This window comes from Kitasatospora sp. NPDC094028, from assembly GCF_049543595.1.
Lineage (GTDB): Bacteria > Actinomycetota > Actinomycetes > Streptomycetales > Streptomycetaceae > Kitasatospora.
In genome coordinates, this window is sequence record NZ_JBMVFA010000035.1 from 6,017 (window position 1) to 61,497 (window position 55,481).

The following is a 55,481-nucleotide window of genomic DNA, read 5'->3' on the forward strand; positions in this document are numbered from 1 at the left end:
TGGCGCCGGGCTCCTCGTTTTTTTCCTCCTTTTTCCAAACCTACGGGGCCCCCCCCCCCCCCCCCCCCCCCCCGCCCCCCCCCGGGGGGGGGCCCCCCCCGCGGGGCCCCCCCCCACGGCCCTGTCTGCGGTCCCGACCGTCGAAGTCGGGGATCACCCGATCCGTTCGGGCGCCAGTTCTGGGCACTCTCCTAGTCGCCCCGGCCGCACAGTTGGCGGCATCGTGCGGCCGCGGGCGCCGTACCACGGGCCGGGAGGCGACGGATGGGAACGATGGTGCTCGGGGACCTGCTCGACGAGGCGGTGCTGACACTCCAGGGCGCGGTCCAGGCGGATGCGCGCCAGGAGGCGGAGCAACTGGCGGCGCGGGTGCTCGGAGCGGAGCCGGCCGGGCTGGACCCGCAGAGGGAAGTCGACGGCAGGTCGGTACGGCGGCTGCGAGAGCTGGTGGGCAGGAGAGCAGACGGTGTGCCGCTCGGGCACCTCACCGGGCGGGCCGTGTTCGCCGGTCTCGAACTCCTCGTCGGGCCCGGCGTGTTCGTGCCGCGGGTGCACAGTGAGCTCGTGCTGGCAGCCGGCCTGGCGGCCGTCGCGGAGACGGAGGCGCCCACAGTCGTCGACCTGTGCGCCGGCTCCGGCGCGATCGGCCTCGCCCTCGCCCACGCACGGCCGGACGCCCGGGTGCACGCGGTCGAGTTCGACCCCGTCGCCGCGGACTTCGCCCGCCGCAACGCGGCCCTCCGCGCCGCGCTCGGGGATGCCGGGGTGACCGTCCACGAGGGCGAGGCGGCCCGGGCGGACGAACTGACCGGGCTGGCGGCCGAGGCGGACCTGGTCCTCGCGAACCCGCCCTTCATGCCGGACGCGGCCGACGTGCCGGACGAGTTCGGCCGCTACCAGCCCCGCCAGGCCGTGTTCGGCGGCGCCGACGGCCTGCGGGTCGTCCGCCAGGTGGTGGAGGCGGCGGCGGGGCTGCTACGGCCGGGCGGCACGCTGGTGGTCGAGCACGGCCACCTGCACGGCGCGACGGTGCCGGCGCTCCTGCGCGAGTCGGGTCGCTTCGCCGAGGTGTCCTGCCGCCCGGACCACGACGGCTGGCCCCTCTGCTCGGTGGCGGTCCGGACGGCCGCCTCGGGCACCAGGCGGCTTCCAGGGGCCGCTGTCCCCGACACCGACCGAGGCTGAGGCCCGCAGGCACGCCCGGGGCCGGTTCTCCTCCCGAGAACCGGCCCCGGGCGATCCCGAGAGCGACGAAGCGGCCCTGCCCTCGGGTGCGAGGGCGGGGCCGCGAAGCAGGGGCTGAGGCCAGAGGCCGGACCGCGTGGTGCACGGGAAGTCGGATCGGCCGACTTCCTGCGCACAGTCAGGACGGGCGGCGAGGCTCAGCGCGGCGTCAGCGGCCGCCGGAAGCCGACCACCGCCAGCCATGCGCCGACCCCCGCCACCGCCGCGCCGAGCAGCAGCGCCCACACGGCGGTGCCCGTTCCCGGCAGGCCGAGGGCGAGGGCTCGCGTGGAGTCGATGGCGTACGTGAGCGGGTTGACGTGGGCGACGGCGGCCAGCCAGCCCGGGAGGTCGGCGGTCGGGACGTAGGCGCTGGAGGCGAACATCAGCGGGAGCACCGCGATGATCGCGAGGTTCTGGATCGGCTCGGCCCGCCGCAGCCAGGCCGCCGCCGCGATGAACAGCCAGCCGAGGGCCCAGCTCATGAACAGCGTCAGCCCGATGGAGGCCACGACCGCGCCGGCCCCGCCCCTGGGGTTGTAACCGAGTACGAGGATGCCGAGCAGCAGGATGATCACGGCCTGGACGGCGGCGCGCACCAGCGTGGTGAGGCTGCGGGCGACCAGCAGCGAACTCGGCGCGACGGGCAGGCAGCGCAGCCGCGCGACGATGCCGTTCTGCAGGTCCTCGACGAGGCCGACCCCGGACTGGACGGCGGACTGCACGGCGTTGTCGACGAGGACGGCGGGCAGGACGAAGTCCAGGTACGTGACGTCCGGCGGGAAGTGCGGCGGGAGCCCCATCCGGCTGAACACCTGGGAGAGCACCACGAGCGTGATGACGGGCTGGAGCAGGCCGAAGAGCAGCACCGCAGGGTCGGTCACGAGCGCGCGCAGCGACCGGCCGGTGAGGATGCGGACCTGGGTGAGCCGCGAACTGCCGTGCCAGGCGGGCGCGGTGGGCATCGACGTGCGGGGCGGTCGGCCGGTGTCGAGCGTGGTGGTCACCGAGCGGGTCCTTCCGGGCTGACGAGGCGGGCGGGGTGGCCGGGGCGGTCGGCGCGATGTGCGAGGGCGAGGTAGACGTCGTCCAGGCCGGGCTCGCCGAAGGTGAGCTCCGCGGCCTCGATCCCGACCCCGTCGAGCGCCCGGACGACGGCGGCGATGTCGCGGGTGGCCTCGATCGGGACGACGAGGGCGGCGCCCTCGCGGCCGGTGACGGGGGCGAGCCCGGCTCGGCGCAGTGCCTCGGCGGCGCGCTCGCAGTCGCTCCCGGCAGGCCCGTCGAGGACGACGGTGACGGTGCGCCGGCCGACCCGGGCCTTGAGCTCGGCCGGGGTGCCGTGGGCGACGACGCCACCGCCGGAGAGCACGGTGATGGCGTCGGCGAGCCGATCGGCCTCGTCGAGGTACTGGGTGGTGAGCAGGACGGTGGTGCCCTCGGCGACGAGGCCCTCGACGATCTCCCAGAGGCCGAGCCGGCTGACCGGGTCGAGGCCGGTGGTGGGCTCGTCCAGGAACACCACCTCGGGTCGGCCGACCAGGCTCGCGGCGAGGTCGAGGCGGCGGCGCAGGCCGCCGGAGTAGGTCTTGGCGGGCCGGTCGGCGACCTGCCCGAGGTCGAACAGGTCCAGGAGCTCGTCGGCGCGGGTCCGCGCGGCGCGGCGGCCTGCGCCGAGCAGCCCGGCGAGCAGGAGGAGGTTGTCGCGCCCGCTGAGCCGCCCGTCGACCGTGGCGTACTGGCCGGTGAGGCCGATCCTGCGGCGGACCTCGGCGGGACGGCGCCGGACGTCGAACCCGGCGACGCTGGCCCGGCCGGTGGTGGGCGCGAGGGCGGTGGTGAGGACGCCGACGAGGGTGGTCTTGCCGGCGCCGTTGTGGCCGAGCAGGGCGAGCACGCTGCCCCGGGGGACGGCGAGGCTGACCGAGTCGAGGGCGCGGACGGTGCCGAAGGTCATGCCGACGTCGACCGCCTCGATCACGAGGTCGTCGTCGGCCGCGGCGGGCGGGGGCGGGGCGGTACGGGCGGGCATGGTCGGGTCTCCGTACGGGGGATCGGCAGGGGGCTCGCAGGGTTGTCGGCCGAGGGGGTCAGTCGACGGCGTCCATCAGGCGGAAGAGCTCTTCGTCGGTGGCCGTGTCGAGGTCGGGTCCTGGGCCTGGGCGGGCCGGGCCGGCGGGTGCGGCGCAGCGCCGGGCGAGGTCGCGCAGCCGGGTGGCGGTGGCCGGGTCGAGGGCGGTGCCGGCGGCGAGCAGCGCGGCGAGCCGGTCGACCAGGCCGGCGGCGGTGGGCTCCGGTGCGGCTCCCCGGTCGAGCCGGGCGCCGAGGGCGCGGACGACGGCGGCCGGGGAAGGGTGGTCGAAGACGAGGGTCGCGGGGAGGGCGGTGCCGGTGGCGGCGGCGATGCGTTCGCGCAGCTCGACCGCGTTGACGGAGTTGACGCCGAGGTCGGCGAACGCGTCGGCGGCATCGAGGTCTTCGGCGCCGCGCCCGACCACGGCGGCGGTCTCGGTGAGGACGATTTCGAGGAGGAGGGCGTCGTGCTCCTCGGGGCTCGCTGTTGCGAGTCGGTCGTCGAAGAGCGGCACCTCGGCAACGGCTACGGCCGGCGGCGTCGGGGCGGCGGCCGCGAGCCAGTACGTCTGCCGCTGGAACGGGTACGTCGGCAGCGGCACGGGCCGGGCGCCGGGCAGGACGGCGCCCCAGTCCACCGGCACACCGTGCAGGTGGAGGCGACCGGCGGCGGCGAGCAGGGCACGCGTCTCGTGCGCCTGGTCCGCCGAGCCGCTCGCGATGACGGCGGCCGACGGTCCGGCGTCCCCGGCGGCCAGGCACTCACCGAGCATGGGTGCGAGCGCGGCGGAGGGCCCGAGTTCGAGGTAGGCGTCGACGCGCTCCGCCTCCAGCCGCGAGACGGCGTCCCGGAATCGGACCGGCTCCCGGGCCTGCCGCACCCAGTGGCCGGGGTCGCCGGCCTCGACGGCGGTCAGCGGGCGCCCCGTCACGCCGGAGACCAGCGGCACGGCGGGCGCGGCGAACGACAACCCCTCCAGCACGCCGCGGAATTCCGCCAGCATCGGCTCCAGCAGCGGCGAGTGGAAGGCGTGCGACACGCGCAGCCGCGCCGTCCGCCGGCCGGCGAAGTGGGCCTCGATCCCCGCGACGGCGCCCTCAGCGCCCGAGACGACGACGGACGACGGCCCGTTGACGGCCGCGAGCGAGACGAACTCGCCCAGCAGCGGCAGGACTTCGTCCTCCGTCGCCCGGACGGCGAGCATCGCGCCACCGGCCGGGAGGGCCTGCATGAGCCGTCCCCGGGCGGCGACCAGCGTGCACGCGTCCACCAGAGACAGCACCCCGGCCACGTGCGCGGCGGCGATTTCGCCGACCGAGTGCCCGGCCAGCAGGTCGGGGCGCACGCCCCAGGACTCCAACAGCCGGTGGAGCGCGACCTCGTGGGCGAACAGCGCGGGCTGCGCGAACTCCGTCCGGTCGAGCAGCGGTTCGAGATCGTCGTCCCACAGGGCGGAGCGCAGCGGCCGCTTCAGCAGCGGATCCAGGACGCCGCACACCTCGTCCAGGGCGGTCGCGAACTCCGGGAAGGCGGCGGCGAGTTCGCGCCCCATCCCGGGCCGCTGGCAGCCCTGCCCGGCGAAGACGAAGGCGAGCCGCCCGCCGCCGTCGCGCCGACCGGTCGCCGGGGCGACCGGCGAGGGCTCCCCGGTGGCGAACCGCCGCAGCGCATCCGCGAGTTCGGCGCGGCCGGCGCCGACCAGCAGCGCCCGGTGGCCGTGGACGGCCCGGGTGGTGGCCAGCGCGTGCGCGAGGTCCGGCAGGGCGTACGAGGGCTCGGCGGTGAGGTGCTCGGCCAGCCGCCCGGCCTGGGCCCGCAGGGCCGGCTCGCTGCGGGCGGAGAGCACCAGCGGCACCGGACGATCCTCGGAGCCTTCAGGATCCGCGGGTTCCGCGGGAGCCTCCTCCAGCACCACGTGCGCGTTGGTCCCGCTGATCCCGAACGACGACACGCCCGCGCGCCGCGCCCGACCGGCCTCCCGGGGCCACGGCTGCGCCTGCGTCAGCAGTCGGACGGCGCCGGAGGACCAGTCCACCCGGGTGGTCGGCTCGGTGACGTGCAGGGTCCGCGGCAGCAGGCCGTGCCGCAGCGCCTGCACCGTCTTGATCACGCCGGCCACTCCGGCCGCCGCCTGGGCGTGCCCGATGTTCGACTTGACGGACCCGAGCCACAGCGGGCGGTCCGCCGGGCGTGCGGCGCCGTGGACGGCGATCAGCGCCTGCGCCTCGATCGGGTCGCCGAGCGAGGTCCCGGTGCCGTGGGCCTCGACGGCGTCGACGTCGCCGGGGGTGAGCCCCGCGTCGGCCAGTGCGCGGCGGATCACGCGCTGCTGCGCAGGGCCGTTGGGCGCGGTGATGCCGTTCGAGGCGCCGTCCTGGTTGACGGCCGAGCCGCGGACGACGGCGAGCACCGGGTGCCCGTCGCGCCGCGCGTCGCTCAGCCGCTCCAGGACGAGCAGGCCCGCGCCCTCGGACCACGCGGCGCCGTCGGCGTCGTCCGAGAAGGACTTGCAACGGCCGTCGGGGGCCAGGCCGCGCAGCCGGGAGAACTCGACGAACGACCTCGGCGTGGCCATCACCGCGACGCCGCCGGCCAGGGCGAGCGAGGACTCGCCCGAGCGCAACGAGCGGCAGGCGAGGTGGAGGGCGACGAGCGAGGAGGAGCACGCGGAGTCGACGGTGAGCGCCGGGCCCTCCAGGCCGAAGCAGTACGAGATCCGCCCGGCGAGCGCGCTGCCGGCGGTGCCGATCCCGAGGAGTCCCTCCAACTCCGCAGGGGCGCCGGCACCGTAGTCGTGGTACATCGCGCCGGTGAAGACGCCGGTGCGGCTTCCGCGCAGCCCGGTCGGGTCGATGCCGGCGTGCTCCAGCGCCTCCCAGGCGGTCTCCAGGAGCAGCCGCTGCTGCGGGTCGGCGGCCAGGGCCTCGCGCGGGGAGAAGCCGAAGAAGGCGGCGTCGAACCGCCCTGCGCCGTCCAGGAATCCGCCCCGGCGGACGTAGGACGTCCCGGCGTGCTCGGGGTCGTCGTGGAAGAGGCCGTCGAGGTCCCACCCGCGGTCGGCGGGGAAGGCGGAGTCGGTGTGGGTGCCATCGGCGACGAGCGTCCACAGCTCGTCGGGGGAGGAGACCCCACCCGGCAGGCGGCAGGCCATGCCGACGATCGCGACCGGCTCGTCGGAGGCGTCGTACGGGCCCTCGTCCGGTCGGTCCGGCACTGCGCCCGACAGCAGGGACGCGACGGCGGCCGGGGTGGGGTGGTCGAAGCCGAGGCTCACCGGCAGCGGACGGCCGGTCTCCTCCGCCAGCAGGTTGCGCAGCCGGATGGTGCGCACCGAGTCCAGCCCGTACGCGCGGAACGCCGTGTCGGCGCCGATCGCCTCGTCGTCCGGGCCCCGCCCCATCACCTCCGCCGCGCACGAGCGCACGAGGTCCAGCGCGTCGTGGTAGTCGAGCACGGACGGACCGCGGACGGACGCCTCCCGGGCCACGAGTTCCTCCAGCGACCGTCGGTGCAGCTTCCCGGCCGGGGTGCGCGGGAGGTCGTCGACGGTCACCAGTTCCAGCGGCATCTTGTACTCGGCGACCTCCCGCTGACGGAGAAAACCGGTCACGGCCCGCAGCCCGATCGCCGGATCCGCCGCACGGGTGAGCACCAGGCACGGGATCTCGCCGAGCCGCGCGTCCGCCCGCCCGACGACGGCGAGCGGGCCGATGCCCGGCATCGCCGCCAGGAGCTCCTGGACCTCGGTCGCGTCGAACTTCCGCCCGCCCACGTTGATCAGCTCCGCCGCGCGCCCGTGGAAGCGCAACTGCCCGTCCTCCCCGAGGCTCGCCCGGTCGCCCGTGCGCAGCCAGCCGTCCGGCGTGATCGCCGCGCGGGTCAGCTCGGGATCCCGGTAGTAGCCGCGGAACATGCTCGGGCTCCGGTACTGGAGGTCGCCCGCCTCGCCGGGCGGCAGCTCCCGTCCGTCCTCGCCGACGATCCGCACGCGCGCTCCGACCGTGGGCCGGCCCACGCTGCGCACGGCGGTGCCGGCCGGGTCGGCAGCCGAGGTCCGGGTGCCGGTGCCGAGCTCGGACATGCCCCAGACGACCACGAGCTCGCCGCCGAGCGCCGCCCGCACGTCGGCGGCCAGCGCGGCGGGGATCGCCGCCCCGGCGGTGCGCACCTGGTGCGGCCGGAATCCGGCGGGCTTTCCGGTGCGGGCCAGCGCACCGACGATGTCGTGCAGCTGCGCCGGGACGGCGAAGACCGCGCTGGGGGCGGTGCGCCGGGCCAGCGCGAGGAATCGCTCGGGGTCCCAGCCGCGCAGCAGCACCTGCCGGCAAGCCCGGAACAGCGCGGTGTGCAGGGACTGCAGCCCGAAGAGGTGGGTCAGTGGGCAGGCCGTCAGGATCGCGTCGGCGAAGGCCGCGCCGCCTTCCTGGGCGACGGACGCGGTGTTGGACAGCAGCCCGTCGTGGCTGTGCAGGCAGATCTTCGGCCGGGCCGAGGTGGTGCCGGAGGACGGGATGAGGACCAGTGGGTCCTCGGGCCGCACCTCGACGGGGAGCGGTGCGTGGCCCGCCCAGTCGGCCGTCAGCCGGTCCAGCGCGTGGACGTGCGGCGCCCGTGGCAGCTCGTCCGGGTGACCGGCCACCAGCGCCGCCCTCAGGGACGCCACGTGGGCCAGCAGTTCCGGCGCGGTGTCCGCCGCCTCCGGGGGGAGGATGACGGCCACCGGCTCCGACCGGGCCAGCAGCGCGCGCACGTCGGCGGCGCCGTGCCCGGCGTGGACCGGAAGCAGCACCGCACCCACGGTCGCGACGGCGACGTGCGCGGTGTGGTACTCCGGGCAGTTGGGCAGCTGGACGGCGACCACGTCGCCCGGCACGACGCCCAGCTCCTGGAGCGCTCGGGCCAGTGCGGCGACGTCGTCCGCCCACTGGCGCCAGGTCAGCTCCCGATCGCCGTCGACCAGGGCGACGGCCTCCGGCGCGCGGGCCACCGCCGCCGCGAACACCCCCGGCAGGGTGTGGCCGCCCAGCGCGCGGGGGGAACCGGCGACCGGATCGATCGCGTAGTCATCGCTGTGGATGGGCACGTTCACTCCCGAGGACGTTGCTGGGCGGCTGCGGAGGCCGTCCTCAGCCGGAGACGGCGGGGAAAGCCCTGGACGTACGGCGCCGACGCGGGGCGGGCTGCTCCTCCTGCGGGAGCGAGGCGTCGAGCAGGGCGAGCAGCGGGCGGGCCTTGACCACCGTCTCGTCGAACTCGGCCTCGGCGTCCGACAGCGCGATGATCGCGCCGCCGACGCCGTAGCGCAGCCGGCCTCCGCTCAGCACGGCGGTGCGGATCACGATGCTCAGATCGGCGGCGCCGGTGAGCGAGAGGTAGCCGATCGCGCCGGAGTAGACGCCACGCGGTCCGTTCTCCAGCCGGTCGATGATCTGCATGGTGCGCAGCTTGGGTGTGCCCGTCATCGAGCCGCCGGGGAACGCCGACCGGACGCCGTCGACCGCGCTGCACTCGGGGCGCAGCAGGGCCCGTACGGTGCTGACGAGCTGGTGGGCGGTCGCGTAGGTCTCGACGTCGAAGAGCGGGTCGGCGACGACGGAGCCGGTCACGGCGCACCGCCCGAGGTCGTGCCGGACGAGGTCGACGACCATGAGGTTCTCGGCCCGGTCCTTCTCGCTGGTGGCCAGGTCGGCGACCAGCAGGTCGTCCTCCTGCGGGGTGGCGCCGCGCGGCCGGGTGCCCTTGATGGGCTTGGACTCCATCAGGCCGTCCGGGCCGATCCGCAGGAAGCGCTCGGGGGAGGAGCTGAGCACGGCGAGGTCGCCGAAGCCGAGGAAGGCGGCGAACGGGGCCGGACTGATCCGCCGCAGGGCGCGGTAGGCCTGCCAGGGGTCGAGATCGGTGGGGGCGTCGATCATATTGGTGAGGCAGACCTCGTAGGTCTCGCCGGCCGCGATCTCGTCCTGGCACGCGTCGATGAGCTTGAGGTAGGACTCGCGCGGGTGGCGCAGCCGCAGGCCGGTCCGCCCTGCGGGCGAGGAGGGGCCGGGCCGGGTGTGCGAGGGCGGGCCGGTGTGAGGGGCGGGCCCGGTGAGCAGGGCGGCGGTGTCGTCCAGCCAGGCACGGGCGGAGGCCTCCCGGCCGTCCTCGGTGAGGGCGAGCAGGTGCGTGGTGCCGGTGCGGTGGTCGACGACGAGCGCGCGGTCGGCGAACACCATGACGGCGTCCGGGTCGGGTGAGCTGTGGGCGCGTTCGCCGCCGCACTCGGCCTTGAGCTCGTAGCCGAGGTAGCCGACCCAGCCGAGCCCGAAGTCGAACGGCAGCTCGGGCACGTCGACGTCCAACGACTTCAGGTCCTCGTCGAGCCAGCGCAGGAACTCCTCCTCCAGCACCTGTGTGTTGCCGCCGGCCGTCACCGTGACGGTGCCGCTCCGCACGTCGGCGGTGGCGACGCGGGCGAGCGGCCCGCAGGCGTTGCCCATCGCGGAGATCTGCCCGAGCCGGCCGCCCGGGCGGCTGCTGTCGAGCCAGAAGGGGTGGCTGCCGGCGCGGAACACGCGGTCGAAGATGGTCTCGGCGTCCCACTCGGTGTCGAGCCGCCGGGTCCGGACGGCCAGGTGGCGGGTGTCCGGCCGCGGTGCGGCGTCGGCTTCGGGAGAGGTACGGGGGTGCGGTGGGGCGGCGCGGCGCGGGCGGCCGTGCTGTTCGGTGAGGTCGCGGAAGTTCGCGAGCAGCTGTCTGCCCGCCTCGGTGCCGATCGACTCGGGGTGGAACTGCACGCCCCACAGGGGGAGTTCGTGGTGGCGCAGCGCCATCACCACCCCGTCGTCGGTGGCCCAGGCGATCGGTTCGAGGGCAGAGGAGAGGGAGGTGACCGCGAGCGAGTGGTAGCGGACCACCTCCAGCGGGTTGGGCAGGTGGTGGAAGAGCCCGGTGCCGGTGTGCCGAACGTCCGAGGTGCGCCCGTGCCGGGGCTCGGGCGCCCGGCCGACGGTGGCGCCGTGGGCGAGGGCGAGGCCCTGGTGGCCGAGGCAGACGCCGAGGACGGGCAGCCGGCCCTCGCGGGCGATCCCGGCGCAGTGGCCGAAGTCGGCGGGGTTGTGCGGGGTGCCGGGGCCGGGGGAGAGCACGACGTTGTCGAACGCGTCGAGCAGCTCGGGCCGGAAGGACGGGTCGTCGTTGCGGACGACCTCCGGCTCCCGCCCGTTGACCTCGGCGAGGTAGTGGAACAGGTTGTAGGTGAACGAGTCGTAGTTGTCGACCAGGAGAGTGCGCATCAGGGGTCCTTGTCCTGCCGGTGCCACCGGGCGGGGCCGGCGGTTGGTCAGCGGAGCGCGGCGAGTTCGGAGGCGATCTCCCGCAGGACCGCCGTCTGCTGCTCGGCCAGGAAGAAGTGGCCCCCGGGGAGGACCTGGATCCGGAAGGCGCCGGTGGTGTGGTGTTGCCAAGCCCGGGCCTCGGCGAGGGTGGTCCGTGGGTCGGCATCCCCGGTGAGCGCGGTGATCGGGCAGCCGAGGACGCGCTCCGGCCCGCAGGTGTAGCGCTCGATGGCGCGGTAGTCGGCGCGGATCGCGGGCATCGCCATGCGCAGGATCTCATCGTCACCGAGCAGTTGGGTACTGGTGCCGTTGAGCAGCTTGAGCTCGGCGATGACGCCCTCGTCGTCCTGCTGGTGCACGGTCTCGGTCCGGGTGGTGGCCGGCGCCCGGCGGCCGGAGGCGATGACGGCCCGGGGCGCGTGGGTGCCCTTCCGTTCGAGCCGCCACGCGGTCTCGAAGGCGAGGGCGGCGCCCATGCTGTGGCCGAAGAGGACGGTGGGGAGGTCGTCCAGGGTGAGTAGCTCGTCGGTGATCCGGTCGGCGAGAGTGTCGATGTCCTCGACGCAGGGCTCCAGACGGCGGTCCTGCCGCCCCGGGTACTGCAGGGCGATCACCTGGGTGTCGGCGGCGAGGGCCGCGGAGACGGGGTGGTAGAAGCTGGCGGAGCCACCGGCGTGCGGGAAGCACACCAGGCGCACGGGGTGCCCGGCTCCCGGGTGGAAGCGGCGTAGCCAGAGCGTACTCGGCGTGTCGGGACTGGTCACGGGGTCGATCCTCTTTCGGTGCGGGATTCAGTCCCGGTGGACGGTGATGGCGGCGGACGGACAGAGCGTGGCTGCCAACTCGACCGCGTTCGGGTGTGTGGCGGCCGCGTCGGGGTCGATCAGTTCGACCACGCCGTCGTGGTCCTGGTCGAAGACGGCGCCGGCGTTGAGCACGCACTGGCCCGCGCCGACGCAGCGCGCGGTGTCGACGGTGACACGCATGGACATCTCTCCTGGGGCGGTGTCGTGGACAGGGGCTACCAGCGGACCGGCAGCGCGTGCAGGCCGCACAGCACGCCGTCGTACTTGAACGGCAGTTCCTCGGTCGGCGCCGCCAGGTGCAGGCCCGGGATGCGCTCGAAGAGCCTTCGGTAGGCGATCTCCATCTCGATCCGGACCAGGTTCTGTCCCAGGCACTGGTGGACGCCGTAGCCGAAGGCGACGTGGTGGCGCTCGGTCCGGGCCGGGTCGAAGGCGTACGGGCAGGCGAAGGCCTGCTCGTCATGGTTGGCCGCGGCCACCAGCGGCACGATGCCCTCGCCGGCCCGGATCAGCTGGCCGGCGATCTCGATGTCCTCGGTCGCGACCCGCAGGGAGACCAGGTCGGCCACCGAGTGGAAGCGCAGGGTCTCCTCGACGACGCGGTCGTCCCCGATCCACCGGGGGTTGTTCAGCAGGGTCAGCACGCCGAGCGCGATGTTGTTGGCGGTGGTCTCGTGCCCGGCGATCAGCAGCAGCATGAGCACCCCGGACATCTCCCGGGGCTCGATCGCGCCGGTCGCCAGCAGCCGGCTGATCAGGTCGTCACCGGGCCACTTCTGCTTGATGGCGACCAACCGGTTGATGTAGCGGAGCAGTTCGCGCGAGGCGGTGTCGCGCTGCCCGTCGGTGGAGGAGCGGATCGCCACCAGGGTGCGGGTGCGGGACTCGAAGAAGTCCCGGTCGACCGGCGGTACACCGAGCAGGGCCGAGATGACCAGCGAGGGGACGGGCAGGGCGAAGTCGGCGACCAGGTCGCCCTCGTTGCCGCCGGCCAGCATGGCGTCGATGCACCGGTCCACGGTCTGCTCGACCGCGGGCCGCAGCTCCCGGACGCGGCGGACGCTGAACTCGGGGATGAGCGCCTTGCGGAAACGGTCGTGCTCGGGCGAGTCCAGGCCGACGAACCATCCGGGGATCTGCTCCTGGCGGGGCACGCCCATGGTCTGGCTGACGTTGGGGAACCCCGGGTGGTCGGGGTTGGAGCTGATCCTGCGGTCGGTCAGGACGGCCCGGACGTCCTCGTGCCGGGTGACCAGCCACACCCGGTTCCCGTTGGGCAGGTGGCACACCACCAGGCCGCTTTGCTCGCGGTAGTCCTGGTAGCGGGGCGGTGGAAAGGCCTCGCCGGGCCTGCGCAGCGGGAAGTCGACCACCCGCGGTTCGGCGTTCGTCATGTCGTCGGGTCTCCCTCGGGCGTGGTGCGCGGCGTCAGGACGCGCCGTAGAACGCGCGGACCCGCTCGATCACGCGGTCCTGGTCGGCGACGGTCAGAGCGGTGTAGGTGGGCAGGTAGAGGCCGTCGGCGGCGAAGCGGGTCGCGTTGAGGTCGGTCCAGGCCGGGTCGAGGTAGCCGGGCTGGCGGCTCATCGGCTGGAAGAACAGCCGGGTCTCGATGCCTTCCGCGGTCAGGAACTCCCGGAGTTCGCCGCGGCGTTCGGCGCGTAGGTCGTACATCCACAGCACGTCCCGGGGCGGCATCAGGGTGATCCCGGGGACGTCCCTGAGACCCTGGTCGTAGCGTCGCTCGATCTCCTTGCGGGCCGCGAGGAACTCGTCCAGCCGCTCGGTCTGGGCGACGGCGACGGCGGCCTGCATGGCCGTCATGCGGAAGTTGTAGGCGAGCTTCTTGTGCAGGAAGCTGTGGTCGGCGGTGAAGGCCATGGCCCGCAGGTGGGCCAGCTGGCCGGCCAGGCGGGGGTCGTCGGTGAGACAGATGCCGCCTTCGCCGGCTGTGATGATCTTGTTGGCGAACAGCGAGAAACACGCGATGTCGCCGACCGGGCGGATGCCGTGGGCCTCGGAGGAATCCTCCACGACCCGGAGGTTGTACTGATGGGCGATCTCCATGACCGCCGCCATGTCACACCGGCGGCCGTAGACATGCACCGGCATGATCGCCTTGGTGCGCGGGGTGATCCGCTCCTCGATCCGGGTCACGTCGATGTTCAGGTCGTCCGCGCAGTCGACGAAGACCGGGGTGGCGCCGGTGTAGGTCACCGCCCAGGCGCAGGCGATCATGGTGAACTCCGGCACGATGACCTCGTCGCCCGGGCCCACCCCGAGTGCGCGCAGCGCCAGGGTGAGGGCCGCGGTGCCCGAGGAGCAGGCGACACCGTGGGCCGAGCCGTTGTACGCGGCGAAGGCCTCCTCGAAGCGCCGGACGTACGGCCCCTGGGACGAGATCCAGCCGTCGCCGATCGTTCCGGTGACGTATTCCAGCTCCCGCCCGTCGAGGCTCGGCCGGGACACGGGGATGGTGAAGGGCATGGGGTCCTCACTCTGTGACGGGGCGCCACGCGACGGGTTCGCCGCCTCGCGGGTCGGCCCGGGGACGGTGCGGCGGGTGGTCAGGCCAGGGCCGGCAGGCCGAGCAGGAGGTCGGCCGCGGCGCTCCGGCCGCCCGCCGCGCGCTGTGCGGTGCCGATGCGTTCGGCACGCTCGCGGAAGGATCGGTCCCCGAGGACGCGGGTGAGCTTGTCCACGACGTCGTCCGGGTCGAGCTCCTGCGGTCGGTCCAGGGTCAGGCTGATCCCGAAGTCCCGTCCGCGCACGGCCTGGTCGTAGCAGTCCACCCACAGCGGCCGGACCACCAGCGGCTTCCCGAAGTACACACCCTCGTGGAAGCCGTTGCCGCCGCCGTGGGTGAAGAAGACCCCGACCTTGGGGTGGGCCAGCACGTCCAGCTGGGACGGCAGCCAGCTCTCGATCCGCAGGTTGCCCGGCAACTCGTCGCGCGGCGGCAGGAGGTGCTGCTGCTCGGCCGGCAGCCGCCACAGCACCTGGTGCCGGCCGTCCAGCCGCCGCGCGACCTCCACCAGGTCGCCCACCTGCGGCCGGGTGAGCCGGGTGATCGTACCGAAGCCCATGTAGACCACGGAGGACTGGGCGTCCAGCCAGTCCATGACACCGGTCGCGTCCGCGGCCCGCGAAGCCTCCGGCAGCGGCGGCACCATCGCCCCGACGAGCTCCACCTTCCCGGGAATTTCGAACGAATAGTCCAGTTCCCGCACAGAATTGCAAAGAACCATTTCCGCGCGGTCGATCCTGGTCATCGCGCTGGGTTTGGGAAGGCCGAGCTCCTTGCGCAGCCTGGCGTCCTCGGAGAGGACCTTGCCCATTGCGGGGTGGAGGAAGAGGGCGAGCGTGCGGAGCTTGAAGAGCCGGTTGCGCAGACGTTGGCCGAAATTCATCGGGTAGGGCAGACCGGAATGCGGGACGGGGAAATCGTTCGGCGTGTAGGAGGGCCCGAAGGGGCTGTGCGAGGTGAGTACGTTGCTCGGCAGGAACGGCACGCTCAGGACGAACGGAATGCCCCGGGTCAGGGCCAGGTCGACGGCGAAGGCGCTGACGCAGTCGATGACCATCAGGGCCGGCTCGCACTTGTCCACCACCCGGGCGAGCCGGCGGTACTTCTCCGCCTGCAGGTCGGGCCGGTAGGACTGGCGGATCACCGCGCGGTGCGCCTTGAACCGGGACGGCTGGGTGACCTGGCGGTACACCTCGTCGCTCCAGCTGACCGCGGACAGCTCGGAGAAGACCTCGCCGAGCGAGGCGAACTCCACCGCCGATCGGTCCGCGAGGCGCAGGACGTCCGCCCGCCGGGGCTCGTCGGTGGCGAACCAGAGGTCGGGCACGCCCCGGCGGGCCAGCTCGCCGGCCAGCACCAGCAGGGGGTTGAGCAGCCCGCTCTCCGGAAGGCTGACGAACAGGATCGGCCGTTGCGCGGTGCTCATCGGACTCCCTCGGGGTGGACGGTCGGGGCTGCACCCCACCTTGGTCTCACGCCCGGAACCGGGAATTCCTTAGTCCTCGGCCCGGCCGCCCCGGGATTCGGTCCGATCGTCCTCTTCTGTCCCGTTTCGGACCGGAGGCCGGCCGACAATGGGGAACTCATGGTTCCTCCATGTGTTTCCCGACGGCACACCCGGGGAATCGGTCGGCCGTCCACCAGGTTCGGAGTTCGACGCAGGCCGGGCGAGGATTGTTCGAATACCTGCGGTCTTCTTGACGGGCTCCATATACTCAGGGTCGGGGGACGTGAGTACGATGACTCCCTGTCAGCCGTTACTCAGTTCGTTCCGGGCAGGCCTCGGAATATCGGAAATCCCATCGGACCTCTCCCCCGTAGTCCCGATGGAATGGACCGGAATCCGAGTGCCGGCCGTAGTCGACCGATTTTGCCGACGGCGCCCGGGAATCCGCGCAGAGTTCGCTGCGGTTCCCGCCGGAGGAGAACGGGACGGGGGGTGTTCCGAGGAGTTTGAACCGCACTCGTGCCTTGAAGGGATCCGACTTTCGTGGCGATTTCTTATGCAACCCAGGCCGGTGCCGCAGGGACCATCGGGCCCGACCGCGCCCAGGACGGCGGCGCGGGATCGCAGCACCAACCGCAGGCCGGGCAGCCCGGCCTGACCATGGCCCAGCTCGACCGGGCCCTGACCATCCGGCAGGCCAACGAGGCCTTCTTCTGGCAGTTCGGGCGGTCCTCGACCGACCTGTGCGGCCGGACCTTCAGCGACCTCGTGCACCCGAGCGTCCAGCAGCCGCTCCTGCGGCAGTTCTCCGGCCTGATCGAGGGGCGGCGCGACCGCTTCGCCACCGATGTCATCGCCGTCGGTCCGGACGACGAGACGTTCACCGTTCCGCTCACCGCCGTCATGGTGCGCGGTGGGCTCCCCGACGAGTCGTCGATCCTCGTGATGATGCCCGACGGGCGTCCGGAGGCGGGCGGGTCCGAGGTCGTGGGCGGCCAGAGGAAGCTCCTGAGCGAGATCGACGCGAAGATCCTCGAAGGCATCGCGGCCGGCGTCTCGACCGTGCCGCTCGCCGCCCGGCTGTACCTCAGCCGCCAGGGCGTCGAGTACCACGTGACGTGCCTGCTGCGGAAGCTGCGGGTCCCCAACCGTGCGGCCCTGGTCTCCCGGGCCTACTCCATGGGGGCTCTCAAGGTCGGGGTCTGGCCGCCCAAGGTCGTCGAGAGCTTCGTCAAGTAGCCCCACCTGAGCCCGCCGGGGAGGTCCGGCGGGCCGAGGTCCGCCGCCGTTTTCCCGCCCGAACCGGCCACGGCGACACGACGGTTGCGCGACCATCTCGCCGGGCGGGCCGATGCGACGGGTGCTCTCAGCGAGCGGTGCCACAGCCGGGTCCTGGAGTCGTCGGCCCGAGGGCCGGCTCACGGCCTGCCCCTGGTGTCGTTCGGTGCGAGCCGCGTCCTAGGGTTGACGGTCATGGAGCTCACCCCTCGCCTGCTGGAACAGTTCGTGGTCCTCGCCGAGGAGCAGCATTTCGGGCATGCCGCCCGGCGTCTGTCGATGAGTCAGCCGCCGCTCAGTCAGGCGATCCAGCGTCTGGAGCGCGGCCTCGGAGTGCTGCTGTTCGAGCGCACCAGCAGGGGAGTGCGACTGACGGTGGCCGGGGCGGCCTTCGCGGCCGACGCCAAGCGGATGCTGGAGGCGCAGGAGGCGGCCGTGGCCCGGGTCCGACGGATATCCAAGGGCGTCGAGGGCACGGTCCAGCTCGGGTACGTGAGCAGCCTGGGCTACTGGCACCTGCCCCGGCTGCTCGCGATGGCCGCCCGGGAGTTGCCGGGCGTGCGGTTGAACGTCCGTCAGCGGAGTTCCGTCGAACTGTCCGAGCAGGTCCGGCAAGGGGCGGTGGACCTGGCGCTGGTCCGGTTGCCGGTTTCCGACCTCGCGGGGCTGGAGGTACGAGAGGCTGCCGAGGAGGGCACCGTGCTGGCCGTCCCGTGCGGCCATCCGCTTGCCGGGGCCGGGCCGGTGCCGCTCGCCCGGCTACGGGGCGAGGAGTTCGTGACCGCCGCGCAGCCGGCCATGCCCCGGATCCGCGCGCTGATCGAGGACGCCTGCCGCGAGGCCGGTTTCGAGTTGCGCACCCGCGCCCAGGCCGAGGACCTGACCAGCATGCTCGGCTGCACCGCGGCCGGGCTGTGCGTCTGCTTCGTCCCGGAGCGGGTCGCGGCGCTCGGTCACCCGATGATCCGCTTCGTCGCGATCGAGGGCGGCGACCGGTTGGTGACCACGGTCGCGGCGCTCAGCCGCCCGGACGCCGACCCGGCCGTCGCCACCCTGCTGGAGCTGATGGAGCGCCACCGCCCCGAGATCGAGGGCCCCGGGGCGGTGTACCCGCAGCAGGCGGCCGACGCGCGGGACGGTGGTCACCAGGCGAGCTCCGACGCGCCCAGCGGTTCCGCGGTGCGGGACAGGCACGGCACCAGCGAGGAGTAGCGCACCTGGGTCGGCAGGTAGCACACCTCTCCGAACGGCCCCCGCACGGTGACCAGTTCGGCCTCGTCCTGCGCGGGGTCGGGGGCGGGCAGCTCGACCACGTCCGCGCGCTGGAGCAGGCCCAGCCCCTGCACCCACATACAGACCTTCGCCAGGTCGACGTGCACCCGGTAGCTGCCGCCCTCCCGGGCCCGGCGGCGCAGCGCCTCCAGGGCACCCGCGGCGCCGATCACCGCGGCGAGGTAGTCGTTCAGCAGGTAGGTCGGGGGCAGCCGGGGCGCGTCGAACGAGCCCTCCTCGGCGGCGAGTCCCGTCGCGGCGCAGGCCAGTTGGTCGAAGCCGCCGCGCGCCGCCCACGGCCCCTCGGCCCCCCAGCCCAGGAAGTCCAGCACGACCAGTCCAGGCCGCTGCTCGGCCAGTGCCGCCGGGCCGTAGCCCTTGGCGTCCAGGCCCAGATAGTTGCAGACGTAGAGGTCGGTGCCGGCCAGCACGGACCGGAAGGCGGCGGCCTGGGCCGGGTCGAGCAGGTCGCAGAAGGCGGCCCGCTTGCCGATGCCGGTCTCGACGATCATCCCGACCGGGTCCGGGTGGTCGGGCGAGGACATGTGCAGCACGTCGGCTCCCAGTTCGGCGGCGATCCGGGCGGCGATCGGGCCGGCGATCACATGGGTGTTGTCCAGCACCCGCACCCCGGCCAGCGGCAGGCCCCGGTCCGTCGCGCCGGACAGCCCGGTCGGGAACGGCTCCGGCGCGCTCTCTCCGATCTTCTCGACCCGGATCAGCGGCCCGTCCCGCAGCAGCCGCCCCTGCGGATGCCGCTGCCACTCCTCCCGGGTGCGCACCGCGATCGCGGTGCCGCCCCGGGCGCAGACCGCCTCCTCCAGCTCCAGCGCGTCCCACTGGGCGACGGCGGCGGCGATCCGCTCCCGGCCCGGCGGGCAGTCCAGTACCTGGCAGGCGATGTCCCGCAGGTGCGGGTAGGAGAGCAGCACGTAGACGAACCGGTCGTCGGCCGCCCGGTAGAAGTCACTGCAGCCGAGCAGCTTGGGATCCTCCTGCAAGCGCGTGACCGGCACGCCCCGCATCCGGGTGTGGAACACCGCCATCAGCTGGCGCACCGCCGCCGTCACCGAGACCGTGACGTCCTGCGCCGCGCCGCCGCGCTCCCGGTGGAACGCGGCGGCCTCGGTGCCCAGGGCGGCCAGGGCGGCCGCCGCGGCGTCGCCGATCCGGTGCACCGAAGGCGTCACCGGGTCGGCCCCCTCGATCACCACGCTGCCGCCCGCCTCCGCCGCCGTGATCCCCAACTCGCGGTACAGGCCCGCCAGGGCCCCGTACGCCGCACTGGTCCGCTGAGCCTGATCGATTGCCATGTCCGGCTCTCCTCCCGGAGACGACGAGCCGCGTCCGCCGCGGCAGCCGACCCGGTCGGGCGGCCTCCACCAGAACAGCCGGTCCGGCGCGACACCGTCCAATACGGATTCCCCGAATCACCGATATCCGGGCCCATATGACCCGAGGCGGCGGCGCGTGAATATCCTCCGCCCTATCGATCGGGAGCCCAACTCGTATTGGACGGTGCCGATTTCCCGGGGCTTTCCTGGATTGCGGAACGAGACGACGCGGCGCGCCGCCCGCCTCCCACCCGACACCTCAGGAGGTACCGGCAGATGACCCAGCAGCCCAGCGGTCCGTCCGGGCGAGGACTCCTCGCCGGAGTCCGCGTCATCGAACTGGCCAGCGTGATCATGGTCCCGTACGCCGCCCAGCAACTCGGCGACCTGGGCGCGGACGTGATCAAGGTCGAGCCGCCGTCCGGTGACATGACGCGCCACTACCCGCCGCTGCGCCACCCCGGCATGGGCGGCGCCGCACTCAACCTGAACCGGAACAAGCGCAGCGTCGCCATCGACCTCAAGGCCCCGCACGGCCGCGACGCCCTGCTCGCCCTGCTGCACGCCGCCGACATCTTCATCACCAACCTGCGCCCGCAGGCGCTGACCCGGCTCCGCCTGGACTACGCCGAGGTCGCGGCCGTCAACCCCGGCCTGATCTACGCCAACGCGCAGGGCTTCCGCGCCGACAGCAGCCACGGCACCCACGCCGCCTACGACGACATCGTCCAGGCCGCCAGCGGCCTGGTCTGGCTCAACCACCAGGTCTCCGGCCAGCCGCACTACGTGCCGACCGTGCTGGCCGACAAGATCTGCGGCATGCAGATCGCCCAGTCGGTGCTGGCCGCGCTGCACTACCGGGAACACGGCGGCGCCGGCCAGCACATCGAGGTCCCGATGGTCGACACCATGCTCGCCTTCAACCTGGTCGAGCACCTGGGCGCCGCCAGTCTGGAGCCGGACGGCGCCTTCGGCGCGACCCGCTCGCTCAGTACGCAGCGCCGCGCCCAGCGCACCGCGGACGGCTGGATGTGCATCCTGCCGCACAGCGACCGCAACTGGCGGGACTTCACCGACTTCGTCGCCCGTCCCGAACTGGCCACCGACCCGCGCTTCGCCACCGGCCCCGACCGGGCCCACCACGCGGACGAGCTCTACCGGCTGATGGCGGAACTGGCGCCGGAGCACACCAGCGCCCAGTGGCAGGAGTTCTGCGACCGGGTCGGCATCGCCGCCGCCCCGGTGCTCGACCTGGAGTCCGCCGCCACCACCGCCTACGCCCGCGAGGGGCGCCTGCTCCACGAGGCCGACCACCCCACCGAGGGACGCTACCGGGTCATCGGCCGCCCGGTCCGCTACTCGGCCGACCCCGAGCCGCCGCTGCGGCCCTGCCCGGCCATCGGCCAGCACACCGAGGAAGTCCTCGGCGAGGTCGGCTTCGACCCCGCGCTGCTGCACTCCGCCCACTGACCCACCGGATTTCCCACGACCGAATCCCGATCGGCCCATTACTCCCCATCGACCCATACGGAGCGAACCATGTCCACGGCGACGATGTCCCCACTCGGACTTCTCGAAACGACCCTGGCCGAAGCCGTCCTGCCCGAATCGGCCCGGCAGCTGCGCCTTGAGGTGCGCGCCTTCCTCGACGAGGAGCGTGCCCGGGGCACCGTGCTCGGCCGCCCCGACTCCTGGCTGGCCGGCTGGGATCCCGGGTTCACCCGTCGGCTCGCCGAACGGGGCTGGGTCGGCATGGCGCTGCCCACCGAGTACGGCGGCGCCGGGCGCGGCTTCCTGGAGCGCTACGTGGTGATCGAGGAACTCCTGGCCGCCGGCGCGCCGGTGAGCGCGCACTGGGTCTCCGACCGGCAGGTCGGCCCGTCCATCCTGCAGCACGGCACCGAGGAGCAGCGCCGCTTCTTCCTGCCCCGGATCGCCGCCGGCGAGTGCTTCTTCTCCATCGGGATGAGCGAGAAGAGCAGCGGCTCCGACCTCGCCTCCGTCCGCACCCGCGCCGAACGCACCGGTGACGGCTGGCGGTTGACCGGCACGAAGATGTGGACCGGCGGCGCCCACGTCAACGACTACGCCATCGTGCTGGCCCGCACCGAGGAGGCCGAGGACAGGCACGCCGGACTGAGCCAGTTCCTCGTGGACCTGCGCGCCCCCGGTGTGCGGATCGAGCCGATCCACCTGATGAGCGGCGAGCACCGCTTCAACGCCTTCCACCTGGAGGGCGTCCACGTCCCGGGCGGCATGCTCCTCGGACAGCAGGGCGACGGCTGGAAGCAGGTCACCGGCGAACTCGCCTTCGAGCGCAGCGGGCCGGAGCGCTACCTGTCCACCTTCCCGCTGCTGGTCTCCCTGCTGCGTGAGCTCGACCAGCGCGCCGTGACCGCCGAACAGCTCACCCAGGTCGGCCTCCTGACCGCCCGCCTGCACAGCATCCGCCGGCTCTCCCTCGGAGTGGCCGCCGCCCTCGACGCCGGCGCCTCGCCCGACACGCAGGCCGCTCTGGTCAAGGACCTCGGCACCCGCCTGGAGGGCGCGCTCGTCGAGGTCGTCCGCGGCATCCTGCCCACCCCGGCCGACCCGCACGCCACCCCCGGCAGCCACGCCGAACTGCTCGCCTTCGCCCTGCTGCACAGCCCCGGCTACACCCTGCGCGGCGGCGCCAACGAAATCCTTCGCGGCATCATCACTCGTGGACTGGAGCAGCACCGATGAACACCCACACCGTCGACACCAGCGCCGCCGCCATCTCCGCCGACGACTACGACACCACCGCCTTCTTCGCCGACCCGGACGCCATCGCCACCGTCACCAACACCGCCGACTCCCGGGCCGTGCCCCTGCCCGGTCCGGACGCCGGCACCGCCGAGCTCCTCGCCGCCGTCCAGGAGGCCGGCCGCCGGGCCGTCCCCGGCCCGTTCGCCGAGACCGCCCTGGTCGCCCGCCCGCTGCTGCGCCGTGCCGACCTGCCGGTGCCCGAAGGGCCGCTCACCTACGCCATCGCCCCCGAGCTGACGATCCGCCACGCGCACCCGGCCGCCTCCGCGGTCGGCTCGGCCGGCAGTGTGGGCGAGGACGACACCCTGCTGGTCGCCGGTACCCTGCGGCGCGTCCCCTGGGCCCGCACCGCGACCGCCGTGGTGGTGCTCGCCCACGCCCCCTTCGGCCCCGTCCTGTTCACCCTCGCCCCGGACCAGGCGGTCCTCGCCGCCGGCTCCAACCTGGCCGAGGAAGCACGCGACGACCTGCACCTCGCCGGTGTCGAGATCCCCGCCACGCGGGTCCGCCGGATCCCCCGCGAGCTCCTGGCGGAGGCCGAGTCGCGGGCGGCCCTGGCCCGGGCGGCCCTGATCGCCGGAGCCGGCGAGCGCTGCGTCGAGCTGACGGTCGCGCACACCACGGCGAGGGCCCAGTTCGGCCGCCCGCTCAACCGCTTCCAGGCCGTCAAGCAGGAGGAGGCGAAGCTGATCGAGGAAGCCGCGATGGTCCGCGCCGCCGTCCGGGCCGCCGCCGCCCCGCTGGACGCCGGTCCTGCGGCCGCCCGGTTCGCCGTCGCCTGCGCGAAGACCCAGGCCTCCGCCTCGGCCGCCGAGATCGCCCGGATCGCCCACCAGCTGCACGGTGCCATCGGCTTCACCAAGCTCCACCCGCTCCACCTCGCCACCACCCGGCTCTGGTCCTGGCGCGACGAGGACGGCGACGAGACCACCTGGGCCACCCGCCTGGCCCGTACCCTCACGGCCGACACCCTCTGGTCCACCCTCAGCACCACGCCGTGACGCTGTGTCGGCCACCCAGCGTAGGGTGCACGCAACAGCACCCCGTACCGGAGACGTGATGACCACCACCACCAGCGCTCGCCTCGTCACCACCCTGGCCGCGCCACTGGACCCGGCCGAGGCTGATGCCCCGTCCGTCCTGTGCCGGCCGGGCCGACGACTGCTGGTGCAGCAGAGCGACTCCGAGCTCATTGCCTACGACCTGGACGAGCTGACCAGCGGGACGGGCGAGCCGACGGTGACGCGCTTCCCGGCCCCCTGGCCGCGCCGGTTCGGCACGGCGACGGTAGCGCCGCAGCGGGATCTCGCCGTGTTCCTCGGCAGGCACGCCCTGCGGGCGGTGGACGCGACGGGCACGGTGCGCTGGGAGATCGGGCACGGCTGCTGGGAGCGCCGCTGTCGTGCGCTGCACACGTCGTTCGACGACTACGCGCGCTCCCATGACCACAGGTACCCCGACAGCGGGTCGGCGACGTTCTCTGCCGACGGATCGGTCGTCTGGGCCCACATCCGCAAGCAGTTCGCGACGGACGAGGGACCGCAGGAGCCCACCGACGAGTGGCTCGTTCTGGACGCCGCCGACGGACGGGTGCTGGGGCGGGCAGACACTCAGACCACGGCCTACTCTTCACGGCACATGCCGCCCCCGACACCCGACCGGATGGGAATGGATGTCAACGAGGGCGAGGAAGCACAACCCATACTGTGGGGTCACTGGAACGGCACCGAACTGGCCGTTGATCGGTTGGGCCCGGGCGACAGGATCTTGCTCGCGCTGAGTCCGTCGGGTGACCGGATGCTGACGGTCGGCCATGAGCAGGACACACTTGCTCTGCACCGGGTCACGGATGGTTCGGTCGTGGCCGAGGTGGCGGCTGAGACCGTCGCTCCGTCCTACGACGATCCGGAGGACGTGTGGTGGGACTACGACGGTGGCTTCCTCGATGCGCAGACCGTCGTCATCGGGACGACCGACTCGGACGTTGGTACCGAACTGCACTGGCTGGTGGACACGGCTCGGATGCGGGTGACCGCCCGGATCGACTATCCGTTCCCGATCTCCGGCAGCCCAAAGGCACTCGGCGACGGCACCTGGTACACGGTCTCCGAGGCGGGGGACGCGCTGCACCTGTGGACCCTGCAGTCCTGAGCAGCCAGAGAGCCATCTCGCGAACCGGAATCCCGGCCCCTTCTTGCGTCGGGCCGGATGCGCTGTCACCACTCCTCACCCAGACTGATGTGCGTGTTCGCCGACGGGACAGCCCGCGAAGGTGAATCGGAAGCGGAGCTGCGAACCCGACGGCTCGCCGGACGCCTGTCATGGGGATCCCGGAAGTCGGCAAAGGCCGGAGACGCCTGATTTCGCCTGGGGGGCGGTCGCATGGACGGCGCTGGACCTGTCCAGGGCAAGGCCGAACTGCCGGGCGGAGTGCTGATACCGCATCCGCGTGAGGCTGCTGCGCCGCCGCCCGCGGAGTCGGGCGACGTCGACTTCTGCGGCGACGCCCTGCTCCTGCTGACCGGGCCCTTCTTCCCCGGGCCGGTCTCGCTCGCGGACTCACCGGGCTTCGCCGTACCGGCGGACGGCCGACTCGATCCGGACGGGCGGCTCACGCTGGTGCACCGGTCCCTGGACCAGTTCCTGCGCGGCTCGCTCACCTTCGGCAATCCGCCGGTCGACCTGCTCACCCACTTCGCCGGGTCGGAGGAGTTCGACGCGCGGCTGACGGCGATCGTGCGGGAGACGACGGCGCTACCGGTGGAGCTGCACGTCACCGGCATCCTGTTCCCGGACGGCTACGGGTCGGTGGCCGTGCACATGCGCGCCGCCGAGGGGTGGACCGGGAGGCGGCGGGAACAGCTCATCGACGGCTTCGGGCCGAAGGGCCGCGACGACCTCACCGCGCGAATCAGGGACGAACTGCTGCCGGCCCTGACCGCTATGTCCGACCGGTGCCGACAGGGGCCGCCGTGTCCCACGGTCCTGCCCTACTTCAACCTCACCTACGCGGGCGGCACCACCCACCCGGCACCCGGCCGGGCGACTCTCTCCGACGCGCTGCGGCACCTGATCTACCCCCGCTCCGCCGCGCCGATCCCCTCCGAATCAACGTGGCCGCAGGAGTTCTTCTACCCCGGATACGCCTTCTTCCTGCTGGCCTCCCGGGACGACCCCGGCGACACGCTCGGCCAACTCGAACACCTTCTCGGCCAGTTGAACGTGCACTACGCCCGGCTCGAACGCTCCGCCGGCGCCGCGGAACGGATCGTCCGCGACATGGCACTGGACGAGGACCCGGAGCTGCTCATCGCCCTGGAACGACGGCTGCGCGCCGACTACCAGGCGCTGGTGCGGCCCACGTTCAGCTACGACTTCCACGTGCTCAAGCTGCGCGACAGCGTCCTGGCGGCGTGGGAGACCGAAAAGGTGCGCGAGCGCACCGACACCCTGCTCGAAATGGCCCGGCGCGCGGTGGAACGCAAACTGGAGCACGACCAGATGCGTCGGGTGACGAAGGTCAATCTCGCAGTGACGATCGTGGCTATCCTGAGCTTCGTCCAGTGCGTCGACTCGGCCCTCAACCTGTGGTCGAGGTTCTTCGAGTAAGAGGGGTGGGGATCATGCCGGTGGACGTGCAGATCTGCGTCGCGGACGGGCTGATCTACGACGGTCTCGACTACGCCGACCGGATCGAGCAGCGGCTGACCCGGGCCGGCCTGAGCTGCGGCCGCCTGAACCTGGTGACCGAGGCAGGCGATCTGACCACGCGACGGCCACAGCCGGCCCTGGCGTACGTGTTCACCGGAGGCCAGACCTCGGTGCACTCCGACGCCGCGTGGATGCGCGCGACCATCAAGCTGATGGGGGAGCTCGTCGCCGACGCGAACGGCCGCGACGGCGACACCGGCCCCGCGGTGGTCGGCGTGTGCCTGGGCTCGCAGCTGATCGCCGAGGCGTTGCGTCCGGGCTCGATCATCGACACCTCGGGCATCGAGGTCGGCCTGACCGAGGTGAACCGGGTCGGCGACCGCGAGGGCGTCGGTGTCGTGCCGTCGTTCCACTACCAGGCGATCAGTTCGCAGATCGAGGAAGTGGACGGCGTGCGCATCGAGTACCGCAACGAGCACACCTCCGTCCAGGCGCTGAGCTACGGCGAGCGGGTCTTCGGATGTCAGTTCCACCCCGAGCTGACCCCGGACGACGTGCGCCGGCTGATCGACTTCAACGAGGACGTCATCAGCCGCTGGCACGGCGACGCGGCCGCTGCGCACCGCTCGGTCGAGCAGTACCGGGACGAACTGCCGGAGGACCTCTTCGAGCGCCTGGTGATCGACCGCATCACGCGCTGACGCCGACAGGCGCGTCCCCTGGGCGGTGCCCACTCCTCCCGGGCGGCGATTCCTGCGCCGGCCGGAGGTGGTCGCCCGGGTCGCCCCGGCCGACAAGGTGAAGGTGGTCGAGCCTGCTGATGCCCGCCTGGGGCGCTACCTCTTCCAGTGGCACAGGTCCGGCGGACCTGGCCCAGCGAGGTCGGCTGACGAACCCGCAGTCTCGCCGGTCCCCGCCCGCCGCCCATAATGACCACTATGCAGTTCACCTCCGGCGGCACCCGCGGCCCGCGATTTGACCAGGACAGGTACGACCTGAGCCTTGGTAACAACGTCTACGGCTTTCTCCCGTCAGCGGTGAGCGCCCTGGACGTCGCACAGGCCTTCCATGCGGCAGGTTGGCGGGTACGCAAGTCCAGCTGGACCGAGTTCGAGGTCGGGCACACCTACGCCGAGCTGGAGCTGTTCCCCGAGACACCCGTGAGATTCGGGGGTGTCGTGGTTCCCGAACGGATTGACGATCTTCTGTCCGCATTCGCCGCTCTCGGACTGTCCTATACCGTCGAGCTGTATGACCAGGACGACAACGAAACGATCTACCGGTCGTGAATCCCAACGCAGACTGACAGGTCACCAGCTCTGCACGTCTGTCCGTACGCACCTCTGCACCGAAGGCAGTACGCCCACAGCGTGCGTCAAACGCCCTTCAGAACACGATCAAGTGCCGCCCGGCCTGCAGGTCCCCAGTGCGGCTTGCCGCCGGGAAGGCCCCGATCTCCGTTCTTCCCCATGAGCATCAGGAACAGGCTCTTCATAGCAGCCAGCCCGCGGGCGCGCCGGATCGCCGCCTCGTCTGCGTGCGCGTACATGTCGAAGAACCGTGAGGCCGTGCCCGCGGGCAGCAGCACCCATGCGGCGGCGAGGTCCCACGCCGGATCGCCGGCGAACACGGCACCGAAGTCGACGATGCCCGAGAGCGTTCCGTCTGAGACGACGACGTTCGCGGGCTGGAGGTCGCCGTGCACCCACACCGGCCGCCCCTCCCACGCGTGGGCCGCCCCGGCGTCGTCCCAGACGGCCCGGACGTCGGCAGCAATGTCGTCGGGGACAACAGCCTGGAAGAAGTGGTCGAAGCCCCCCGTGCAGTCCCTGGGATGGGCACCGAAGTCCGTAGAGATCGGCGCCTCGGCGGGCGCCTCCACGTGGAGCGCCCGGAGGAAGCCCGCCAGCGTGTCGGCTGCGTGGTCGCCGCGGCTGATCGAGGCGTGGTCCAGCGGCTCGCCGGGAACCGACCTCGGCGCGGACGGCTTCGCCCAGCTGCCACCCGGCATGATCACCACCCGGGCCCGCCGCCCCGCGTAGCGCCGCCCGCGGCGGGCCGGCGGGGCCCGGCCCACTGCCGTACCGGCCCTCGCACCAGCTGACACGCGCGGAGAGTGTCTGCCCAGCCCGCGAAAGTGTCGCGGCTCCCGGACATTTCGCCCGGTTACGCCCCTCCTGAGGAGACGCAATCGGGTGAGGCCGGCAGGCCGCACGGTCAGGTGATCGTCGGGCTGCGGCGTTCGAGGAGGACGACGTCGCGCCAGCGGTCGTGGTGGCGGCCGATCCGCTCCCGGACCCCGATCCGGCGGAATCCGGCCCGCTCGTGCAGGGCGAGGCTGGCGGTGTTCTCGGGGAAGATCCCGGACTGGATCGTCCAGATCCCGGCCTGCTCGGTCGAGGCGATCAGTGCGTCCAGGAGGCGAGCCCCTACGCCGCGGCCGCGGGCGTCGGGATGGACATAGACGGAGTGCTCGACGACGCCGGCGTACGCGCACCGGTCGGAGACCTGGACAGCGGTGACCCAGCCGAGCACCCGGCCCGCCGGGTCGACGGCGACCAGGCGGTGGTCCGGCAGTCGGGCGGCGTCGAAGGCCTCCCAGCTGGGGGCGGCGGTCTCGAAGGTCGCGTCGCCGCCGTCGATGCCGAGCTGATAGATCGCCAGGACCTGCTCGGCGTGTTCGGGCAGCATGCCGGTGACCTTCACCGGCTCGGCGGCGGTCACTTCGCGGGCTCGATGTCGAGGTCGGCGAGCAGGTCGCGGATCCGCTGCGCGATCTGGTCGCGGATCGGGCGGACCGCGTCGACGCCCTGGCCGGCCGGGTCGTCCAGCTTCCAGTCGAGATAGGTCTTGCCGGGGAAGTACGGGCAGGCGTCGCCGCAGCCCATGGTGATCACCACGTCGGAGGCCTGGACCGCCTCGACGGTCAGGACCTTCGGGATCTCGGCGGAGATGTCGATGCCGACCTCCCGCAGGGCCTCGACGACCGCGGGGTTCACGGTCTCGGCGGGGGCGGAGCCGGCCGAGCGGACCTGGACCCGGTCGCCGCCGAGGCGGGTGAGGAAGGCGGCGGCCATCTGGGACCGGCCGGCGTTGTGCACGCAGACGAACAGCACGGACGGGACGGCGGGAGTGCTCACGAAAGTGGGTCCTTGATCTCGGGGACGGGTGGAAGGAGGCAGGTCAGCGGCCGGCCGCGGCCGGGTGGTGGTCGTCGTGCGGGACGACGACGTCCTCGGCGGCAGGCGTCGGGCGGCCGAACAGCACCGCGACCAGGGCGACCCCGATGGCCAGTCCGACGAACTGGGCGGCGACGAACGGCAGCACGGAGGCGGGAGCGATACCGGCGAAGGTGTCGGTGAACGCGCGGCCGATGGTCACCGCCGGGTTCGCGAAGCTGGTCGAGGACGTGAACCAGTAGGCGGCGCCGATGCAGGAGGCGACGGCGACCGGCGCGAAGTGCGCGCGGCCGACCCGGGCCAGGCCGAGGACCAGCAGGATCAGGCCGGCGGTCGCGACGACCTCGCCCAGCCACAGGTGCGGCGCCCAGCGGTCGTGCGTCGACCAGCGCACCAGCGGCTCGCCGAACATCGCGTCCGCCAGCACCGCGCCGCCGACCGCGCCGGCGATCTGGGCCGGGACATAGGCCGCGACCTCCCGCAGATCGGGGCCTTCGCCGCCGCGGCGGCCGGTCCACCAGGCGGCCAGGGTCACGGCCGGGTTGAAGTGGGCGCCGGAGACCGGGCCGAGCAGCAGGATCAGCACGCCGAGGCCGAACACGGTCGCGAGCGAGTTGGCCAGCAACTGGACGCCGACGTCCTGGGACAGCTTGCTGGCCTGGATGCCGGAGCCGACCACGACGGCGACCAGCGCGCCGGTCCCCACGAACTCGACCGCCGCCCGGCGGCCCAACGGAGCCGTCCCGGTCACCTGGACCCGCCAACGGCCGGCGCCTGCAGCAGGGCGGACAGCTTGGCCAGCGCGGCGGGCAGGACCCAGTAGTAGACCCAGGTGCCACGGCGCTCGGAGCCGACCAGGCCGGCCTCGCGCAGGACCTTGAGGTGGTGGGAGATCGTCGGCTGGGACACGTCGAACGGGCCGGTCAGGTCGCAGACGCAGGCCTCGCCCCCGTCGTGCGAGGCGATCAGCGACAGCAGCCGCAGCCGCACCGGGTCGGAGAGGGCCTTGAACATCTTCGCCAGGTCGGCGGCGGCGTCCTCGCCCAGCGGCTCGCGGACCATCGGCGAGCAGCACGCGGCCGCGTCGTCCTGCCCGAGCACCTGAAGTTCCAGATTCGACATACGTCTATGTTGACAGTCATCTATGTGGGTGGCAACGTCGACCATATCGACGACTGTCGAATCAAGACCTCGGATCGGGGAGAACCGCCATGTCCCGCGTTCAGCTCGCCCTGCGCGTCGCCGACCTCGAAGGCTCCGTCGCCTTCTACTCCAAGCTCTTCGGGACCGAGCCCGCCAAGCGCCGGCCCGGTTACGCGAACTTCGCCATCGCCGAGCCGCCGCTCAAGCTCGTTCTCATCGAGGGCGAGCCCGGCGAGGACACCCGCATGGACCACCTCGGCGTCGAGGTCGAGAGCACCGGGCAGGTCATCGCCGCCACAACCCGCCTCAAGGACGCGGGACTTGCCACCTTCGAGGAGAACGACACCTCCTGCTGCTACGCCGTCCAGGACAAGGTCTGGGTCACGGGCCCCGGCAAGGAGCCCTGGGAGGTCTACGTCGTCAAGTCCGACGCCGCCACCCTCGGCAAGCACGTAGACGGCGCCCCCACCGCCTGCTGCACCAGCACCGACCAGAGGCCGCGCGACGCGGCGCCGCGGGACGGGCGTGGTCCGATCGGATGACGGTCCCCGCACCACCGATCGGCTGCGCCCGGCGGACCCCGCTGCTCCGGGGTGGTTCGTGATAGGACGTCAGGCGAGCGGCGTCCGCCGCCACGTTTCCCCGCGCGGGCGGGGTCCAGGAGGCGATGCGCTTGTCGGCCGACGGTCGGTTCCCGGAGCGGGGAGCCGCGCAGCCGGATCCGGCGGGCCTCGTCCGCACCTCCGGCTACCTGAAGATCCTGGCACTGGCGGCAGTCCTCGGCGTACTGGTCTCCGCCGCGGCCTACGGCTTTCTCGCCCTCGTCTCCGAGCTCCAGTCGATGACCTACACGGACCTGCCGAAGGGTCTCGGCTTCCACGGCACGCCGGCGTGGTGGCCGCTGCCGCTGCTCGGTGTCGCCGGGTTGCTGGTCGGCGCGACCGTCCGGTACCTCCCGGGGAACGGCGGTCACGAACCGACGGAGGGGTTCGCGGCCCAGGGCGCCCCGCGTGCGGGCGAACTCCCGGGCGTCTTCCTCGCAGCGCTGGCGAGCCTCGCCCTGGGCGCGGTCCTCGGGCCGGAGGCACCGCTGATCGCGCTCGGCGGCGGGCTGGCGGTGCTCGCCGTCCAGCGGCCGGGGCGGGACGTCGCCCCGCAGGCCGTCGCCGTCGTCGGGGCGGCCGGGAGCTTCGCGGCCGTGAGCGCTCTGCTGGGTTCGCCCTTGCTGGGCGCCTTCCTGCTCATGGAGGCGTCCGGGCTCGCGGGTCCCCTGCTGGGGGTGGTCCTGGTGCCCGGTCTGCTCGCGGCCGGCATCGGTTCCCTCGTCTTCCTCGGCCTCGGCAGCTGGACCGGCCTGGGCACGTACTCCCTGGCCCTGACGGACGTGCCGCACGCGGACCGTCCGGACGTCGCCGAGTTCGGCTGGGCCCTGGTCATCGGGATCGCGGCGGCACTCCTCGGTGCGGGCATCCGCCGGCTCGCCCTGCTGCTGCGGGCGCGGGCCGAGCGGCACCGGATGCCCGTGACGGTCGTCCTGGGCCTGGCCGTCGCCGGGCTCGCCATCGCGTACTCCGAGGCCACCGGCAAGGGCGCGGCCGAAGTGCTCTACTCCGGGCAGAACGCGATGGACCCGCTGCTGAGCGGACACGCCGGCTACTCGGTGGGCGCTCTGGTCCTCCTCGTCGCGTGCAAGGCGCTGGCCTACTGCGCCTCACTCGGCGCCTTCCGGGGCGGCCCGGTCTTCCCGGCGATGTTCGTGGGGGCGGCCGGGGGGATGGCGCTCTCCCACCTGCCGGGCCTGCCCCTGACGGCCGCGTTCGCCATGGGCATCGGCGCCATGTCCGTCGCCCTGTTGCGGCTCCCGATGACCTCCGTGCTCCTCGCGACCCTGTTGCTGGGCGGAGCCGGTCTCACGGTCATGCCGCTGGTGATCGTCTCGGTCGTGGTCGCCTACGTTCTGACCCTGCGACTCGGTCCGCGCGGCGGAGCCCGGACGGCTCCCGCGGGTCCGGCCGGAGGAGCGGTGGCGCATGAGGTTTGACGATCGCCGGGGCGTGCGGCACGTGAAGCGGATGGCGGAGTCGGGCGCGCAGCGGTACGCCGGGTCGTGGGTCGAAGCGCTGTGGAAGCGGCTGGAAGCGATCGACTTCATGAGTCAGGGCCTCCAGTTCGCGGCCACGCTGCTGCTCTGCTTCTTCCCGTTCATGATCGTGACGAACGCGCTGGCCGGCCGCTCGACGGTGACCGCGCTGGTGCGGCACCTGGGGCTGGACCGGGAGGCGTCCGCCGACGTCGGCAGTCTGTTCGCCTCGTCGAGTGCCACGAGCAACGCCGTCACGGGCGCGGCCTCGGTGTTCTTCGTCATGGGCGGCATCGCCGCCGCCTCGGCGCTGCAGCAGCTCTACCAGCGGATCTTCGAACTACCCGGCCGGGGCGTGCGGGACACGTCCCACCAGGTGCTCGGGTTGGCCCTGCTGATGGCGGGCGCGCTCCTGGCGGCGTGGGGCCTGCCCGCGGTGCAGGACTTCGGCGGACCCGTGTTCGTCGACCTCGTCGTGCTGGTCGTCTCCACGGTGTTGTGGTGGCTGCTGATGTGGGTCCTCCTGGCGGGCCGGGTGCCGTGGCGGGACCTGTTGCCGTCCGCGGTGGTCACCGGCATCTGCTACACCGGCATGCGGGTGGTCTTCTCCCTGACCGGCTCGAACACCGTCACGTCGAACACGGCGAAGTACGGGCCGATCGGGGTGGTGTTCTTCTTCATGTCCTGGTTGATCGCCCTCGGCGTGGTGATCATCCTGGGAGCCGTCACGGGCATCGTGTGGCGCGAACGGGGTCTGTCGCTCACGGCGGGCCTGCGCAGGTTGCCCCGGCCGCGTCGCCGCGGCCGGGGCTGAAGGACCTCGGACGGTCAGACGCCGAGGATCCTCGCCTTCTGAGCGGCGAATTCGGCTTCGGTCAGCACTCCCTGTTCCTTGAGGGCGGCGAGCTTCTGGAGCCGGTCGATCGTGTCGTCGGCGCTGCCGGGGGCCTCGGCCGGCGGCGGCGCCTGGTAGCCGGCGGCCTGCGCGGCCATCGCGTCCTGCTGGGCCCACCGGCCGGCTTGCCGTCGCGACACGCGGTTGGAGACGGCCGTCGCCGTTCCGGCGACCACGGCGGTGCGGGCCACTCCTCGAAGCAGTCCGGGCATGGGATCCTCCTCCTTCTTCGTCGGTGGGGACGTGCGGGGTCAGGCGGGTTCCTCGACGACGTCGAGGGCTTCCAGTGCCGCCAGCACCGACTGGACCGGGATCCGGCCGCCGGCGACGAACTGGGCGCCGGCGCGGCGCAGCGCGGCCGCCAGGGGAGCGGCCCACAGGTTCTCGTAGACGAGGACGGCCGCGGAGCTCCCGGGCTCCAGGGCCTTCGCCGTCTCGCTGATGTCGTCGTCGCCCAGCAGCCCCGACGAGGCGCCGTCGAACACCGTGAGGTCGAGCTGTCCGTCGCCGTCCAGATCGGCGGCCTCCAGTGCGGTGAAGGAGCCGTCCGGCTCCTTCCTGATGAAGGACAGGTCCAGGATCCGGATGATGCCCCGGTCGACCAGGTCGAGGAGCAGGGGCATGCCCTCACCGGTCAGGCGGGTACCGGGGAACTCGACGACCAGGTAGTCGATCGGGCCGAGTTCGTTGAGTTCGCCATCGGAAGGATTGCTCATGTCAACTCCTTTGAATGGGAGGGGGATTGGTAGATCGGTGGTCATCGTGGCCCTCACCGGGGCGGGCCGGGGGCGCGGGCGCGCCGCCGGTGGCCCGGGTGGCGGGCAGCCGGCCGGTGAAGGCGAAGCCGCCCAGCGTGATCCCGGCCGCGGCCAGGACCCCGACCTTCAGGCCGTCGAGCTGGGCGGCCCGGTACGACGCGACCACCGCGTTCGCCTCGTCCGGCGGGATCGACGTCCGGGCGAGGGCGGCGGCGGCCTGGTCGGCCGGGACGAACTGGAGGCCCGATTCGATGCTGATTCCGGCCTGTTGGCGCACCGTGTCCGAGACCGCGGGGTCCTTGGCCAGGGAGGCCGTGAAGGCGCTCGCCAGGGCGCCGATCAGGATGGCGCCGATCAGCGCCGTGCCCAGGGAGGAGCCGAGGTTCTGGGCGGTGTACTGCAGTCCGCCGACCTCGCTGCGATCGGCCTCGCCGACGCTCGACTGCACGACGTTGCCCAGTTGGGACGCGAGCAGGCCCATGCCGAGCCCCAGGAGCGCCATCGACAGGGCGAAGGACAGGTCGTCGAGTTCGGGCTTGATGGTGGCGAGCAGCCACAGGGTCGCGGCGAACAGCACCAGCAGGCCGACCCGCACCACGGTGCGCGGGGACGCGAACCTGCCCAGCAGGGGACCGCTCATCGCGGCGACGAGCATCGTGACCGACACGGGCAGCAGTCTCAGCCCGGTCTCGAAGGCGTCCAGCCCCTGGACCACCTGGAGGTAGAGCGGGATGGCGAAGAACAGGCCCAGCAGGATCACGTTCTGGCTGAACAGAGTGAGCAGGCCCGAGCGCAGGCTCGGGACGCCGAACAGGCCGAACCGCACGAGCGGGTCCGTCCGGCGCGCCTCCCACCAGCGGAAGAGGAAGAGCAGCACCAGGCCCAGCGCGATGACGAAGACCGTGGGGGAGAACCCGAACACCGTGAAGGGCGGGTTGCGCGGGTGGAGCCATCCCCAGGAACTGCTCTGCAGGACGGCGAGCACGACCAGCGCCAGTCCGGCGACCGACAGGACCACGCCGCCGACGTCCAGCCGCGGCCGCTCGCCGGGCGCGGGTTGCGGCGCGATCCACCGCATGAGGAGCAGGAGGACCGCGACGAGCACGGCCTCGCCGGCGAAGACCAGACGCCAGGTCAGGTAGGTGGTCACCCAGCCGCCGAGGAGGGGGCCCACGGCGATCCCGGCGCCGGCGAGGCCCCCGATGACCCCGTACGCGACGGCCCGGTCGCGGCCCCGGTAGGTGCCGGCCACCAGGGCGGCGAGCGCCGGGAGGACCAGGGCGGCCCCGAACCCCTCGATGACGGACCAGCCGAGCGCGAGCACCCAGAGCGTGGGCGCGGCGGCGGTCAGTGCCGATCCGACGCCGTAGACGACGAGGCCGACACCGAACACGCGGCGGCGCCCGAACATGTCGCCGAGCTTCCCGCCGGTGATCATGAAGGCGGCCATGACCAGGGTGTAGAGCGTGATGACCGCCTGGATCGCCGTGACCTCGGTGTGGAAGTCGCTGACCAGCCGGCTGATCGACACGTTCATCACCGAGGCGTCCAGCACCATGAGGAACTGCGCCAAGCCGAGGATGTAGAGCGTCTTCCACCGACCCGCCGCGCCTGCGGGAGGCCGCCCGGCCGCTTCGTGGGTGTGGGGCCCGTTCACGTGTCCGCCCTCGCGGTGACCCGACCGGCGGCGATCGCCGCGGTGAGCGCGGCGTGGTCGGCGACCGTCTGCTCGGCGTACGCGAGCGCGAAGTCGGCCACGGCCCGTTCGAAGACGTCACCGGCACCCAGGTAGGCGGCGATGGCGACGCGGTCCCCGGAGCGTGCGTGGCCGCGTGCGAGCGTGCGGCCGCACAGGTCGGCGTACTGCTCCAGGAGGGGCCGGGGCATGCCGTCGATGACGGCGGAGCCCTTCATGTCCCGCAGCTGGCGCCAGTAGAAGTCACGGCCCGCCGGGCCGGTGGCCCAGCCCAGGAAGATGTCACCGGAGGCCTGGAGCCTGCGTTGTCCGTCGACCACCCGCCGCCCCTGGTGCCGGTGGAGGCTGGGAGGGAGACAGGGCTCCAGCACTGACCGCTCCGCCTCCTTCACCTGGAGGAAGAGCGGTTCGCCGGTGAGGCGCCCCCGGAAGAGACCGATGTAGCAGCGGGTGCCCACGCTGCCCACGCCGACGACCTTGCGGGCGGCGTCGACCAGCTCGAAGCGGTCCAGCAGCGCCGCTCGTTCGTCGGGAAGGGTGGCGCGGTAGTCCTTGAGGATCTGCTGGAGGCGGGGCACGTCCTGCGGGTCCACCGGTTCGAGCAGCGGCGGGTCGTGGACGATGCGGCGCTCCCCGTCCGGGCCCGGCTCGGTGAGTTTGCCCAGGGCCTGGAGGCTGGTCCGCCCGCGCGCCTTCGCCAGGGCGCCTTCGACGCGCTTGCGGTACTTCGGCTCCCGGACCTGCGGCAGGAGGTCGGCGGTGTCGACCCGCTCGTACCAGACGTCGAGTTCGCCGAGGCCCGCGAGCCGTCGCACGGCGTTCCGGTAGGCCCGCGCGGACGCCAGCGCGGCGGCCCATGCGGACGCCTCCGGCTCGTCGTTCTGGCGCGCGGCCACGGCGACACTGGCGGCCAGGCGTTTGACGTCCCATTCGAACGGGCCCGGGAGGGTCTCGTCGAAGTCGTTGAGGTCGAACAGCAGGGCGCGCTCGGGCGAGGCGAACAGGCCGAAGTTGCACAGGTGCGCGTCCCCGCAGAGCTGGACGGTCAGCCCGGTGCTCGGGACGGCGGCGAGGTCCGCGGCCATGACCGCGGGCGCCCCGCGCAGGAAGGCGAACCGGGACGCGGCCATGCGGCCGTACCGGATCGGGACCAGCTCCGGGACGCGGGAGGCGGCCTGCCGCTCCAGGACGTCGACGGGGTCGCGCCGGTCGGGTGCGGGGGCCCAGTTCCCGTGGGCCGAGCGGGGCACGTGCTTGCGGGCCTGCCGCCCCGCGGCCACGGACTCGGCGGCCATCGGCTGGACCCGGTCGGGGTCGCCGCGCGCCGATCGCGTGCCCCCGGTGCTGTGGGCGGTCATGTCCGCACCTGCAGGTGCGTCGGACTCGCGGCCGCCCGCGTGCTCTCGACGACGCGGCCGAGCTCGTGGGGTCCCGGCCCGATGGCGGTACGTGATGCCTGGAGGTGGATGCCGGGCATTCGTCTCATCTCCCTCGGTCGATGCGGTGGGACCGTCCTTCCCTTCCACCATTCACAGAGCAGGGGCGCGGCGGCATGGGCCGTCCGGCCCACACATCGGGGGCCGGACGACGAGAGGACCGTGCGTCATGGGAGCACTCCGGTGCGAGGTCGGGGCCTCGGGGCGGGGCCGTGCGGACCACTGACGCGGTCCGTGCGGCCCAAGACCGGCTGCGGAAGCCGCTCCTACGGTGGGCGTAGGGCTTCCGTTACCCGAAGGAGTTCACGTCATGACCAGCAGCGTCACCGAAGCGACCCACGCCACCGGGCCCCCCGAACACCGCCCCTTCGCGACCGGGTGGACCATCTACGCCGCCGTCATGCTGACCGCCGGCGGCATCATGGCGATCTTCCAAGGGATCGCAGGCATCCTCAAGGACAACCTGATCGTCGTCACCCGGCACTACGTGTACTCGATGAACACCACGGGATGGGGAGTGATCCACCTGATCATCGGGATCGTCGTCGTCATGGCCGGCGTGGCGCTGTTCAGCGGCGCCGTCTGGGCCCGCGTCACCGGCGTCATCGTCGCCGCGCTGGCGATGATCGCGAACTTCCTGTGGCTGCCGTACTACCCGTTCTGGGCGGTCGTCCTGATCGCGATCGACGCCTTCGTCATCTGGGCGCTGTGCGCGGGGACGACCCGGAAGGAGGCATGACGGCGCAGGCGAGCCACCGTCCCGGCCCCGTACGGCTGCCGGCCGTGCGGGGCCCTCATCCGTCGTCCGCCGCGGCCGGCTCCGGAGTCCCCAGCAGCCCCGCCAGCCGGCCCTGGCCCGCCACCAGGTACCCGACGCCGATTCCGAGCGTGACGGCCGTGAACACCACGATGAGCCAGCTGAGCAGGGTGAAGACCAGGCCCAGCGGGCCGAACTGCGCCATGCTGCGGTTCAGCGAACGGGGGACGTAGAACTGCGATCCCCACGAGAGCGCCGTCAGTGCGGCACTGGTCAGCACGGCCCCCGGAAGCAGGGGGAGCCAGGGGACCCGGCCGCCGAGCAGCAGGCGCTGCGTCCACCACCAGAGCAGACTGCCCGTACCGAGGTAGAGGACGACCCCGAAGCCGTCGCCCGCCCCGAATCCGGCCCGCACCTGCCCCTGGACGGTCAGGGCGGCGAGCCACACCAGCAGCCACGCGAGCCAGCGCCACGCCGCCAGACGCCCCGCCAGATGGGGCAGGTGCCAGCTCCGTTCGCACAGGCGTTGCAGGATACGGCTGCAGCTCGTGGCCGAGAGCAGGGTCACCAGGATCCCGATGCCGCCGAAGGTGTCGGCGGTCGTGCTCTGGCTGGTCTCGAGCACCTGTTTGACCTCGTCGAGCGAGGCGCCCCGCAGTCCCAGGGCGGTGCGCACGGACTCCGAGATGCTGCTGCGCACCTCGTGCGGCATGAACGCGGCCATCACGAAGAGCACCGGGACGGCGGTCAGGAACGCCTGCGCCGCGAGACGGGTGGCGGTGTCCAGGACGTGGATGTGGACCAGCTGGGCTGCGAGCCGGCGTGGGAACGGGGCCTCGCGCAGTGTGGCGGTCCGTCCCCGCAACCAGGCGGATCCGGCCCGGAGCCGGCGGGTTCGGCCCGGCCGACCACGCTGCTGCGTCACTCCGCCTCCCTCCGGCCGAGGCCGGCACTCCGCCCGCCGCCGCGGTTCCGGCGCCGGTGCGAGTGCGCCGGATCCCGTCCGAGCCTGGGCGACGGGACGGCGTGCGGCACCTCGGGCGGCCTGTCGTTCGGCGCAACCGGTCGGTGTCTCGTCCGGACGGACCACCCCGGGATGCCGGTCGCCGTGCTCTACGGGGCAATGGTGCTCAGCGGCGCCGGGCCGCGCGGAGTGCCGGGAGATCCGATGAACGAGCCGCCGGGGCCTCCACGCACGCGGGGGACGGGCAGGGCGGGCAACGGCGACTCGCCGGCCGGGGCCAAGCGCCGCGCCGGGGCGGCACGGATCGCCATGAGCACCGTCTCGGCCGTGCTGATCACGCTGGCCTGCGTCCTGGTCCCGGTCTCGCTGCTCACCGTCTGGGTGCACGACATCGCGCTGGACACCGACCGCTACGTCGCCACGGTCGCTCCGCTGGCGACCGACCCGGCCGTCCAGGACGCCGCGGTCGTCCGGCTCACCCACGCGGTGGACGTGCGGGTCGACGGCCCGGCGGTCGCCTCCGACCTGGCCACCTGGCTCCAGTCGCAGGGGCTGCCCCCCAGGGCCGCCTCCGCCGTCAAGGCACTCGGGCCCAAACTGGACGACGCGGTCAATCAGGTGGTCACCAAGGCCGCGACCGAGGTCGTGCACAGCGAGGCCTTCGCGACGGTGTGGACGCAGGCCAACCGCTCGGCCCACGCGGCCGTGGTCCACGCCCTCACCGGCCACGGCCGGGGCGCGGTCGCCGTCACGGACGGCACGGTCACCCTCGACATCGGGGCGGCCGTCGACCGGCTGAAGGACGAGCTGGTGGCGGCCGGGGTGTCGCCGGCCGCGAAGATCCCGGACGTGAACAAACAGCTGGTGCTCTTCCAGTCCGACCAGCTGGCCAAGATCCGGGGCGCCGCGCACGCGCTCGACGTGGTCGGCAACTGGATGCCCGTCCTCACCGTGCTGATCGGCGCGATCGGCGTCCTGCTGGCCCGGCGCAGACGCCGGGCCCTGGTGACCACCGCGCTCGGCGCGGCCGGCGGCTGCCTGGTGGTGGCCGTCGCCCTGGTGATCGCCCGGCACTACTACCTCGACCACCTGCCACCCGCCGTGCAGTCCCGGGCCGCTGCGGCGGCGGTCTTCGACACCCTGCTCCGCTTCCTGCGGATCAGCCTGCGCACCGCGATCGTCCTCGGCGTGCTGGTGGCGCTCGGCGCTTACCTGTCCGGAGCGGGGCGGTTCCCCCGTGCCGTTCGCGGCCGGGCGGACGCCGCCGCGGACTTCGCGGCCCGCTGGGGCGACGCCCACGGTGTGCGCACCGGACGGGCCGGAACCTGGACCGAGGCCCACCGCCGTTGGCTGGTCCTCGCGGCGCTGCTGGTCGTGGCCCTGGTGTTCGCCCTCTGGAACCACCCGACCGTGCAGACGGTCCTGCTGCTCGTCCTGGTGCTCCTCGCCGTGCTGGCCGTCCTCGCACTGCTCGCCGCCTCCGGGCGGGCCGCCACCACGGGGGAGCCTCCCGTGTCGAGCAGGCCGGGCCCCGGTGAGTGATGCCACCTGGGCCGGGGTGGCGGTCGCCGGTGTCACCGGTACGTACGCGCTCGCCTCGCGACGCCTGGCGAGCACGGCGGTGTCCGGCGCCATCGTGTTCACCGCGGCCGGCGTCCTGCTCGGTCCCGTCTGCCTCGACCTGATCAGCCTGGACACCGAGGGCGGGCCGCTCCTCACGCTCCTGGAAGCCGCACTGACGCTGGTGCTCTTCACCGACGCCATGGCCGTTCGCCCCCGAGAACTCCGCACCGGTGCCGCCCTGCCGGGCCGGCTGCTCGGGTTCGGCCTGGTCCTCAGCATCGTGCTGGGCTGGCTGCTGGCCTGGCCCCTGCTGCCCGGGCTCACCGTCTGGGAGCTCGCGCTGGTGGCCGCCGTCCTCGCGCCGACCGACGCGGCGCTCGGCAGCAGCGCCATCGCCAACCCGCGGGTGCCGGCCCTGGTGCGCCAGGGGCTGAACGTGGAGAGCGGCCTGAACGACGGCATGGTGCTGCCGTTCTTCGTCCTGTTCCTGGCGGCCATCCCGGGCACGTCGTACGCCGAGGAGGGCGAGGCCGGGACGTTCTGGCGGGCCCTGTTGCTCAGCACCGTCCTCGGTCTGGCGGTCGGAGGGGGCGGCGGCCGACTGCTGCGGTGGTCGAGCGGGCGGGGCTGGATCACGGGGGAGTGGCGCCGGCTCCACGTCCTCGCGGTCGCCGCGGCGTCCTACGGTCTCGCGGTGGCCACCCAGGGGAGCGGCTTCATCGCGGCCTGGGTGGCGGGGTTCGCCTTCGCGGCGGCCGAGCGCGGTGGCGCCGGGGCACCGGTGCCGGAGGACGACCGGACCGCCGACCTCGCCGAGTACCTGGGCAGCCTGCTGGCCCTGCTCAGCCTCCTGGTCTTCGGCGCCGTGATCCTCGGCCCGACGCTGGAGCACCTCGGCTGGCGCGTCGTGGTCTACGCCGTGCTCAGCCTCACCGTGGTCCGGATGGTCCCGGTCGCCCTCTCCCTCGCCGGGAGCGGGCTCAGGCTGCCCACCGTGGCCTACATCGGGTGGTTCGGGCCGCGCGGCCTCGCCTCGATCGTGCTGGGGCTGCTGGTCGTGGAGCAGCACGTGCCGGGGGTGGAACTGATCGGACGGGTGGTCGCGGTCACCGTCGGCCTGAGCATCCTGCTGCACGGGGTGTCCGCCGTGACGCTCTCCGACCGGTACGGACGGTGGTACGAGCGGGCCGTCGCCCGGGAGCCGGGCCTGAGGGAGGGCAGTGGTTCGCCGGCCGTCCGCCGACGCCGCAGGTTCGACCTGACCGGCCCGCCCGGGGAGTGAGGGCCGCCGCCCGGAGGCGCCTCCCGGCCGGTCCCGTCGAGGCGCGCACCAGCGGGCCGACTGTGCCCGGCGCGGCGTGGGTTCCCCGCCCCGGGGGCGGTGCCCGGCCTCCGGCGCGAAAGTCGGCCCGCGGCGGCGCGCCGTGTGACAAGATCCCGGCATGGCTTTGGAGGTCTGGGAGTTCGACGGCGAACACTACTGCCTACAGTCGACCGAACTGGTGGACGGCTCACGGTACTTCGAACTGAGCGAGGCCCGCGCCGCGCCGGCCGGCTGGACGACCGGCCCCGGCGGTGACTTCATGCCGGGGCCCGCCGCCGTCACCGTGGTCGCCATGCGCCAGGACGAGGACGAGGACGAGGGGAAGCTCCCGTTCGTCCACTTCGCCGCGGACCGGGCGCTCCCCTTCGGCATCCTGAGCCGCTTCACGGCGCGGATCGGCGAACTCCTGGACGGCGAGGGCGTCGAGCCTTCCGGGTGATTCGCGGCGCCGGGGCCCGCCGAAGACGATCGCCCGGAACGTCGGCGCCAGCGGCTCCCTGGCGTCGGCCTCGGAGGACCGGAACACGCTGGCCGGAGAACCGGATGGTGGTCAAGGACGCCCACCACCCCACCGTCGTCACTCCGCGCGCGTACGACACCGCCGTGCCGTAGGCGTGCCCAGCAGGTGGTCCAGCAGCCGGCCGAAGACGGCGCGGCCGATCCGGGCCACCACCGGGTCGAACAGCGCGGGCAGGCCGGCGATCCGCAACTCCTCCGCCCAGCTCGCCTCGCTGCCGCCGCCGGCAGCCGCCCGCACCCGCAGCACGGCGCCGCCGCGGACGGCGCGGCCGCGCTTGACGAGCCGGCAGTGCCCGTCCCGGCCGGGGGCGGGGGCCGTCAGCTCGACGATCTCCATCGGGTCGTCGAAGCGCAGTGGCCCGATGCGCGTCCGGGCGACGATCAGATCGCCGGACCGGCCGTCGCCGCGGACGACGCCGACCCGGGTGAACGGCACCCGGTCCCCGTGCCGGGGCCAGTCGGTGAGCCGCCGCCAGCACTCGGCGGGCGGCAGCGGCGAACGGCGGGTCAGGACGAAGCGGGCCATGGCCGGAGCGTAACGGCCGTACCGGCGGGGCGTTGTTCCGGCACGGCGGCAGGCGACTCGGTGGACAGCGGCACCGGACGGGGGCTCGGGCCCGTACGATCGGTGAATGTCTGACTTGACGGAAACCACGCCCGGTTGGCTGGCCCCCGAGGAGCTGGAGACCACGCGGGCCAAGATGCCGATCCTGTACGTCGAGGCCGTGCCGGTCCGCGTCGATGAGTCCGGGGAGGTCACGCAGATCGGCCTGCTGCTGCGGATCGGCCCGGACGGCACGGTCAGCCGCACCCTGGTGTCGGGCCGGGTGCTGCACCACGAGCGGATCCGGGACGCGCTGCTGCGGCACCTGGAGAAGGACCTGGGGCCGGTCGCGCTGCCGCGCATCCCGGCCTCGCTGCAGCCGTTCACGGTCGCCGAGTACTTCCCGACACTCGGGGTGACGGAGTTCCACGACCCGCGCCAGCACGCGGTCTCGCTGGCGTACGTCGTCCCGGTGGCGGGGGACTGCCGGCCCCGGCAGGACGCGCTGGACCTGGTGTGGTTCAGCCCCGAGGAGGCCGCCTCGGTGCTGGTGCAGCAGGACATGCCCGGCGGCCAGGGCGCGCTGCTCAAGCGGGCGCTGGCCCACGTCGGCTGCCTGGTCTGACGCCGTCTCCGTCCGGCCCGGGCAGCACCGCGATCGGTGCCGCCCGGGCCGGACGCTCCCGGAGGGGCGGTGGTGCCCGGTGCTCCGGTGGGCCCGCGTCACAGCTTCTTGTAGCGGAACTCGGCCTGCGGGCCGGCCGGGGACGAGTAGCCGTTCAACGGCTTGGGCTTGCCCGGCTGGGCGTAGACGTGCGGGCCGGGCAGGGCGGCGGTCGCCGCGATCGCGGCCAGGGTCATGGCCACCTGGGCCATCGTCGGTCTGCGCTGCTCCGTCGACATGTGTAATCCCGGAGAGCGGATCGCCTCGCCGGGTGGGGCGGTCGTGTCCCAACTCGGTTCCACCCGCCACGTCTGACGATGTGTCCGGATCTGGGGCGTCATGCCACCGGGCGCACGCCGCCCCGATGGTCAAGCCTTGGCAAAGTCCGGTCGGCCCTCTGGATGTGCCATTGCACATGTCACATCATGCTCCCCATGAGAAAAGCCATCGCCCTCCTCGCGTCCGCGGCCGCCGTCGCCGCCCTCGGTGTCGGATCGGCCTCCGCTGCCGGCCCCGACAGCCTCACCCTGGAGGATTCCGGCCAGGGCAGCCTCGCCTGGTCGTCCTGCAACGACGCCAACACCCCCGCGCTGCAGTGCGCGATGCTGGAGGTGCCCGTCGACTACGCGGCCCCGCACGGCCGGAAGATCAAAATCAAGGTGAACCGGCTGCCGGCCACCGCGCCCAAGGACAAGCAGCAGGGCCCGATCCTGCTCAACCCCGGCGGCCCCGGCGACTCCGGGCTCTGGATGCCCGCGTACATCTCCGGGAAGGTGCCGGCGGACGTCGCCTCCACCTACGACTGGATCGGCTTCGACCCGCGCGGCACCAACGGCAGTGACCCCCATGTCGTGTGCGACGCCCACTACTTCGACGGCGAGCGCCCCGACTACCAGGTGAGCCAGGGGACTTCGAAGGCCTGGCTGAAGAAGGCGGCCGGCTACGCCGCCGACTGCACGGCCGACTGGTCCTGGCTGATGCCGCACATGACCACCGTCGACAACGCCCGCGACATGGACAGCATCCGCCGCGCGCTCGGCGTGCCGAAGATCAACTTCTACGGCGGCTCCTGGGGCACCTCGCTGGGCTCCACCTACGGCCAGCTGTTCCCCTCGCACGTGCGGCGGATGGTGCTCGACAGCATCGTCGGCCCGACCATCAGCTGGTACGACCACAACATCCTGCAGGACAAGGAGCACCAGCGCCGCTTCGACGCCTTCGCCGCCTGGGCCGCCAAGGCGGACAGCACCTACCACCTCGGCGCCGACGCCGCCGCCGTCGAGAAGGCCTACGCCCAGGTCGAGGACGCGCTGCGCAAGGAGCCCGTCGACGCCGCCCCCGCTCCCGGGAAGATCGGCCCCGCCGAGTTCGAGGACACCTTCTACGGTGGCGGCTACAACTTCCTGCGCTGGCCCCGGATGGCCACCGTGCTCTCCGCCTACGTCACCCAGCACGACTCCCGGCCGCTGAACATCGCGTACAACAGGTACGCCGCCCCGGGCGCCGACGACGGCACCTTCCCGGCCTACAACGCGGCCCAGTGCACCGAGAACGCCTGGCCGCGCGACTGGGAGGTCTGGAAGAAGGACCAGGCCAAGGTCAACGCGACCGCGCCCTTCTACACGTACAACAACATGTGGTACAACGCCGCCTGCATGTTCTGGCCCTACCAGGGCAACCAGGCCGGCCGGCTGAAGATCACCGGCAAGGGCCTGCCCCCGGTGCTGCTCTTCCAGGCCACCGAGGACGCCGCCACCCCGTACGAGGGCGGTCTCGCCATGCACGACGCGCTGCCCGGCTCCAAGCTGGTCGTCCAGAACGGCGGCAGCTTCCACGAGATCCTGTTCCACGACAACCCCTGTCTCGACGACACCTTCACCGCCTACCTGCGCGACGGCAGCCTGCCCGAGGGCAAGGGGCGGATCGCCAAGACCTGTGCGCCCGAGGCGGACCCGGCCCCGGTCTACGTGACCCCGCCGCCGGCCACCGCCAAGGCGCTCACCGCCGACCCCGGCGCGGCGCGGCTCGCGCCCACCGACCCGGAGGCCGTCCACGGCGTCCTGCGCTGACCGGCAGTTGACCGAGCGCTGACCGAGTGCTGACCGGGCGTCCGGTGCGCCGACTCCGCGAGGGGTCGGCGCACCGGCGTCAGGCCCAGCCGGAGGCCGGCCAGCCCACCAGCCCGGCAAGGTCGACGAGGTACGGGACGGCGGTGAGCATGGCTGCGACCACCGTCTCGGGGATGCCGCCGGTGCACCGGGCCGCGAGCAGCAGGAGGACGCCGGCGGGCAGGTAGAGGACGAAGACCGGCAGCGGAATGAGGGCGAACGGGAGGGAGACCGCGATCTGGAGGACGAGCATCGCCCAGCCGATGACGAGGCACCGGTGGTGGAAGTCGATGATGCTCGGGGTGGCCAGCGGCAGCAGCGTCACCAGGGCGAAGGCGAGGAGCAAGCAGACGGCGATGGCATTCCGGTCGTCGGAGCGCAGCGCGGCGCCGATGCCCGGCAGCCAGCTGGCGCCGGCCAGTGCGGCGAGTCGCCGGGCCCGTCGCCCGGGCGGGAAGTGGATCCATGCGCGTCGCGTCATCGCGCGCCCCCTCGGCCTTGTTTTGAATCTGTTCAAAACTAGGCCGGACGCCCTCCCGGAGGCAAATCCGCCCGCCGGCCGTCAGTCGCAGCGGCCGCTGCCGCTGTAGCACGGCACGTACGCGGGATTGGGCGGTGGCGGCGGCGCGGGGTGGTTGCTGTCGTAGGTGTGGCCGAGCTGTACGGCGATGGCGAACAGGGCGGCGGCGGCGAACAGCTGGAGCCCCGCCGTCCAGCGGGCGCGCAGCAGAGCGGCCAGGGCCGCGACGGCGACGGCCGCGGCCAGCAGGCCCCGGACGAAGGCCTGTTCGTGTTCGAGCGTCCGGTCGGCGGAGCCGGAGTCGCTCGCGGCGCCCCACTGGATCATGCCGTAGTTGAACATCCCCCCGAGGTACACGACCGCGAGGACGATCAGGAGCGTCACGCCGAGGGCGATGTCGGCGGCCCGCGACGGCTTCGGCCGTCGCAGCTGTCGTAGTCGGCGGAACACGGAAGCGGGGGCTGGGTGTTGGTCCGGTCGGCTCATGCGGGCAAGGCTGGCAGGCGGTGGCCCCGGGCGCCAGAGTATCCGTACTCAGACCGTGCCCGTACGGACGGCCGCCGGGGGAGCGCTCGGTGCGCCCCGGCGTGCGCCGGTGCGCCGGGTGGGTGCGTTCGCCCAAGTCACTTGGTGAGACACGGACTTGGCGCATGGCCGGGCCGTGGTGGAGCATGGGCGTGCCCGGTCTGTCGTGGTGCGTCCGCGCCGCGGCCGGGCGGGCAGTGGTCGGTGGCGGAGGAGGCGGGTCCGGTGGATCCGGTGGAGCGTCCGATTCTGGTCCGGGGCAGGGCCGTCCCGCTGGCGAGGTACCTGGCCGAGGAGGAGATCACCGGCCTGGTGGCGTGCTCGTGCATCGGGAACGAGGTGACGATCGACCTCACGGACACCCGGGTGCTGGTGGGCCTGGTCGACGTGGCCGGCGTGGTGCGGCTCAACTTCCACATGGTGCACGCGGGCGCGGCCAAGTCGCGCTCCTGGTCGCGCCTGCTGCCGGTCGGTACCGGCCCCGGCGAGATCGCCGCCCGGATCGCCCGGGACGTCCGGACGCTGGAACGCGAACTGGCGCCGCTGCGGCGGCGCTCCCCGGAGGGCGTGGAGCAGCGCTGGCCGGGGTGAGCCGGTGCGGGCCGGGGTGAGCCGGTGCGGGCCGGTGCGGGCCGGGGTGAGCCGGTGCGGGCCGGCCGCTCGGCGGGCCGGACCGCTCCCGTCCGTGGGGGGTGATCGAGGGCACGTGGCCGGGTCGGCGCCGCGTGCTCCCCGTTGCCCCCGCAGGCCCCGCGTCAGCCGCCCCGCGCGGCGCCGGCGCCTTGGTGGGCCTCGGCGTCGGCCGCGGCGACGACGGCGCTCAGCAGGCCCGGGAAGCGGCGTTCGAGCTCCTCGGAGCGCAGCGCGTTCATCTTGGTGGTGCCGATGTAGTACTGGCGCAGCAGTCCGGCTTGCCGCAGCACGGTGAAGTGGTGGCTGGAGGTGGAGCGGCCGACCGGCAGGTCGAAGGAGCCGCAGCTGAGATGGGTGGCCGAATTCGCCAGGGTGCGGACCACTTTGCGCCGTGCCGGGTCGGCGAGTGCCTCAAGTACCTGCTGGACGCTGACGTCCTCCACACCAGGGTGTTCGATCATCCGCGCCATGACGCGTGCTCGTCCCACACCTGCCACCCCTTCCCACCAGTCGCCCCCGTCCCGTCCGTACCGTAAGAACCGCGCCGAGCGCGCGAGTTCATGCCCGACGCTACACGGCCGGCGGGGGTCGCCGGGGGCGGTGGCCGGGTCGGCCGGACGCGGCGTCCGCCGTGCCGTCCACCGCGTCCTCCGTCGTGGGGCGCAGCCGGTGACGCGGGGCGGCTACCCGTGCGGGGTCTCGGCCGTGGCGACCGCTCCGAAGCCCTCGCGACGGACCCGTTCGGTGCCCCAGGCGCCGAGCGGGCCGAGGGCCTGGTTGAGCGTGCGCCCGTGCTCGGTCAGCGAGTACTCCACCCGCGGCGGCACCTCGGCGTAGACCTCGCGGTGGACGAGGCCGTCCTCCTCCATCTCGCGCAGGTGCTGCGTCAGCATCTTCTCGCTCACGCCCGGCAGGCCGCGGCGGAGCTCCGCGAAGCGGCGCACGCCGTGGGCATGGAGCTCCCAGAGGATCAGCCCCTTCCACTTTCCGCTCACCACGTCGAGCGCGGCGTCGATGCCGCAGATGTAGGGCCCGCGCCTCGGTGCCTTGGCCATCGCTGAACTCCCCCTGACGGAAAGGTAAGTACCGCAGTAAATAGTAGGTACTTCCGGGAGTGGCGGCGCTCTCCGACCATGGAGGGGTGAACGAACGACAGAATCCCACCACCCGTCAGCACAGCGCCGTCACCGTGATCGGACTCGGCCCGATGGGGCAGGCCATGACCCGCACCCTGCTCGCCGCCGGCCACCCGGTGACCGTCTGGAACCGCACCGCCGCCCGGGCCGCGGACGTCGTCGACGCGGGGGCGGCGCTCGCGGCGAGCCCCCGCGAGGCGGTCGGGGCGAGCGGGCTGGTCCTCCTCAGCCTCACCGACTACCGGGCGATGTACGACATCCTCGGCGGCGCCACCGGATCGCTCGCCGGGCGCACGCTGGTCAACCTGAGCTCCGACACCCCCGACCGCTCGCGCGAGGCGGCCGCCTGGGCGGCGGGCCACGGCGCCGCCTTCCTCACCGGAGGCGTCATGGTCCCCGCGCCGATGGTCGGCACGGAGGCGGCCTACGTCTACTACAGCGGCCGCGAGCGGGATCTGGAGGCGCACCGGGCGGCGCTGGCGCTGCTGGGGGCGCCGAAGTACCTGGGGGAGGACCCGGGCCTCGCCCAGATGATGTACCAGGCCCAACTGGCGGTGTTCCTCACCACCTTGTCCGGGCTGATGCAGGCCACCGCGATGCTGGGCGCCGCGGGGATGAAGGCCGGGGAGGCGCTGCCGGAGCTGCTCGATGCCGCCGACTCGATCGGCGACATCCTGACGGCCGGCGGGAACCCGGGCGCCGCGCTCGACGCCGGGGAGCACCCCGGCGACCTCAGCACGGTCACCATGATGGGCGCGACCGCCGACCACATCGTCGAGACCGGCACCTCGCTCGGCCTCGACCTCGCGCTCCCGCTGGCCGTCCAGGGCCACTACCGGCGGGCGATCGAGAACGGACACGGCGGCGACAACTGGACCCGCATCATCGATAGCATCCGGGGGCCCCGCTGATCTTGAGTTGTTCGGTGCTCTACAATGTAAGCTATGAATGATGTGAATGACCCTTACGAGCTGCGTGCGGGTGTTCCGGACGTGGCGACCTTCCGCGCCCTGCGCACCGGCGCGGGGATGACGGACCGCCCCGCCGAGGCGGTGGCGGTCGGCCTGGCCAACACCTGGCACGGTGTGACCGTCCACCACCCGGAGGCCGGCATCGTGGGCATGGGCCGGGTGGTCGGCGACGGCGGCACGGTCTACCAGATCGCGGACGTCTGCGTGCTCCCCGAGCACCAGGGCCGCGGCCTCGGCGCCCGGATCATGGCCGAGCTGACCGGTGCCCTGGAGCAGCGCGCCGTGCCCGGGGCGTACGTCTCGCTGATCGCGGACGGCCCCGCCCACCGCCTCTACTCCCGGTTCGGCTTCGTGCCCACCGCCCCGCACTCGATCGGCATGCACCGCCTGGTCTGAACCACCCCGGGAGGGGGCTGGGCCGTCCCGCCGTACGGTGGGACGGCCCAGCCGCGTGCGGGCCCGGGCGCGGCCGCTACCGGGTGACGTAGTGGTCGTCGAGCTCTCCCTCGCTGGCGCAGATCTCCCGCTGCTCGACGATGTCGGTGGCGACCCAGCCGTCGTCGTCCTTGCACTGCTGGGCGGTGATGGGCGGGTCGAGGTGCCGGGTGTGCGTGGTGGCGGAGGCCGGGGCGGCGCCCAGCGCGAGCGCGGCGGCGAGCACGGCCAGGGCGGTGCGGCGTGTGGTGGCGGTCATGCCCCGTCAACGACGCCGTCCGCCGCAGGTCACCGGTGGTTCGTCCGTCCGCCGCGTGTCCCGGCGCGGCCGTGCCGACCGCGCCGGGCGGGCCGGGCGGGCCGTCACCGCAGCCCGGGGTCGGGCCGGCCGTCCCGGGCCGTCGATTCGGCCACCGTGCGCTCCCGGAGCCGTCGTTGATAGGCCGGGGCGTCGGCCGGGATGTGTGCGGCGACCGCCCGGGAGGGGCGGCGGCGCGTCGGCCGCTGAGGCGATGGGTGGGATTGCCGACGAGTCTGCGGCGTGCCCGGGGCCCGCGGCAAGGTTCGAGCAGGGTGTGCCGAGTCCTACCGAAACCCCCACCGAGCCGGCAGGATCGGGGTCGACACACTGCCGGGGGCTCCTGCGGCGGTGGCCGCACCCCAGCAGCCGAGCGGGCACGGCACCCGGCTAGCCTGGTCGCATGTTCGTACTTGAGCTGACGTACACCGCCCCGCTGGAGCGCATCGACGCGGTGCTGCCGGAGCACATCGCGTGGCTGACCGCCCACTACGAGTCCGGCACCTTCCTCGCCTCCGGCCGCAAGGTGCCGCGCGACGGCGGCGTGATCCTGGCCGCGGGCCCGGACCGGGCCGGCATCGAAGCCGTGGCCGCCACCGACCCGTTCGTGCGCGAGGGCCTGACCGAGTACCGGATCACCGAGTTCGTGGCGACCACCACCGCCCCCGCCCTCGACGGCCACCGGGAACAACTGCCCGGCTGAGCCCGGCCCGCCCCACCGGCCCCGCCCGCGGCGTCCCGTGTCCTTCGGGACGCCGTGCGGTGGCTACGATCGGTGGGCGGGGGCTTCGGTGGGTTTCGGCTTTTTTGTCTCGTGGGAGTTGGCGAATGGTGGATGTACGGGCCGGGCAGCCGGCCGGTTCCGGTGACCTGGTGGACGTGGCGCGGCTGGTGACGGCGTACTACGCGCTCAAGCCCGACGTGCGGGAGCCCGCGCAGCGGGTCGTGTTCGGGACCTCCGGGCACCGCGGGTCCTCGCTCGACGTGGCGTTCAACGAGGACCACATCGCGGCGACCACGCAGGCGATCTGCGAGTACCGCACGGCCCAGGGCGTCGCCGGGCCGCTGTTCCTCGGCGCGGACACGCACGCGCTGTCCGAGCCGGCCCGGGTGACGGCGCTCGAAGTGCTCGCGGGCAACGGCGTGCGGGTGCTGCTCGACTCCGCGGACGGCTACACCCCGACCCCGGCCGTCTCGCACGCGATCCTCGCCCACAACCGGCGCAGCCCGCAGGCGCTGGCAGACGGCATCGTGGTGACGCCCTCGCACAACCCGCCGCGCGACGGCGGGTTCAAGTACAACCCGCCGAGCGGCGGGCCGGCCGGCTCCGAGGCGACCGGGTGGATCCAGGACCGCGCCAACGAGCTGATCCGCGAGGGCCTGCGCGGCGTCAAGCGCGTCCCCTACGCGCGGGCGCTGGCCGCGGCCACCACCGGCCGGTACGACTTCCTGACCGGGTACGTCGACGACCTGCCGTCCGTCCTCGACCTGGACGCGGTGCGCGCCTCCGGCCTGCGGATCGGCGCCGACCCGCTGGGTGGGGCCTCCGTGGCGTACTGGGCGCGGATCGCCGAGACCCACCGCCTCGACCTGACCGTCGTCAACCCGGACGTCGACCCGACCTGGCGGTTCATGACCCTGGACTGGGACGGCAAGATCCGGATGGACTGCTCCTCGCCGTCCGCGATGGCCTCCCTGATCCGCCGTAAGGACGAGTACGCCGTCGCCACCGGGAACGACGCCGACGCCGACCGGCACGGCATCGTCACGCCGGACGGCGGCCTGATGAACCCCAACCACTACCTCGCGGTCGCCGTCGACTACCTCTACCGCCACCGGGCGCACTGGCCGGCCGACGCGGGCGTGGGCAAGACGCTGGTCTCCTCCTCCATGCTCGACCGGGTCGCGGCCGACCTCGGCCGGCCGCTGGTGGAGGTCCCGGTCGGCTTCAAGTGGTTCGTCGACGGCCTGCTGGAGGGCTCGATCGGCTTCGGCGGCGAGGAGTCCGCCGGCGCGTCCTTCCTGCGCCGCGACGGCGGAGTGTGGACCACCGACAAGGACGGCATCCTGCTGGCCCTGCTCGCCGCCGAGATCACCGCCGTCACCGGCTCCACCCCCAGCGCGCGGTACCGCGAGCTGACCGCGCGCCACGGCGACCCCGCCTACGCCCGGGTGGACGCCCCCGCCGACCGCGAGCAGAAGGCCCGGCTGGCCCGCCTCTCCCCGGAGCAGGTCACCGCCGGCGAACTCGCGGGGGAGAAGATCACCGCGGTGCTCTCGCACGCCCCCGGCAACGGCGCGGCCATCGGCGGCCTCAAGGTCTGCACCGAGAACGCCTGGTTCGCGGCCCGCCCGTCCGGCACCGAGGACGTGTACAAGATCTACGCCGAGTCCTTCCACGGCACCGACCACCTCGCGAGGGTCCAGGCCGAGGCCCGGACCCTCGTCGGCGAGGTCCTCGGCGCCTGACACCCGGCGGGAGGCGGTCCCCGGGCCGCCTCCCGCCGCCGCCCGCCGACTCCAGCGGACGACACCACGGGAGATCACCGCCGCATGCCGCACCCGCCGATCCGAGGCGTGCTCTTCGACGTCGACGACACCCTCTTCGACTACTCGGGCTCGGAGGAGACCGGCATCCTCGCCCACCTCGGCGAACTCGGCCTGCTCGCCCGCCTCCCCGGCCCGCAGGCGGCCGTGGAGCTGTGGCGCACCGTCATGGAGGCCCAGTACGCCCGCTTCCTCGCGGGCGAACTGACCTTCCGCGGCCAGCAGCACGAGCGCACCCGGCAGTTCCTCGCCCGCCTCGGCGAGGCCGGCGCCGAGCGGCTGTCGGACGAGGCGGCCGCCGCCTGGTTCGCCGGCTACGCGGCCCACCGCGACGCCGCCCGGGCCGCCTTCCCCGACGCCGCCCCCGCCCTGGCCGAACTCGCCCCGCGGTACCGGCTCGGCATCGTGTCCAACTCCTCCGCCGACCACCAGCGCGACAAACTGCGCGCGATCGGCCTGCTCGACCGGGTCGGTGACGTCCTCGTCTGCTCCGACCAGCACGGCGAGCCCAAGCCCGCCCCGAGCATCTTCCACGCGGGCTGCGCCGGGCTGGGCCTGGCCCCGCACCACGTCGCCTACGTCGGCGACAACTACGCCCTGGACGCCGAGGGCGCCCGGGACGCCGGCCTGCACGCCTTCTGGCTCGACCGGGCGGCCTCCGGCACCCCGGTGGGAGAGGGCATCCGGGTGCTGCGCTCGCTCGACGCCCTGGCCGGGGCCCTCGCGGCGTGAGCCGCCCGGGAACGCGCCCGCGACAGGGGTGCGACGCAACCCGGCGTCCACCGCGTTAGAAGGTCATGGAGCGAACAAGCACGCAGGACTTCGGGGAGTTCGCCGCGACCCGCGGCCGCCACCTGGTGAGGACCGCCTTCCTGCTGACCGGCGGCGACGCGCACCTGGCGGAGGACCTCGCCCAGGAAGCCCTCGGCAAGCTCTACGGGAAGTGGCGCAAGGTCGCCCGGATGGACAACCCGGCCGGCTACGCCCAGACCGTCCTGGTCAACACCTTCCTCTCGCACCGGCGCCGCCGCGCCTCCGGCGAGCACGTCACCGACGTCTTCGCCGAGACCCCGGTCACCGACCCGGACCCGTCGCTGCGGCTGACGCTGCTGCGCGCCCTCGGCGAACTCCCCGCCCACGACCGTGCGGTGCTGGTCCTGCGGTTCTGGGAGGACCGCAGCGTCGAGGAGACCGCCCACACCCTGCGCCTGAGCGACAGCGCCGTGCGCTCCCGCAGCTCCCGGGCCCTGACCCGGCTGCGCGCCGTCCTGGGCAGCGAGCTCGACGACCTCGCCCGCTCCTGAGCCCCCCTGCCCCTCGCCCGTCCAACCACGGAGTACCGGCATGCCCCTGGACGACCGCTTCGCCGCCCTGCTGCACGACGCCGCCGAGCTCGCCCCCGACCCGCCCGCCGCCGACCTCGCCGACTCGGCCCGCCGCCGCCACCTGCGCGCCCGCCGCCGGCGCACCGCCGCGATCGCGGGCGCCACCGCCGTCGTCGCCGTCGCCGCCCTCGGCGTGCGACTGCTGCCCGCCGCCGACCCCGGCGCGGGCAGCACGAAGCTCGCCCCCGCCGGGGGGTGGCCCGCGGAGATCACCGGCACCTTCATGACCGGCACCTTCACCTCCCTGCTGCCCCCCGGGAAGATCACCGCCGCCGGTGGCTACGGCACCAACGAGGGCGCCGTGCCCGGCCTGGCCCCGTCCGCGCACCTGCTCTACGACGACGGCCAGGGCGCCGGCCTGGTCACCTTGGACGTCGACCGCGTCGCCCTGCCGATCGCCGACACCACCCGCGGCACCCAGTGCGCCGACCCGGTCGAGACCCCGACCGAGGGCTGCGAGCGCACCGTCCTGCCCGGCGGCGGCATCGTGGTCGTCGACAAGCTCGCCCCCGTCGAGCCGATGAAGGTGCGCGAGTGGAAGGTGACCTACACCGGCACGGACGGACGCCAGGTGCGCGTCTGGGAGGTCAACTCGACCAGCTACGGCCCGCCGCTGAGCCGTCCCACCCCGCCGCTGACCACCCAGCAGCTCACCGCCGCCGCCACCAGCAACGCCTGGGACCCGCTCTTCACCCCCGGCGCCGTCGTCACCCGGGCCCCGGGCGAATCGGGCGGCCCGTCCGCCGACCAGATCATCGCCACCGCCACCGCCCTGCTGCCGGCCGGTACCCGCACCGATCCGGGCGCCGCCCAGCACACCACCGGCCGCGCCCACCTCACGGTCACCCTGGACGGGCGCACCAGCATGCTCTCCGTCCAGACCGAGCCGCGCCGCGCCGACGCCGCCTCGGCCGCCCGCATCCGCGCGGACTACGAGCACGGCGGCGCCGGCCCCGCCGCCGCCCGTACACCGGACGGCACCTTCGTGCAGGTCCGCGAGATGCACGAGACGAAGGCCGGCGACGGGCCGGTGCTGCGCTGGGTCGTGGCGGCGCTGCACCCGGACGACACCGAGGTGACGGTCGGCGTGTGGAACGGCAGCGACGAGACGAACGCGCGGCCCGGCACCCCGGCGCTGACCACCGAGCAGCTCACCGCCATCGCCGTCGCCCCCGCCTGGCGGCGCTGAACGTCCGTCCTGGCACCGGGGGAGGGGAGCTGACGCGCCGCCGCCCGTCCGTTCGGTCCTGACCAGCGGGGGGTGTCGGCGGGCCCCGGGGCCGGGTGGCCGTAGGGTGGGTCCGGCCGAGGCCCGCCGTGGGCCCCGGTTTTTCGTGGGCAGCGGCTGATCGAGGGCAAGGGTATGCAGTTCGACGACCAGGGAGATCTCGACACCTCGCAGGTGGACGACCGGCGGGGCATCCCCGGCGGCAAGGTGGCCATCGGGGGCGGGGCGGTGGGCCTGGTCGCCGTGCTGTTCGCGGTGCTGCTCGGCGTCGACCCCAAGCTGCTCGGCCTGTCCTCCGGCGGCGGCAACGGCTCGTCCACCTCGCGCAGCGCCGGCGAGGTCCAGCAGGCCTGCAAGACCGGGGCGGACGCCAACAGCCGGCAGGACTGCCGGATCGTCGCGGTCACCAACAGCCTGCAGGACTTCTGGAGCGGCGAGCTGCCCAAGCGCACCA

At 73.3% G+C, this 55,481-nt stretch carries 54 protein-coding genes and 1 pseudogene (1 of these 55 cut by a window edge); 28 read left to right on the plus strand and 27 right to left on the minus strand.

Annotation, left to right across the window (positions count from 1 at the left end; genetic code table 11):
- Positions 1–264 precede the first annotated feature (264 nt).
- Complete coding sequence (locus ACPC54_RS34305) at positions 265–1,185, plus strand: N5-glutamine methyltransferase family protein (protein WP_498970372.1); 921 nt, start codon at positions 265–267, stop codon at positions 1,183–1,185.
- A 197-nt stretch (positions 1,186–1,382) separates the two neighbouring features.
- Here ACPC54_RS34305 and ACPC54_RS34310 read toward each other — a convergent pair whose 3' ends face one another.
- From ACPC54_RS34310 to ACPC54_RS34350, 9 genes are all read right to left on the minus strand, one after another.
- Complete coding sequence (locus ACPC54_RS34310) at positions 1,383–2,231, minus strand: ABC transporter permease (RefSeq protein WP_498970373.1); 849 nt, start codon at positions 2,229–2,231, stop codon at positions 1,383–1,385.
- Positions 2,228–3,256, minus strand: a complete 1,029-nt coding sequence (locus tag ACPC54_RS34315; RefSeq protein WP_498970374.1) for an ATP-binding cassette domain-containing protein — start codon at positions 3,254–3,256, stop codon at positions 2,228–2,230. Before ACPC54_RS34315 ends, ACPC54_RS34310 begins: the two co-directional genes overlap by 4 nt.
- 58 nt (positions 3,257–3,314) lie before the next feature.
- A complete protein-coding gene (locus tag ACPC54_RS34320) occupies positions 3,315–8,381 on the minus strand; it encodes a type I polyketide synthase (protein ID WP_498970375.1) in 5,067 nt (1,688 codons plus the stop codon).
- 43 nt (positions 8,382–8,424) lie between these two features.
- Positions 8,425–10,572, minus strand: coding sequence for an aminodeoxychorismate synthase component I (gene pabB, locus ACPC54_RS34325; protein ID WP_498970376.1), 2,148 nt, complete (start codon positions 10,570–10,572; stop codon positions 8,425–8,427).
- Positions 10,573–10,619: 47 nt separating this feature from the next.
- On the minus strand, positions 10,620–11,378 hold the full coding sequence (locus ACPC54_RS34330) for a thioesterase II family protein (protein WP_498970377.1): 759 nt from the start codon (positions 11,376–11,378) through the stop codon (positions 10,620–10,622).
- Between the two features lie 27 nt (positions 11,379–11,405).
- On the minus strand, positions 11,406–11,600 hold the full coding sequence (locus ACPC54_RS34335; RefSeq protein WP_498970378.1) for a ferredoxin: 195 nt from the start codon (positions 11,598–11,600) through the stop codon (positions 11,406–11,408).
- A gap of 35 nt (positions 11,601–11,635) precedes the next feature.
- Positions 11,636–12,814, minus strand: coding sequence for a cytochrome P450 (locus tag ACPC54_RS34340; RefSeq protein WP_498970379.1), 1,179 nt, complete (start codon positions 12,812–12,814; stop codon positions 11,636–11,638).
- Positions 12,815–12,848: 34 nt separating this feature from the next.
- A complete protein-coding gene (locus ACPC54_RS34345; protein ID WP_498970380.1) occupies positions 12,849–13,907 on the minus strand; it encodes a DegT/DnrJ/EryC1/StrS family aminotransferase in 1,059 nt (352 codons plus the stop codon).
- 80 nt (positions 13,908–13,987) lie between these two features.
- Positions 13,988–15,373, minus strand: a complete 1,386-nt coding sequence (locus tag ACPC54_RS34350; protein WP_498970381.1) for a glycosyltransferase — start codon at positions 15,371–15,373, stop codon at positions 13,988–13,990.
- Between the two features lie 681 nt (positions 15,374–16,054).
- On the opposite strand from ACPC54_RS34350, the gene ACPC54_RS34355 reads away from it, so the two are divergent.
- Entirely contained in the window at positions 16,055–16,633 is a 579-nt protein-coding gene (locus tag ACPC54_RS34355; protein WP_498970446.1) for a LuxR C-terminal-related transcriptional regulator, read from the plus strand.
- Positions 16,634–16,867: 234 nt separating this feature from the next.
- Complete coding sequence (locus ACPC54_RS34360) at positions 16,868–17,884, plus strand: LysR family transcriptional regulator (RefSeq protein ID WP_498970382.1); 1,017 nt, start codon at positions 16,868–16,870, stop codon at positions 17,882–17,884.
- On the opposite strand, the gene ACPC54_RS34365 is transcribed toward ACPC54_RS34360, so the two are convergent.
- Positions 17,815–19,257 (minus strand): CoA transferase, encoded by a 1,443-nt coding sequence (locus tag ACPC54_RS34365; RefSeq protein ID WP_498970383.1) that lies wholly within the window; start codon positions 19,255–19,257, stop codon positions 17,815–17,817. The genes ACPC54_RS34360 and ACPC54_RS34365 overlap by 70 nt on opposite strands.
- A 297-nt stretch (positions 19,258–19,554) precedes the next feature.
- Here ACPC54_RS34365 and ACPC54_RS34370 point away from each other — a divergent pair, with 297 nt between their 5' ends.
- The 7 genes from ACPC54_RS34370 (at position 19,555) to ACPC54_RS34400 (ending at position 27,008) form a co-directional block, all read left to right on the plus strand.
- Positions 19,555–20,748: a CaiB/BaiF CoA transferase family protein gene (locus tag ACPC54_RS34370; RefSeq protein WP_498970384.1), complete on the plus strand. Its 1,194-nt coding sequence runs from the start codon at positions 19,555–19,557 to the stop codon at positions 20,746–20,748.
- A 69-nt stretch (positions 20,749–20,817) separates the two neighbouring features.
- Entirely contained in the window at positions 20,818–22,005 is a 1,188-nt protein-coding gene (locus ACPC54_RS34375; RefSeq protein ID WP_498970385.1) for an acyl-CoA dehydrogenase family protein, read from the plus strand.
- Positions 22,002–23,069: an acyl-CoA dehydrogenase family protein gene (locus ACPC54_RS34380; RefSeq protein ID WP_498970386.1), complete on the plus strand. Its 1,068-nt coding sequence runs from the start codon at positions 22,002–22,004 to the stop codon at positions 23,067–23,069. The genes ACPC54_RS34375 and ACPC54_RS34380 overlap by 4 nt, the downstream gene beginning before the upstream one ends.
- 58 nt (positions 23,070–23,127) lie before the next feature.
- Positions 23,128–24,219 carry a hypothetical protein gene (locus ACPC54_RS34385; protein WP_498970387.1) on the plus strand — a complete coding sequence of 364 codons (1,092 nt, stop codon included), beginning with the start codon at positions 23,128–23,130 and terminating at the stop codon, positions 24,217–24,219.
- 231 nt (positions 24,220–24,450) lie between these two features.
- On the plus strand, positions 24,451–25,677 hold the full coding sequence (locus ACPC54_RS34390; RefSeq protein ID WP_498970388.1) for a hypothetical protein: 1,227 nt from the start codon (positions 24,451–24,453) through the stop codon (positions 25,675–25,677).
- Positions 25,678–25,691: 14 nt separating this feature from the next.
- On the plus strand, positions 25,692–26,420 hold the full coding sequence (locus ACPC54_RS34395) for a type 1 glutamine amidotransferase (RefSeq protein WP_498970389.1): 729 nt from the start codon (positions 25,692–25,694) through the stop codon (positions 26,418–26,420).
- Between the two features lie 237 nt (positions 26,421–26,657).
- A complete protein-coding gene (locus ACPC54_RS34400; protein WP_498970390.1) occupies positions 26,658–27,008 on the plus strand; it encodes a hypothetical protein in 351 nt (116 codons plus the stop codon).
- An 86-nt stretch (positions 27,009–27,094) separates the two neighbouring features.
- Here the strand turns inward: ACPC54_RS34400 and ACPC54_RS34405 are convergent.
- The 5 genes and pseudogenes from ACPC54_RS34405 to ACPC54_RS34425 form a co-directional block, all read right to left on the minus strand.
- Positions 27,095–27,688, minus strand: a pseudogene (locus tag ACPC54_RS34405) (phosphotransferase); the annotation flags it as partial.
- A 248-nt stretch (positions 27,689–27,936) separates the two neighbouring features.
- Positions 27,937–28,410 (minus strand): GNAT family N-acetyltransferase, encoded by a 474-nt coding sequence (locus tag ACPC54_RS34410; protein ID WP_498970447.1) that lies wholly within the window; start codon positions 28,408–28,410, stop codon positions 27,937–27,939.
- Positions 28,411–28,439: 29 nt separating this feature from the next.
- Positions 28,440–28,859, minus strand: coding sequence for an arsenate reductase ArsC (locus ACPC54_RS34415; RefSeq protein WP_498970391.1), 420 nt, complete (start codon positions 28,857–28,859; stop codon positions 28,440–28,442).
- A gap of 43 nt (positions 28,860–28,902) precedes the next feature.
- Positions 28,903–29,649 (minus strand): aquaporin, encoded by a 747-nt coding sequence (locus ACPC54_RS34420; RefSeq protein WP_498970392.1) that lies wholly within the window; start codon positions 29,647–29,649, stop codon positions 28,903–28,905.
- A complete protein-coding gene (locus ACPC54_RS34425) occupies positions 29,646–30,020 on the minus strand; it encodes an ArsR/SmtB family transcription factor (RefSeq protein ID WP_498970393.1) in 375 nt (124 codons plus the stop codon). Before ACPC54_RS34425 ends, ACPC54_RS34420 begins: the two co-directional genes overlap by 4 nt.
- Before the next feature lie 89 nt (positions 30,021–30,109).
- Between ACPC54_RS34425 and ACPC54_RS34430 the strand changes: the two genes are divergently transcribed.
- The 3 genes from ACPC54_RS34430 (at position 30,110) to ACPC54_RS34440 (ending at position 32,935) form a co-directional block, all read left to right on the plus strand.
- Positions 30,110–30,583 (plus strand): ArsI/CadI family heavy metal resistance metalloenzyme, encoded by a 474-nt coding sequence (locus ACPC54_RS34430; RefSeq protein ID WP_498970394.1) that lies wholly within the window; start codon positions 30,110–30,112, stop codon positions 30,581–30,583.
- 125 nt (positions 30,584–30,708) lie between these two features.
- Entirely contained in the window at positions 30,709–32,082 is a 1,374-nt protein-coding gene (locus tag ACPC54_RS34435) for a chloride channel protein (RefSeq protein ID WP_498970395.1), read from the plus strand.
- Positions 32,072–32,935: a YhjD/YihY/BrkB family envelope integrity protein gene (locus ACPC54_RS34440; RefSeq protein ID WP_498970396.1), complete on the plus strand. Its 864-nt coding sequence runs from the start codon at positions 32,072–32,074 to the stop codon at positions 32,933–32,935. Before ACPC54_RS34435 ends, ACPC54_RS34440 begins: the two co-directional genes overlap by 11 nt.
- A gap of 14 nt (positions 32,936–32,949) precedes the next feature.
- On the opposite strand, the gene ACPC54_RS34445 is transcribed toward ACPC54_RS34440, so the two are convergent.
- The 4 genes from ACPC54_RS34445 to ACPC54_RS34460 form a co-directional block, all read right to left on the minus strand.
- Positions 32,950–33,228, minus strand: coding sequence for an SHOCT domain-containing protein (locus ACPC54_RS34445; protein ID WP_498970397.1), 279 nt, complete (start codon positions 33,226–33,228; stop codon positions 32,950–32,952).
- 39 nt (positions 33,229–33,267) lie between these two features.
- Positions 33,268–33,732 carry a DUF6325 family protein gene (locus tag ACPC54_RS34450; RefSeq protein ID WP_498970398.1) on the minus strand — a complete coding sequence of 155 codons (465 nt, stop codon included), beginning with the start codon at positions 33,730–33,732 and terminating at the stop codon, positions 33,268–33,270.
- A gap of 1 nt (position 33,733) precedes the next feature.
- Entirely contained in the window at positions 33,734–35,347 is a 1,614-nt protein-coding gene (locus tag ACPC54_RS34455; protein ID WP_498970399.1) for an MFS transporter, read from the minus strand.
- A gap of 80 nt (positions 35,348–35,427) precedes the next feature.
- Positions 35,428–36,765 carry a DUF2252 domain-containing protein gene (locus ACPC54_RS34460; protein ID WP_498970448.1) on the minus strand — a complete coding sequence of 446 codons (1,338 nt, stop codon included), beginning with the start codon at positions 36,763–36,765 and terminating at the stop codon, positions 35,428–35,430.
- Between the two features lie 451 nt (positions 36,766–37,216).
- Between ACPC54_RS34460 and ACPC54_RS34465 the strand changes: the two genes are divergently transcribed.
- Positions 37,217–37,645: a DUF7144 family membrane protein gene (locus ACPC54_RS34465; RefSeq protein ID WP_498970400.1), complete on the plus strand. Its 429-nt coding sequence runs from the start codon at positions 37,217–37,219 to the stop codon at positions 37,643–37,645.
- Positions 37,646–37,700: 55 nt separating this feature from the next.
- Here ACPC54_RS34465 and ACPC54_RS34470 read toward each other — a convergent pair whose 3' ends face one another.
- Complete coding sequence (locus tag ACPC54_RS34470) at positions 37,701–38,528, minus strand: YhjD/YihY/BrkB family envelope integrity protein (RefSeq protein WP_498970401.1); 828 nt, start codon at positions 38,526–38,528, stop codon at positions 37,701–37,703.
- A gap of 408 nt (positions 38,529–38,936) precedes the next feature.
- Between ACPC54_RS34470 and ACPC54_RS34475 the strand changes: the two genes are divergently transcribed.
- From ACPC54_RS34475 to ACPC54_RS34485, 3 genes are all read left to right on the plus strand, one after another.
- Positions 38,937–40,169 carry a hypothetical protein gene (locus ACPC54_RS34475; protein WP_498970402.1) on the plus strand — a complete coding sequence of 411 codons (1,233 nt, stop codon included), beginning with the start codon at positions 38,937–38,939 and terminating at the stop codon, positions 40,167–40,169.
- Positions 40,162–41,472, plus strand: coding sequence for a cation:proton antiporter domain-containing protein (locus ACPC54_RS34480; RefSeq protein WP_498970403.1), 1,311 nt, complete (start codon positions 40,162–40,164; stop codon positions 41,470–41,472). Before ACPC54_RS34475 ends, ACPC54_RS34480 begins: the two co-directional genes overlap by 8 nt.
- 160 nt (positions 41,473–41,632) lie before the next feature.
- On the plus strand, positions 41,633–41,953 hold the full coding sequence (locus ACPC54_RS34485) for a hypothetical protein (protein WP_498970404.1): 321 nt from the start codon (positions 41,633–41,635) through the stop codon (positions 41,951–41,953).
- A 138-nt stretch (positions 41,954–42,091) separates the two neighbouring features.
- Here the strand turns inward: ACPC54_RS34485 and ACPC54_RS34490 are convergent, their stop codons facing one another.
- On the minus strand, positions 42,092–42,559 hold the full coding sequence (locus ACPC54_RS34490; RefSeq protein WP_498970405.1) for an SRPBCC family protein: 468 nt from the start codon (positions 42,557–42,559) through the stop codon (positions 42,092–42,094).
- 115 nt (positions 42,560–42,674) lie between these two features.
- Between ACPC54_RS34490 and ACPC54_RS34495 the strand changes: the two genes are divergently transcribed.
- On the plus strand, positions 42,675–43,202 hold the full coding sequence (locus tag ACPC54_RS34495; RefSeq protein ID WP_498970449.1) for an NUDIX hydrolase family protein: 528 nt from the start codon (positions 42,675–42,677) through the stop codon (positions 43,200–43,202).
- 98 nt (positions 43,203–43,300) lie between these two features.
- Here the strand turns inward: ACPC54_RS34495 and ACPC54_RS34500 are convergent, their stop codons facing one another.
- Complete coding sequence (locus tag ACPC54_RS34500) at positions 43,301–43,480, minus strand: hypothetical protein (protein WP_498970406.1); 180 nt, start codon at positions 43,478–43,480, stop codon at positions 43,301–43,303.
- 195 nt (positions 43,481–43,675) lie between these two features.
- Here ACPC54_RS34500 and ACPC54_RS34505 point away from each other — a divergent pair, with 195 nt between their 5' ends.
- Entirely contained in the window at positions 43,676–45,310 is a 1,635-nt protein-coding gene (locus tag ACPC54_RS34505; protein WP_498970407.1) for an alpha/beta hydrolase, read from the plus strand.
- A gap of 79 nt (positions 45,311–45,389) precedes the next feature.
- Here the strand turns inward: ACPC54_RS34505 and ACPC54_RS34510 are convergent, their stop codons facing one another.
- Together ACPC54_RS34510 and ACPC54_RS34515 are read right to left on the minus strand one after the other, a co-directional pair.
- Positions 45,390–45,830, minus strand: coding sequence for a hypothetical protein (locus ACPC54_RS34510; protein ID WP_498970408.1), 441 nt, complete (start codon positions 45,828–45,830; stop codon positions 45,390–45,392).
- Positions 45,831–45,911: 81 nt separating this feature from the next.
- Positions 45,912–46,355: a DUF6234 family protein gene (locus ACPC54_RS34515; protein WP_498970409.1), complete on the minus strand. Its 444-nt coding sequence runs from the start codon at positions 46,353–46,355 to the stop codon at positions 45,912–45,914.
- 273 nt (positions 46,356–46,628) lie between these two features.
- On the opposite strand from ACPC54_RS34515, the gene ACPC54_RS34520 reads away from it, so the two are divergent.
- Positions 46,629–46,985 carry a hypothetical protein gene (locus tag ACPC54_RS34520; protein WP_498970410.1) on the plus strand — a complete coding sequence of 119 codons (357 nt, stop codon included), beginning with the start codon at positions 46,629–46,631 and terminating at the stop codon, positions 46,983–46,985.
- 164 nt (positions 46,986–47,149) lie between these two features.
- Here ACPC54_RS34520 and ACPC54_RS34525 read toward each other — a convergent pair whose 3' ends face one another.
- Both ACPC54_RS34525 and ACPC54_RS34530 read right to left on the minus strand, forming a co-directional pair.
- Complete coding sequence (locus ACPC54_RS34525; protein WP_498970411.1) at positions 47,150–47,515, minus strand: ArsR/SmtB family transcription factor; 366 nt, start codon at positions 47,513–47,515, stop codon at positions 47,150–47,152.
- A gap of 195 nt (positions 47,516–47,710) precedes the next feature.
- A complete protein-coding gene (locus ACPC54_RS34530; RefSeq protein ID WP_498970412.1) occupies positions 47,711–48,082 on the minus strand; it encodes a winged helix-turn-helix transcriptional regulator in 372 nt (123 codons plus the stop codon).
- An 86-nt stretch (positions 48,083–48,168) separates the two neighbouring features.
- On the opposite strand from ACPC54_RS34530, the gene ACPC54_RS34535 reads away from it, so the two are divergent.
- Positions 48,169–49,074, plus strand: coding sequence for an NAD(P)-dependent oxidoreductase (locus ACPC54_RS34535; protein ID WP_498970413.1), 906 nt, complete (start codon positions 48,169–48,171; stop codon positions 49,072–49,074).
- 33 nt (positions 49,075–49,107) lie between these two features.
- On the plus strand, positions 49,108–49,530 hold the full coding sequence (locus tag ACPC54_RS34540) for a GNAT family N-acetyltransferase (RefSeq protein WP_498970414.1): 423 nt from the start codon (positions 49,108–49,110) through the stop codon (positions 49,528–49,530).
- Positions 49,531–49,606: 76 nt separating this feature from the next.
- On the opposite strand, the gene ACPC54_RS34545 is transcribed toward ACPC54_RS34540, so the two are convergent.
- Positions 49,607–49,828, minus strand: coding sequence for a hypothetical protein (locus ACPC54_RS34545; protein WP_498970415.1), 222 nt, complete (start codon positions 49,826–49,828; stop codon positions 49,607–49,609).
- Positions 49,829–50,270: 442 nt separating this feature from the next.
- Here ACPC54_RS34545 and ACPC54_RS34550 point away from each other — a divergent pair, with 442 nt between their 5' ends.
- The 6 genes from ACPC54_RS34550 to ypfJ form a co-directional block, all read left to right on the plus strand.
- A complete protein-coding gene (locus ACPC54_RS34550; RefSeq protein WP_498970416.1) occupies positions 50,271–50,570 on the plus strand; it encodes a YciI family protein in 300 nt (99 codons plus the stop codon).
- A 125-nt stretch (positions 50,571–50,695) separates the two neighbouring features.
- The gene (gene pgm / locus ACPC54_RS34555) at positions 50,696–52,336 is read left to right on the plus strand and encodes a phosphoglucomutase (alpha-D-glucose-1,6-bisphosphate-dependent) (protein ID WP_498970417.1); all 1,641 of its coding nucleotides are present in this window, start codon (positions 50,696–50,698) and stop codon (positions 52,334–52,336) included.
- Positions 52,337–52,420: 84 nt separating this feature from the next.
- On the plus strand, positions 52,421–53,146 hold the full coding sequence (locus ACPC54_RS34560) for an HAD family hydrolase (RefSeq protein WP_498970418.1): 726 nt from the start codon (positions 52,421–52,423) through the stop codon (positions 53,144–53,146).
- A gap of 65 nt (positions 53,147–53,211) precedes the next feature.
- Positions 53,212–53,718 (plus strand): SigE family RNA polymerase sigma factor, encoded by a 507-nt coding sequence (locus tag ACPC54_RS34565; RefSeq protein WP_498970419.1) that lies wholly within the window; start codon positions 53,212–53,214, stop codon positions 53,716–53,718.
- A 40-nt stretch (positions 53,719–53,758) separates the two neighbouring features.
- Positions 53,759–54,988: a hypothetical protein gene (locus tag ACPC54_RS34570; protein ID WP_498970420.1), complete on the plus strand. Its 1,230-nt coding sequence runs from the start codon at positions 53,759–53,761 to the stop codon at positions 54,986–54,988.
- A 174-nt stretch (positions 54,989–55,162) separates the two neighbouring features.
- On the plus strand, positions 55,163–55,481 hold the beginning of the coding sequence (gene ypfJ, locus ACPC54_RS34575; protein WP_498970421.1) for a KPN_02809 family neutral zinc metallopeptidase. The gene runs 581 nt beyond the window's last position; 319 of the gene's 900 nt are visible here — the first part of the coding sequence; the start codon lies at positions 55,163–55,165; its stop codon lies off the right edge, out of view.

Coding starts and splice junctions, on each gene's coding strand:
- ACPC54_RS34305 (WP_498970372.1), top strand. CDS start 265: ATGGGAACGATGGTGCTCGGGGACCTGCTCGACGAGGCGGTGCTGACA.
- ACPC54_RS34315 (WP_498970374.1), bottom strand. CDS start 3,256: ATGCCCGCCCGTACCGCCCCGCCCCCGCCCGCCGCGGCCGACGACGAC.
- pabB (WP_498970376.1), bottom strand. CDS start 10,572: ATGCGCACTCTCCTGGTCGACAACTACGACTCGTTCACCTACAACCTG.
- ACPC54_RS34335 (WP_498970378.1), bottom strand. CDS start 11,600: ATGCGTGTCACCGTCGACACCGCGCGCTGCGTCGGCGCGGGCCAGTGC.
- ACPC54_RS34340 (WP_498970379.1), bottom strand. CDS start 12,814: ATGACGAACGCCGAACCGCGGGTGGTCGACTTCCCGCTGCGCAGGCCC.
- ACPC54_RS34345 (WP_498970380.1), bottom strand. CDS start 13,907: ATGCCCTTCACCATCCCCGTGTCCCGGCCGAGCCTCGACGGGCGGGAG.
- ACPC54_RS34350 (WP_498970381.1), bottom strand. CDS start 15,373: ATGAGCACCGCGCAACGGCCGATCCTGTTCGTCAGCCTTCCGGAGAGC.
- ACPC54_RS34355 (WP_498970446.1), top strand. CDS start 16,055: ATGGCCCAGCTCGACCGGGCCCTGACCATCCGGCAGGCCAACGAGGCC.
- ACPC54_RS34360 (WP_498970382.1), top strand. CDS start 16,868: ATGGAGCTCACCCCTCGCCTGCTGGAACAGTTCGTGGTCCTCGCCGAG.
- ACPC54_RS34365 (WP_498970383.1), bottom strand. CDS start 19,257: ATGGCAATCGATCAGGCTCAGCGGACCAGTGCGGCGTACGGGGCCCTG.
- ACPC54_RS34370 (WP_498970384.1), top strand. CDS start 19,555: ATGACCCAGCAGCCCAGCGGTCCGTCCGGGCGAGGACTCCTCGCCGGA.
- ACPC54_RS34375 (WP_498970385.1), top strand. CDS start 20,818: ATGTCCACGGCGACGATGTCCCCACTCGGACTTCTCGAAACGACCCTG.
- ACPC54_RS34380 (WP_498970386.1), top strand. CDS start 22,002: ATGAACACCCACACCGTCGACACCAGCGCCGCCGCCATCTCCGCCGAC.
- ACPC54_RS34385 (WP_498970387.1), top strand. CDS start 23,128: ATGACCACCACCACCAGCGCTCGCCTCGTCACCACCCTGGCCGCGCCA.
- ACPC54_RS34390 (WP_498970388.1), top strand. CDS start 24,451: ATGGACGGCGCTGGACCTGTCCAGGGCAAGGCCGAACTGCCGGGCGGA.
- ACPC54_RS34395 (WP_498970389.1), top strand. CDS start 25,692: ATGCCGGTGGACGTGCAGATCTGCGTCGCGGACGGGCTGATCTACGAC.
- ACPC54_RS34400 (WP_498970390.1), top strand. CDS start 26,658: ATGCAGTTCACCTCCGGCGGCACCCGCGGCCCGCGATTTGACCAGGAC.
- ACPC54_RS34410 (WP_498970447.1), bottom strand. CDS start 28,410: ATGCTGCCCGAACACGCCGAGCAGGTCCTGGCGATCTATCAGCTCGGC.
- ACPC54_RS34425 (WP_498970393.1), bottom strand. CDS start 30,020: ATGTCGAATCTGGAACTTCAGGTGCTCGGGCAGGACGACGCGGCCGCG.
- ACPC54_RS34430 (WP_498970394.1), top strand. CDS start 30,110: ATGTCCCGCGTTCAGCTCGCCCTGCGCGTCGCCGACCTCGAAGGCTCC.
- ACPC54_RS34435 (WP_498970395.1), top strand. CDS start 30,709: ATGCGCTTGTCGGCCGACGGTCGGTTCCCGGAGCGGGGAGCCGCGCAG.
- ACPC54_RS34440 (WP_498970396.1), top strand. CDS start 32,072: ATGAGGTTTGACGATCGCCGGGGCGTGCGGCACGTGAAGCGGATGGCG.
- ACPC54_RS34445 (WP_498970397.1), bottom strand. CDS start 33,228: ATGCCCGGACTGCTTCGAGGAGTGGCCCGCACCGCCGTGGTCGCCGGA.
- ACPC54_RS34450 (WP_498970398.1), bottom strand. CDS start 33,732: ATGAGCAATCCTTCCGATGGCGAACTCAACGAACTCGGCCCGATCGAC.
- ACPC54_RS34460 (WP_498970448.1), bottom strand. CDS start 36,765: ATGGCCGCCGAGTCCGTGGCCGCGGGGCGGCAGGCCCGCAAGCACGTG.
- ACPC54_RS34465 (WP_498970400.1), top strand. CDS start 37,217: ATGACCAGCAGCGTCACCGAAGCGACCCACGCCACCGGGCCCCCCGAA.
- ACPC54_RS34475 (WP_498970402.1), top strand. CDS start 38,937: ATGAGCACCGTCTCGGCCGTGCTGATCACGCTGGCCTGCGTCCTGGTC.
- ACPC54_RS34485 (WP_498970404.1), top strand. CDS start 41,633: ATGGCTTTGGAGGTCTGGGAGTTCGACGGCGAACACTACTGCCTACAG.
- ACPC54_RS34490 (WP_498970405.1), bottom strand. CDS start 42,559: ATGGCCCGCTTCGTCCTGACCCGCCGTTCGCCGCTGCCGCCCGCCGAG.
- ACPC54_RS34500 (WP_498970406.1), bottom strand. CDS start 43,480: ATGTCGACGGAGCAGCGCAGACCGACGATGGCCCAGGTGGCCATGACC.
- ACPC54_RS34505 (WP_498970407.1), top strand. CDS start 43,676: ATGAGAAAAGCCATCGCCCTCCTCGCGTCCGCGGCCGCCGTCGCCGCC.
- ACPC54_RS34510 (WP_498970408.1), bottom strand. CDS start 45,830: ATGACGCGACGCGCATGGATCCACTTCCCGCCCGGGCGACGGGCCCGG.
- ACPC54_RS34515 (WP_498970409.1), bottom strand. CDS start 46,355: ATGAGCCGACCGGACCAACACCCAGCCCCCGCTTCCGTGTTCCGCCGA.
- ACPC54_RS34530 (WP_498970412.1), bottom strand. CDS start 48,082: ATGGCCAAGGCACCGAGGCGCGGGCCCTACATCTGCGGCATCGACGCC.
- ACPC54_RS34540 (WP_498970414.1), top strand. CDS start 49,108: ATGAATGATGTGAATGACCCTTACGAGCTGCGTGCGGGTGTTCCGGAC.
- ACPC54_RS34545 (WP_498970415.1), bottom strand. CDS start 49,828: ATGACCGCCACCACACGCCGCACCGCCCTGGCCGTGCTCGCCGCCGCG.
- ACPC54_RS34550 (WP_498970416.1), top strand. CDS start 50,271: ATGTTCGTACTTGAGCTGACGTACACCGCCCCGCTGGAGCGCATCGAC.
- pgm (WP_498970417.1), top strand. CDS start 50,696: ATGGTGGATGTACGGGCCGGGCAGCCGGCCGGTTCCGGTGACCTGGTG.
- ACPC54_RS34560 (WP_498970418.1), top strand. CDS start 52,421: ATGCCGCACCCGCCGATCCGAGGCGTGCTCTTCGACGTCGACGACACC.
- ACPC54_RS34565 (WP_498970419.1), top strand. CDS start 53,212: ATGGAGCGAACAAGCACGCAGGACTTCGGGGAGTTCGCCGCGACCCGC.
- ACPC54_RS34570 (WP_498970420.1), top strand. CDS start 53,759: ATGCCCCTGGACGACCGCTTCGCCGCCCTGCTGCACGACGCCGCCGAG.